The organism is Citrobacter sp. CK185 (assembly GCF_030333565.1).
In the GTDB taxonomy this organism is placed as follows: domain Bacteria; phylum Pseudomonadota; class Gammaproteobacteria; order Enterobacterales; family Enterobacteriaceae; genus Citrobacter_B; species Citrobacter_B koseri.
In genome coordinates, this window is record NZ_JAOWFR010000010.1 from 114,697 (window position 1) to 172,367 (window position 57,671).

Annotated in this window: 54 protein-coding genes and 1 other annotated feature (2 of these 55 only partly in view); of the genes, 17 read left to right on the forward strand and 37 right to left on the reverse strand. The window is 53.3% G+C overall.

Annotated elements, in window-relative coordinates:
- The 13 genes from OGV79_RS01770 to dagR all read right to left on the reverse strand — a co-directional run.
- A protein-coding gene (locus tag OGV79_RS01770) for a fimbrial biogenesis chaperone (RefSeq protein WP_199977393.1) crosses the window boundary here: on the reverse strand, positions 1–57 show its 5' end (the start). Its footprint begins 675 nt before the window's first position; only the first 57 of its 732 coding nucleotides appear in the window; it begins with the start codon at positions 55–57; its stop codon lies off the left edge, out of view.
- 10 nt (positions 58–67) lie between these two features.
- A complete protein-coding gene (locus OGV79_RS01775) occupies positions 68–1,153 on the reverse strand; it encodes a fimbrial protein (protein ID WP_115614297.1) in 1,086 nt (361 codons plus the stop codon).
- Between the two features lie 14 nt (positions 1,154–1,167).
- Positions 1,168–3,588: a fimbria/pilus outer membrane usher protein gene (locus tag OGV79_RS01780; RefSeq protein ID WP_223849112.1), complete on the reverse strand. Its 2,421-nt coding sequence runs from the start codon at positions 3,586–3,588 to the stop codon at positions 1,168–1,170.
- 94 nt (positions 3,589–3,682) lie between these two features.
- Positions 3,683–4,429, reverse strand: coding sequence for a fimbria/pilus periplasmic chaperone (locus tag OGV79_RS01785; protein ID WP_012135800.1), 747 nt, complete (start codon positions 4,427–4,429; stop codon positions 3,683–3,685).
- A gap of 52 nt (positions 4,430–4,481) precedes the next feature.
- Positions 4,482–5,039, reverse strand: coding sequence for a fimbrial protein (locus OGV79_RS01790; RefSeq protein WP_114848127.1), 558 nt, complete (start codon positions 5,037–5,039; stop codon positions 4,482–4,484).
- Positions 5,040–5,940: 901 nt separating this feature from the next.
- Positions 5,941–6,759, reverse strand: a complete 819-nt coding sequence (nlpA, locus tag OGV79_RS01795; protein ID WP_104867991.1) for a lipoprotein NlpA — start codon at positions 6,757–6,759, stop codon at positions 5,941–5,943.
- 160 nt (positions 6,760–6,919) lie between these two features.
- A complete protein-coding gene (gene dagF, locus OGV79_RS01800) occupies positions 6,920–7,663 on the reverse strand; it encodes a 2-dehydro-3-deoxy-phosphogluconate aldolase (protein ID WP_115180951.1) in 744 nt (247 codons plus the stop codon).
- Complete coding sequence (dgaE, locus tag OGV79_RS01805) at positions 7,650–8,759, reverse strand: D-glucosaminate-6-phosphate ammonia lyase (protein ID WP_115180950.1); 1,110 nt, start codon at positions 8,757–8,759, stop codon at positions 7,650–7,652. The genes dagF and dgaE overlap by 14 nt, the downstream gene beginning before the upstream one ends.
- Positions 8,760–8,762: 3 nt before the next feature.
- Positions 8,763–9,623, reverse strand: coding sequence for a PTS system mannose/fructose/sorbose family transporter subunit IID (locus OGV79_RS01810; protein ID WP_012135806.1), 861 nt, complete (start codon positions 9,621–9,623; stop codon positions 8,763–8,765).
- The gene (locus OGV79_RS01815) at positions 9,620–10,369 is read right to left on the reverse strand and encodes a PTS mannose/fructose/sorbose/N-acetylgalactosamine transporter subunit IIC (protein ID WP_012135807.1); all 750 of its coding nucleotides are present in this window, start codon (positions 10,367–10,369) and stop codon (positions 9,620–9,622) included. The genes OGV79_RS01810 and OGV79_RS01815 overlap by 4 nt, the downstream gene beginning before the upstream one ends.
- A 23-nt stretch (positions 10,370–10,392) precedes the next feature.
- Complete coding sequence (locus OGV79_RS01820; RefSeq protein WP_042323421.1) at positions 10,393–10,878, reverse strand: PTS sugar transporter subunit IIB; 486 nt, start codon at positions 10,876–10,878, stop codon at positions 10,393–10,395.
- An 11-nt stretch (positions 10,879–10,889) separates the two neighbouring features.
- Positions 10,890–11,315, reverse strand: a complete 426-nt coding sequence (locus OGV79_RS01825; protein WP_024131069.1) for a PTS sugar transporter subunit IIA — start codon at positions 11,313–11,315, stop codon at positions 10,890–10,892.
- Positions 11,316–11,574: 259 nt separating this feature from the next.
- Positions 11,575–14,373 carry a transcriptional regulator DagR gene (gene dagR / locus OGV79_RS01830; RefSeq protein WP_286466875.1) on the reverse strand — a complete coding sequence of 933 codons (2,799 nt, stop codon included), beginning with the start codon at positions 14,371–14,373 and terminating at the stop codon, positions 11,575–11,577.
- Positions 14,374–14,561: 188 nt separating this feature from the next.
- On the opposite strand from dagR, the gene OGV79_RS01835 reads away from it, so the two are divergent.
- Complete coding sequence (locus OGV79_RS01835; protein ID WP_275147255.1) at positions 14,562–14,855, forward strand: YicS family protein; 294 nt, start codon at positions 14,562–14,564, stop codon at positions 14,853–14,855.
- A 39-nt stretch (positions 14,856–14,894) separates the two neighbouring features.
- Here the strand turns inward: OGV79_RS01835 and nepI are convergent, their stop codons facing one another.
- The 3 genes from nepI to OGV79_RS01850 form a co-directional block, all read right to left on the reverse strand.
- Positions 14,895–16,088 (reverse strand): purine ribonucleoside efflux pump NepI, encoded by a 1,194-nt coding sequence (nepI, locus tag OGV79_RS01840; protein ID WP_024131071.1) that lies wholly within the window; start codon positions 16,086–16,088, stop codon positions 14,895–14,897.
- 152 nt (positions 16,089–16,240) lie between these two features.
- Complete coding sequence (locus OGV79_RS01845) at positions 16,241–16,693, reverse strand: DUF1198 domain-containing protein (protein WP_012135814.1); 453 nt, start codon at positions 16,691–16,693, stop codon at positions 16,241–16,243.
- Positions 16,694–16,704: 11 nt separating this feature from the next.
- Positions 16,705–17,460 (reverse strand): IclR family transcriptional regulator, encoded by a 756-nt coding sequence (locus OGV79_RS01850; protein WP_012135815.1) that lies wholly within the window; start codon positions 17,458–17,460, stop codon positions 16,705–16,707.
- A 243-nt stretch (positions 17,461–17,703) separates the two neighbouring features.
- On the opposite strand from OGV79_RS01850, the gene OGV79_RS01855 reads away from it, so the two are divergent.
- The 5 genes from OGV79_RS01855 to OGV79_RS01875 all read left to right on the forward strand — a co-directional run bounded on the left by OGV79_RS01855 (position 17,704) and on the right by OGV79_RS01875 (position 23,074).
- Positions 17,704–18,603: a dihydrodipicolinate synthase family protein gene (locus tag OGV79_RS01855; RefSeq protein ID WP_024131072.1), complete on the forward strand. Its 900-nt coding sequence runs from the start codon at positions 17,704–17,706 to the stop codon at positions 18,601–18,603.
- Positions 18,604–18,624: 21 nt separating this feature from the next.
- On the forward strand, positions 18,625–20,142 hold the full coding sequence (locus tag OGV79_RS01860; RefSeq protein WP_024130069.1) for a UxaA family hydrolase: 1,518 nt from the start codon (positions 18,625–18,627) through the stop codon (positions 20,140–20,142).
- Positions 20,143–20,205: 63 nt separating this feature from the next.
- Positions 20,206–21,516, forward strand: coding sequence for an MFS transporter (locus OGV79_RS01865; RefSeq protein WP_012000761.1), 1,311 nt, complete (start codon positions 20,206–20,208; stop codon positions 21,514–21,516).
- 54 nt (positions 21,517–21,570) lie between these two features.
- On the forward strand, positions 21,571–22,473 hold the full coding sequence (locus OGV79_RS01870; protein ID WP_049008034.1) for a 2-dehydro-3-deoxygalactonokinase: 903 nt from the start codon (positions 21,571–21,573) through the stop codon (positions 22,471–22,473).
- The gene (locus OGV79_RS01875) at positions 22,460–23,074 is read left to right on the forward strand and encodes a 2-dehydro-3-deoxy-6-phosphogalactonate aldolase (RefSeq protein ID WP_012000764.1); all 615 of its coding nucleotides are present in this window, start codon (positions 22,460–22,462) and stop codon (positions 23,072–23,074) included. The genes OGV79_RS01870 and OGV79_RS01875 overlap by 14 nt, the downstream gene beginning before the upstream one ends.
- 43 nt (positions 23,075–23,117) lie before the next feature.
- Here OGV79_RS01875 and uhpT read toward each other — a convergent pair whose 3' ends face one another.
- The 8 genes from uhpT to ivbL all read right to left on the reverse strand — a co-directional run bounded on the left by uhpT (position 23,118) and on the right by ivbL (position 31,699).
- Positions 23,118–24,509 carry a hexose-6-phosphate:phosphate antiporter UhpT gene (uhpT, locus tag OGV79_RS01880; RefSeq protein WP_012000765.1) on the reverse strand — a complete coding sequence of 464 codons (1,392 nt, stop codon included), beginning with the start codon at positions 24,507–24,509 and terminating at the stop codon, positions 23,118–23,120.
- A gap of 144 nt (positions 24,510–24,653) precedes the next feature.
- A complete protein-coding gene (locus OGV79_RS01885; RefSeq protein ID WP_012000766.1) occupies positions 24,654–25,982 on the reverse strand; it encodes an MFS transporter in 1,329 nt (442 codons plus the stop codon).
- 9 nt (positions 25,983–25,991) lie between these two features.
- Complete coding sequence (uhpB, locus tag OGV79_RS01890; protein ID WP_214319254.1) at positions 25,992–27,494, reverse strand: signal transduction histidine-protein kinase/phosphatase UhpB; 1,503 nt, start codon at positions 27,492–27,494, stop codon at positions 25,992–25,994.
- Positions 27,494–28,084 (reverse strand): response regulator transcription factor UhpA, encoded by a 591-nt coding sequence (gene uhpA / locus OGV79_RS01895; protein WP_286466888.1) that lies wholly within the window; start codon positions 28,082–28,084, stop codon positions 27,494–27,496. Before uhpA ends, uhpB begins: the two co-directional genes overlap by 1 nt.
- 167 nt (positions 28,085–28,251) lie before the next feature.
- A complete protein-coding gene (locus tag OGV79_RS01900) occupies positions 28,252–29,253 on the reverse strand; it encodes a glycosyltransferase family 52 protein (protein ID WP_012000769.1) in 1,002 nt (333 codons plus the stop codon).
- A 251-nt stretch (positions 29,254–29,504) separates the two neighbouring features.
- The gene (gene ilvN, locus OGV79_RS01905) at positions 29,505–29,795 is read right to left on the reverse strand and encodes an acetolactate synthase small subunit (protein WP_012000771.1); all 291 of its coding nucleotides are present in this window, start codon (positions 29,793–29,795) and stop codon (positions 29,505–29,507) included.
- A 3-nt stretch (positions 29,796–29,798) separates the two neighbouring features.
- Positions 29,799–31,493 carry an acetolactate synthase large subunit gene (gene ilvB / locus OGV79_RS01910; protein WP_104867988.1) on the reverse strand — a complete coding sequence of 565 codons (1,695 nt, stop codon included), beginning with the start codon at positions 31,491–31,493 and terminating at the stop codon, positions 29,799–29,801.
- 107 nt (positions 31,494–31,600) lie between these two features.
- Entirely contained in the window at positions 31,601–31,699 is a 99-nt protein-coding gene (gene ivbL, locus OGV79_RS01915) for an ilvB operon leader peptide IvbL (protein WP_047460165.1), read from the reverse strand.
- Positions 31,700–32,229: 530 nt separating this feature from the next.
- Here ivbL and tisB point away from each other — a divergent pair.
- From tisB to emrD, 3 genes are all read left to right on the forward strand, one after another.
- On the forward strand, positions 32,230–32,319 hold the full coding sequence (tisB, locus tag OGV79_RS01920) for a type I toxin-antitoxin system toxin TisB (protein ID WP_047460159.1): 90 nt from the start codon (positions 32,230–32,232) through the stop codon (positions 32,317–32,319).
- A 119-nt stretch (positions 32,320–32,438) separates the two neighbouring features.
- Complete coding sequence (locus OGV79_RS01925; RefSeq protein ID WP_012000775.1) at positions 32,439–33,272, forward strand: EamA family transporter; 834 nt, start codon at positions 32,439–32,441, stop codon at positions 33,270–33,272.
- 247 nt (positions 33,273–33,519) lie between these two features.
- The gene (gene emrD, locus OGV79_RS01930; protein WP_058668305.1) at positions 33,520–34,704 is read left to right on the forward strand and encodes a multidrug efflux MFS transporter EmrD; all 1,185 of its coding nucleotides are present in this window, start codon (positions 33,520–33,522) and stop codon (positions 34,702–34,704) included.
- Here emrD and OGV79_RS01935 read toward each other — a convergent pair.
- Complete coding sequence (locus OGV79_RS01935; RefSeq protein WP_286466895.1) at positions 34,631–35,713, reverse strand: cellulase family glycosylhydrolase; 1,083 nt, start codon at positions 35,711–35,713, stop codon at positions 34,631–34,633. The genes emrD and OGV79_RS01935 overlap by 74 nt on opposite strands.
- Before the next feature lie 68 nt (positions 35,714–35,781).
- Complete coding sequence (gene dsdC, locus OGV79_RS01940; protein ID WP_024130072.1) at positions 35,782–36,708, reverse strand: DNA-binding transcriptional regulator DsdC; 927 nt, start codon at positions 36,706–36,708, stop codon at positions 35,782–35,784.
- A 227-nt stretch (positions 36,709–36,935) separates the two neighbouring features.
- On the opposite strand from dsdC, the gene dsdX reads away from it, so the two are divergent.
- Positions 36,936–38,273, forward strand: coding sequence for a D-serine transporter DsdX (dsdX, locus tag OGV79_RS01945; RefSeq protein ID WP_047460149.1), 1,338 nt, complete (start codon positions 36,936–36,938; stop codon positions 38,271–38,273).
- A 17-nt stretch (positions 38,274–38,290) separates the two neighbouring features.
- Complete coding sequence (gene dsdA / locus OGV79_RS01950; RefSeq protein ID WP_012000781.1) at positions 38,291–39,619, forward strand: D-serine ammonia-lyase; 1,329 nt, start codon at positions 38,291–38,293, stop codon at positions 39,617–39,619.
- Positions 39,620–39,631: 12 nt separating this feature from the next.
- Here dsdA and OGV79_RS01955 read toward each other — a convergent pair whose 3' ends face one another.
- The 5 genes from OGV79_RS01955 to OGV79_RS01975 form a co-directional block, all read right to left on the reverse strand.
- Positions 39,632–40,744 carry an anaerobic sulfatase maturase gene (locus OGV79_RS01955; protein WP_286466898.1) on the reverse strand — a complete coding sequence of 371 codons (1,113 nt, stop codon included), beginning with the start codon at positions 40,742–40,744 and terminating at the stop codon, positions 39,632–39,634.
- The gene (locus OGV79_RS01960; protein ID WP_012000783.1) at positions 40,741–41,103 is read right to left on the reverse strand and encodes a DUF202 domain-containing protein; all 363 of its coding nucleotides are present in this window, start codon (positions 41,101–41,103) and stop codon (positions 40,741–40,743) included. Before OGV79_RS01960 ends, OGV79_RS01955 begins: the two co-directional genes overlap by 4 nt.
- A complete protein-coding gene (locus OGV79_RS01965) occupies positions 41,093–41,440 on the reverse strand; it encodes a YidH family protein (protein ID WP_012000784.1) in 348 nt (115 codons plus the stop codon). Before OGV79_RS01965 ends, OGV79_RS01960 begins: the two co-directional genes overlap by 11 nt.
- 356 nt (positions 41,441–41,796) lie before the next feature.
- On the reverse strand, positions 41,797–43,290 hold the full coding sequence (locus OGV79_RS01970; RefSeq protein WP_286466903.1) for a sulfatase-like hydrolase/transferase: 1,494 nt from the start codon (positions 43,288–43,290) through the stop codon (positions 41,797–41,799).
- Entirely contained in the window at positions 43,287–45,002 is a 1,716-nt protein-coding gene (locus OGV79_RS01975; protein ID WP_024130074.1) for a solute:sodium symporter family transporter, read from the reverse strand. Before OGV79_RS01975 ends, OGV79_RS01970 begins: the two co-directional genes overlap by 4 nt.
- Before the next feature lie 167 nt (positions 45,003–45,169).
- On the opposite strand from OGV79_RS01975, the gene OGV79_RS01980 reads away from it, so the two are divergent.
- Positions 45,170–46,063, forward strand: a complete 894-nt coding sequence (locus OGV79_RS01980) for a helix-turn-helix transcriptional regulator (protein WP_049008749.1) — start codon at positions 45,170–45,172, stop codon at positions 46,061–46,063.
- Here OGV79_RS01980 and OGV79_RS01985 read toward each other — a convergent pair.
- Both OGV79_RS01985 and OGV79_RS01990 read right to left on the reverse strand, forming a co-directional pair.
- Positions 46,060–47,382, reverse strand: a complete 1,323-nt coding sequence (locus tag OGV79_RS01985; protein WP_047460135.1) for a 6-phospho-alpha-glucosidase — start codon at positions 47,380–47,382, stop codon at positions 46,060–46,062. The two genes, OGV79_RS01980 and OGV79_RS01985, sit on opposite strands and share 4 nt — an antisense overlap.
- Positions 47,379–48,998, reverse strand: coding sequence for an alpha-glucoside-specific PTS transporter subunit IIBC (locus OGV79_RS01990; protein ID WP_286466910.1), 1,620 nt, complete (start codon positions 48,996–48,998; stop codon positions 47,379–47,381). Before OGV79_RS01990 ends, OGV79_RS01985 begins: the two co-directional genes overlap by 4 nt.
- 222 nt (positions 48,999–49,220) lie before the next feature.
- Between OGV79_RS01990 and OGV79_RS01995 the strand changes: the two genes are divergently transcribed.
- Complete coding sequence (locus tag OGV79_RS01995) at positions 49,221–49,943, forward strand: GntR family transcriptional regulator (RefSeq protein ID WP_012000790.1); 723 nt, start codon at positions 49,221–49,223, stop codon at positions 49,941–49,943.
- On the opposite strand, the gene OGV79_RS02000 is transcribed toward OGV79_RS01995, so the two are convergent.
- The 3 genes from OGV79_RS02000 to ibpA form a co-directional block, all read right to left on the reverse strand.
- On the reverse strand, positions 49,940–51,601 hold the full coding sequence (locus OGV79_RS02000; protein WP_012000791.1) for a putative transporter: 1,662 nt from the start codon (positions 51,599–51,601) through the stop codon (positions 49,940–49,942). The genes OGV79_RS01995 and OGV79_RS02000 overlap by 4 nt on opposite strands.
- Before the next feature lie 234 nt (positions 51,602–51,835).
- On the reverse strand, positions 51,836–52,264 hold the full coding sequence (ibpB, locus tag OGV79_RS02005) for a small heat shock chaperone IbpB (protein ID WP_047460126.1): 429 nt from the start codon (positions 52,262–52,264) through the stop codon (positions 51,836–51,838).
- Positions 52,265–52,377: 113 nt separating this feature from the next.
- Positions 52,378–52,791 (reverse strand): small heat shock chaperone IbpA, encoded by a 414-nt coding sequence (gene ibpA / locus OGV79_RS02010; protein ID WP_006687722.1) that lies wholly within the window; start codon positions 52,789–52,791, stop codon positions 52,378–52,380.
- Positions 52,785–52,857 (reverse strand) — a sequence feature (ROSE (Repression Of Heat Shock gene Expression) occurs in the 5'-region of heat shock genes and acts as an RNA thermometer to modulate expression.). Its footprint overlaps the gene before it by 7 nt.
- 240 nt (positions 52,858–53,097) lie before the next feature.
- Here ibpA and OGV79_RS02015 point away from each other — a divergent pair.
- On the forward strand, positions 53,098–53,430 hold the full coding sequence (locus tag OGV79_RS02015) for a YceK/YidQ family lipoprotein (protein ID WP_012000796.1): 333 nt from the start codon (positions 53,098–53,100) through the stop codon (positions 53,428–53,430).
- A 1-nt stretch (position 53,431) separates the two neighbouring features.
- Here OGV79_RS02015 and OGV79_RS02020 read toward each other — a convergent pair whose 3' ends face one another.
- Positions 53,432–54,658 carry a YidR family protein gene (locus OGV79_RS02020; protein ID WP_286466926.1) on the reverse strand — a complete coding sequence of 409 codons (1,227 nt, stop codon included), beginning with the start codon at positions 54,656–54,658 and terminating at the stop codon, positions 53,432–53,434.
- A gap of 335 nt (positions 54,659–54,993) precedes the next feature.
- On the opposite strand from OGV79_RS02020, the gene OGV79_RS02025 reads away from it, so the two are divergent.
- The 3 genes from OGV79_RS02025 to OGV79_RS02035 all read left to right on the forward strand — a co-directional run.
- A complete protein-coding gene (locus OGV79_RS02025; RefSeq protein WP_286466931.1) occupies positions 54,994–55,872 on the forward strand; it encodes a ChaN family lipoprotein in 879 nt (292 codons plus the stop codon).
- 7 nt (positions 55,873–55,879) lie between these two features.
- Entirely contained in the window at positions 55,880–56,668 is a 789-nt protein-coding gene (locus OGV79_RS02030) for an energy transducer TonB family protein (protein WP_286466939.1), read from the forward strand.
- A 164-nt stretch (positions 56,669–56,832) separates the two neighbouring features.
- On the forward strand, positions 56,833–57,671 hold the start of the coding sequence (locus tag OGV79_RS02035) for a TonB-dependent receptor domain-containing protein (RefSeq protein WP_286466951.1). The gene runs 1,423 nt beyond the window's last position; only the first 839 of its 2,262 coding nucleotides appear in the window; its start codon is at positions 56,833–56,835; its stop codon lies off the right edge, out of view.

The following is a 57,671-nucleotide window of genomic DNA, read 5'->3' on the forward strand; positions in this document are numbered from 1 at the left end:
CGGCAATAAAAGTAAAATCAGGAAGTGGTTCAGAACATATTTTAGCCGTTTCGCCATGCCCCCTCCTCTATTTATAGACAAGGGTGAATGTCACTGCACCTCTGACATCGCCAGAAGAGACATTTGCCGCAGTCTGATATAAACCGGCACGCAGTGGCACGGTATAATTCGCATTGTCCTGAGCCGGATCATAATCCGTCAGGAGATATGCCGTATTAAACGACAGAGGGATATTCTGATCGTCCAACAACTGGATACCCACGCCACTCGCCGTTGAGGTGCTCGCCAGCGCAAAAACACCGTTGGCGTTATCAATAATGGCCGTGGTCGGCGTAAACAAATAGCTGATGCTCGATAACCCTGCCGGGCATTTTGTAAAGTTCAGATTAAAATCAGTACGCGCAGCGGTATAACCTATGCCACTAAAATCAGTTCGGCTAACAGCCGGTAAATTAACCGTGACATCCGACGTCGTACAGGTTCCCCCGGTGGTGGATATGATCAGCCCTCCCGCCAGAAAATCAGCGATCATATAGGTGCCGCTGCCAACAGACGTACTGCCCCCGTATGTCTGGTAGTGTCGCATATACATCGGGTCAAAGACGGAAGTGCTGCCTGCGGTTAACGATGTCGAGGTTTTTACAAAACGGATTTGGACATCCACGCCGAGATTCCATGAACTTCCATCGCCTGTCACCGTAAATAACTGCGAAGGCGTCTGCTGCCCTCCGGTCGCAATAGTAAGAGGATACCAGTCGCTGGTTTGCCCTTTTACCGTATAGCGCCAGCGAGCGATATACCCCAACCCGGTTTTTACCGTCGTGTTATAGACAGTATACGTTTGCCCATCGACCTGGGTAGTTCCCCAAACGGTGTAGGGGGGATACCCCTGTACCGCCATCGGGATGGCGTAGCTTTGATAATTGGTACGATGAGAGCAGGTCCATGCCGTCGGGTTGTAAGAGGTCGCCCATGTACCTAATAAATCGCCTACGGCAGCATCTTTACCCACCTGTACGGTCGTAGAGTCAAAGTACTGGTAGTAGCCATTGGTACGCTCACAGTTCACCCACGTCCCGTCCGCTCGCGCCACGCCGCACATCGCCGCCAGTGCCAGAAAAGAGAGGGCAACGCCCGTTACGATAGTTTTCATCTTTCACTCCTTAATTACTGGCATACCGCATCAGCCCGACGTAAGTCAGCAACATCTGCGCTTTTCTGCTCTGATAAGCGGTAACTGAACTGGCACTCCTGACCCGATCCACTTCCCCATTTCACGCGCAATTTGCCCGCCAGATTCTTAACGCGCGCAAAACTTTGCCCACCCTGGGCGATGTAACCGACAGTATTGCCGCTCTCATCGACCACATCGGCGCCAAAAGGCAGCACATCACCGGCATGGCGGAGAGTGAAAAGCACGGAATACCCTGTATCCGTGGCGTATTTCATCAACACCACGGCACCTGCGGTAGGGACGCTGTTCTGGCTGGTGACGTCCAGGGAGATGTCATTCGATAGCCCCCGAGGGTCGAGCTCAATCGTGTTCTGGCGATAGGGTGAGAGGTAAGGCACTGCGGCATTGCCATTGCGGTTAAGGCTAAGGCTGCTGTTGTTTGCCACCTTTGCGCCTCCCGCATGTTCCGCTTCAATGACCGCCATGGTGTCCCCCATGATCGGCGTCAGCACAACGCCATTTTGCCAGGCGACAACACCGCCAGAGAGGTTCATGCCGTATTGCTGGTAGCCCTGGCCTGCTGAGAAACTGCCGCCCATGCTGGTCCACGGCGAAGTCCAGTTACCACTGACGCCGCCCGTGGTTTTATTGCTGCTATGGTCGTAGTCATCCTGATTGACGAACGCGCCCCAGTTATACTGACGGTTCTCCCCGGAGGTGCCGGCGATTGAGTTTTGCAGCCCCCGATGCCCGCTTTCCTGAACATAGGTGGTACTGAGATAAGCCGAGCGCGCGCTGTTCCCTAACGGCAGGGAAATCCCTATCGCGATTTTGTTATCCCATTTGTCTTTCACTAAATCGCGGGTACGGCTGGCGTTGAGGTTAAAATTGAACCACTTGAACGCATTGGTGTAACCCAACTGATACTCGGTATCACGCCCGCTTTTGTTCCAGTAATCCTGAGTGCTGGCACTGAGATTAATGCTCCCAAGCGTCTCGGAAATAGTTTGCGTTGCGCTGAGTTGCAGACGATTCTTGCGGTTAATGCTGCTGGAATAAGCCCCTTTATTTGTCCGCTCTAAATCACGCATCAACATCGCATCGTCAATATCGTAATAACCGGAGCTGGAATAGCGATAGCTCGCCAGAGTGATATTGGTATCAACGACGGGCAGAATCCTGGCAAATGAAAAACGGATGCTCTGGCCTTCACGTTTACTGTTATCCGCAAGCGTCGTTCGCGCATGCGTTATGTCAGCAGAAAGCGCGCCAATGAGCGTATTGAGCGCGACGCCACCTGCGACCGATTGATAATCCTCCCCGCCCATCGCACCGGTGTAAGTGGTCAGTAAGTTAGTAAAACCATGACGGAATGTCCCCATCGCAATCTGTGGTTTCTCATTCACGGAGGTATTCCGATAGCGCCCCGCCATCAGCGAATAGCGACTGGTTCCCGGGCGGAGCAGTTCAGCGATGGAAGCATAGGTCACGGTAAAACTGTGCTCACTCCCATCTGCCTCTTTAATCGTTACCAGCAGATCGCCGCCGGTGCCATTGGGATACAGGTCATCAATACGGAACGCGCCAGGCGGAACCGTCGTTTGATAGATACGCGCGCCGCGCTGACTCACGCTGACGAGTGCGTTGGTGTTTGCAACACCAGTAATGACTGGCGCATAGCCTCGCTGGGAATCCTCATACATACGATCGTCAGAAGTCAGCATTACGCCCCGAAAACCAACGCTGTCGAAGACCTGGCCATCCGTGGTGGAATCACCCATCACCAGTTTGCTGCGCAGCGGAATAATGCCGCGCTCAAGATAAGTGCTGGTTGAGTCATAATGCCAACCCTGATCGTTGTTCCAGTTGAAAACACCGCGATAGCGTAAGCGCCAAGCATCCCAATTGAGCCCTCCCATCAGGCTCAGATACTGAGATGACATAGAGTCCGTTCCAGACATCTCTGCATGCCATGCGTTGTAATCATATTGCAACGTCGCAGCAGGAATACCGTTATCCCATAATTCAGGATTAACATAGCCGCGAACCTGGCGAAGCAGCCATATCTGAGGCGCCTGCACATTGATGCGCTGTGTCGTCACATCGTAATAAGCTGTTAAATCAGAAGATATATCACCAATACGCACACAACTTTCATTATTCTTTAACGACTGGCGCAGCATTGGATCAATTTTATCAATATCGATTCCCAGCGTTGATATCAGCTTCAGCGTAAAACACGGTTTGGCTACCACGGCATTGCTTTTATCATTTTCGAACTTAACTTCACCACGCCCTCGCCATTTGTCGTTCACATACAGATCGACATTATATTGTCCCTGCGGAACCGGGTTTCCCTGAGAATAGTTGCTAACATCAATCGCTGAGCGTAAAAAATCACTATTAAATTGCACTTCATCATTTTCAGCGAAGGCAACCTGAACAGAAATAAAAGATAAAACAACGAATTGAGCAATGCGGGTTAATCTCAGAGGACAAGAAATAACGTTATGGGCTACTTTGTAATTTTTGCTCATTTGTTGTTTCTCCACCATAATCATTTATTACACTGTAAAAAACTGAAGCACCGCTCAATTGCGTCGATTTTTTATTAGCGAGCGGAAATACTATTTCGCTTTTTGGCTTCACCATACGCTGGGGGAAGTTTTCTACAGCAGCTAATACAGCTGACCCTGTTGTTCGACGAATCTCAACCTTGCTGAAAGTGATGTAATAGGGAGAGTCGTTTACTACTTTTATGTTGTTCCCTTGTTGGAATATTTTTAATTCTTTATAAGACTGTAATGGTGTTGGTTGCAGATTATCCGGGCGGTAGAATAATTTTATTCGGGTACGAAATGCCAACTGCATATGTGTTTTGCCCGACGTTGAATCCTGTGCTTTTGGCGGAATTTCCAGCATGTTGAACCAAAACAAGGACTCCCTGTCCTGCGGCAATGACGGGTTCGTCGCCATGATTCGCACAGCTTGCCCCTTCGCCGGATCAATACGAACAACGGGAGGAGCAATGAGGAACGGAACCGTGATCTCCCCAGGCTTTGCATTTGGGTTACCATCATCCATCCATATTTGTAAAAGATAAGGATTATTCCCCCGGTTTTTTAACTGTACCGTTGATTCCTTGTCTTTTGCATTAAATACAATGCGTGTTCCGTTAATCACAACGTCAGCCATAGCGTTCAGTGAGAACGCCGAAAATAACAATACCAGCCCGGAAGATAATATCTTTAACATCTCATCACCTCATAATCAGGAGTAAAGGACGCCGCCTTTACTCCTGTCTTTATTACTCGTAAACCATGGTGTAATCGACCTGAGTCGTTACAGAACCCGCAGTAGATGCGCCAGTAGCATAATATTGCGCAAAGTAATTCAGCGTACCGTTTCCAGAAGAGATATCGACAGGGATATCATTCTGGCCATTCGCTACTGAAGCCCCTGCAACAATGGCGTCACGATCGGCGTTTAATAATTGAACCTGCACGTTAGTCGCTGCATCTGCCGCTGCTGAATCAATGTTCAGACGACCGGTTGTGCTATCAACATAAGCGCCAGGTTCGAAGTAGGTGCTGGCGGTATTTAAAGATGTTCCTGAGCAGTTACTCAGCGAGATAGTGAACGGCGTAGCACCTGCCGTTGCGCCTGCTGCGCCGAGCGTAGTAGCCGAAACGGTCGGCAGCGTTACCGTTGCATCATTACTGCCACCGTCGACAGAAATAGTACAAGTTGTATCAGTAATTTGTCCGTTAATTGTAATAGTTCCATCCACCGCAAATGCTGAAGCAGTAAATGCGGAAGTGATAACCATTGCTAACGCGGATAACGCATAATTATATTTACGCATAATAAATTCCCCTGGTGTTGTTGATATAAATGAACGACGTATTGAATGTGTTATTAAGGCAAAACAAACCTCACCCCATTATCAAAAATGAGTACTGAATAACACCTTCCGGTTCCATTGACATAATATACGCAAAACTTTCATCCGCAATATTAGGATTTTTCAACCAAAAGAAATCAAATCCAAATGCTTACAGGAAAATAAAGTACCGCATAATATCTGCGCTATTCACCATGCAAAATATATCGATAACCAGGTTTTTATAAGACAGTATCAGTTAAAAAAAGATAAAATTTTATAAATCAAATAAATTGATCCAGATCACTGCACGACCCAAAATAGTCGAAATTTAAACATATAAAAAACACAATAAAAACCAAATATCAAACAAACAGGAACAAAACGATCACATTTATTGCTGCATTATTAGCCAGAAAACACCACTTTTAGAATTACGAGAATAATCCTGACAATACGACTAAAGTATTTTATATAATTTATTAATAATTAATGGATTATTACAAACAAATCATTTTTTTAATTTTTTGCAAGAATAATCCTATTTAGATTCTAAACGTAACTATTGTTAAGCCAAGGTTACAATACATACCATTTCCAGGAATTTTACCGGAACGATCTTTTCTTTTAATCACCTACTATTTCTCAGTATAAAAATCTAAAGATTGCTTACCACAACCTTACAAAAAAGGACAATCCACTATTAGAATCGGCTTTTTTGAGCACAAAAAAGAATGGAAGGGGAAAGTTTGTTGAAAACTCCGAACGGGGAAAAAAGAAGAGAAATTTCGCTATTGTCGTTAAGCGGGAAATACCATGCTGCATGGTATCGCCAGAAAAGAGTCTCTGGCGATAAAGTTCATTTAACTTAAAGCGTTACCGATCACCACCCCGGCACCGCGCCACCGTTAAAGATAGTCTCTGCGGCTTTCGCAACTTCCGACGATTGATAAGACTGCAAAAACGCTTTCACATTTTCAGCATCTTTGTTGTCTTCCCGCGCCACCAGTATGTTCACATACGGCGAGTTTTTATCTTCGATAAAGACGCTGTCATGTACCGGCGAAAGTCCGGTTTGCTGGATGTAGGTGGTGCTAATGATCGCCACATCCACTTTCGCATCGTCCAGTACGCGCGGCAGCTGCGCGCCTTCCAGTTCCATAATATTCAGATGACGTGGGTTGTCGGTGATATCCAGCGCCGTTGGTAACAGACCTTTCCCCTCTTTCAGGGTAATCAACTTCTCTTTTTGCAGCAGCAGGAGCGCACGCCCGAGGTTGGTCGGATCGTTAGGAATGGCGATCGTCGCCCCGTCTTTCAGTTGATCAACCGTTTTAATTTTTTTCGAGTAGCCCGCCATCGGGAAAACAAAGGTGTTGCCTACCGCTACCAGCGTGTAGTTATGGGCTTTGTTATCTTGTTCGAGGAACGGTCGATGCTGGAACACGTTGGCGTCCAGTTCGCCGTGATTGGTCGCATCGTTAGGCAGCAATGAACCGCTGAATCCTACCAGTTCCACATCAAGACCGTACTTCTCTTTGGCAACTTTCTTCGCGACTTCCGCCACATCCTGCTCGGCGCCGTTAATCACGCCGACTTTGATATGTTTCGCGTCGCTGCTTTGCTGATCGCACCCCGCCAGCAATATGCCCGCCAACAGTACCGCCGCCCCTGCCCGTAAATGAGGTATCGTCAATTTCACGTTTTTATCCTTATTAAATAACCATCTGATGGGTAATGAAATGACTATAGCGGGAAGGCCGCTGCGGTTTAAAAAACGAAAAGGCATCAGCAAGAAGAAAAAGGCATATACAAAAAGCCCGGTGGCGCGAACGCTTGCCGGGCCTACGTAAACTACGCCATCAAACCAGCGCTTTCACGATCTCTATTAACCTGACGATATCTTCAGGCCGGGTGTTTCCGGTTTGCGGATCGATAATCGAGCTGTAAACATGCGGCATCACGCGCGGCACGCCCGCCTCCAGACAGGTTTGCAAAATAACGCCGAAATTTTCCAGGGAAATGCCGCCGGTCGGTTCGATCAGCGTCATCCCGTTGCGGGCTGCGCTGGTTGCCAGCACATACAGCTCCGGTAACGACGTCTCGCCGCCCATCGGGAAAAACTTCGCCGCGTGCGCCCCCATATCCTGCATCATGCGTACCGCTGCATCGCAGGAAACGCGGGCCGGCGTCCCCTGGCTGCTGCAAACGCCAGTGGAGATAAGCACCTCGCCCGGCGTGCCTGTCGGGCTGACCAGCGCGTTGATATGCGTTTTTTCGCCGCCCGTTGCCGCCAGCGCGCCAGCGGCAAAACCACATCCGGTAAAGGTCTGGTTGACGTGCGCCGGGTGTACCTTTGCAGCAATCATCGCCGCCTTATAGTATTGCGCCGGATCGCCCGCTCCCAGCCCCACGGAGATGCACGGCACCTCCGCCATCCAGCGTTTTACCTCCTGAACACCGTCCTCCACTGAGGCAAACTGTGCGGAGAGGACGCCGATCGCCGCATGGCCTTCGGCAGCATCATAGATTTCCCTGGCATTGGCGATATCTTTCGCCAGTACGTTAATCGCCACACGATTACGATAAAAATTAATCTGCTGCATGGTCGGCAATCTCCTTCAGTCGCGCCACGATTAACGCCATTTCCCCTTCTGCGACCGTTCGCGGGTCGAGGCTGAAAACGCCCTGGTGGAGGTTATAGCGACGGGCATAAATGGCGATATCGCCGCCGCGCAGCTGAGCTTCGACTTCGCGGGCATCCAGCCCCAGTTCACGGGCATTCACCCGAATACGAATACGCCAGATCGCGCGCCCGGCCTCATCCTGCTCGATATCCGCACTCAACCCACGAATCGCTGAAATGGCGTCGGCTACCGGCTGAAGCTGTTCGGCGGTGACTACCGTCTGCCCCTGGTGATAATTCTCCAGCGCATATACCAGCCCAACCATATTCTCCTTACCGATCTTCATCGCTCTGGCGATGCCGTGATGCTGCGCTTTGCAGGCGGCGATCCACGTTCTCTTGCCGGTGATAAATCCAGAGGTTGGCGCATTGAAGGCTTTCGCGCCGCTGTAGACAACCATATCCGCGCCGCTCGCCACCCAGACGTGCAAATCCTCCTCGGCAGCAGCATCAACAATTAACGGCAGGTTGTGAATCTGCGCCACCTGGACGAAGTCTTCAATGCCCAACATCCCCTTCTGCACGCAGTGATGTGATTTCACATACAGCAGGGCGGCGGTGTCATCGGTAATCGCACTCTCCAGTTGCCAGCGCGCGGCCAGGTTGCTCGACCCCACTTCCACTACGCGCCCGCCTCCCAGACGGATCGCGCTGGTGATCGGCGCGCCGTAATCTACATTATGCCCACGCAGCATCACCACTTCATTGGCCATACCGGTACTGTCCGGCATCTGCGTGACCCGGGCCCGATCGCCACGGGTAATGGCGGCGGCAACGGCAATCGCAATTCCCGCCGAGGCGCATGAGGTAACATAACTGTCTTCAGCGCCGGTATAGCGGGAGACCCGCTCACCGGTTTTTTCCACCAGCTTGTCGATCTCGACAAAAGCGGAGGCCGCACGCGCCGTGGCGTGCATCACCTCCGGCGTGACGCTGGAGACGCCAAGAATCGTCATCTTGCCGCAGGCGTTAATCACCTGCTTCAGCCCCAGCTGTTGATAGATATTCTGTGTCATGGCTTACAACACTCCCAGCAGCGAGCAGACCACGCTAAGCGCCACAATCGACAGCAGAATGGTGGTATAACGCGGCCCTTTCTTCACCAGAAAGATGTAGATGGCAAATACTGCCGCCAGCGGCAGCAGGCCAGGCGCAATCGAATCGAGGATCTGCTGAACCACCACTTCAGAACCTTTCAGGGCGCTGATTTTCAGCGGGGTAGTGATCTTGACGTAGCTCGCCGACAGCGCCCCCATCATGATCAGCCCCAGCACGTTAGCGCCGTAGATCAGTTCCTTGATTCGCCCCCCTTGCAACAGCCCGACGATGGAATCACGCCCCAGCGTATAGCCTTTGTGAATCAGGCCGTAGCTGATCGCCAGCGTAATGGCCGGATAGAGAATCAGCGGCGCAATACCCCCGAATGCGCTGCCATTGGCGGCGAACGGAATAAAAATCGCAATCAACAGCGGCATCACCGCCGCCCAGACGATGGAATCACCCATCCCGGCCAGCGGCCCCATCAGGCCGGTTTTAATCCCGGTGATGGAGGCGTCGCTGATCGGTTCGCCACGCGTTTTCTGCTCTTCCATAGCGATGGAGATGCCCTGGATCACCGCGCCAAAGGTCTGTTCTGAGTTAAAGAAGTTCAGATGGCGCTTCAGCGCTTCCACCTGTTCCTCTTTTTGCGGGTAGAGTTTTTTGATGATCGGCGTCATCGAGGCGCAGAAAATCAGGCTCTGTAAACGTTCATAGGAGTTAGAAACCTCCGCGCCCAGCCAGTAGATAAACCACGCCCTGGTGATGTCCGCTTTGGTCAGCGCTCCGGTTTCCCGCGCACGCTCAACCAGTTCATGTTGCATTACGTCGCTGCTCATCATGCTGCTCCTTCATTTTTCGCCAGGCCTTTAATCAGGAAGGCCACACAGGTGCCGAAGATTGCCATCGCCATGATGTCAACCTTGAGGTACAGCACCGCGAAGAATCCACCGATAAACCACGGCAGCAGACTCTTTTTGCCGATCACCATAATGGTGATGGCGAAGCCCAGCGCCGGGAGGATCCCGCCCATGATTTCAAAGGAGTGGGTCAGCCAGTGCGGCATCAGCTTGAGGAAGCTTTCCACTACGTTCTGGCCGAAATAGTTGGCGGCGAACACCACCGGGAAACGCAGCGCCAGACCGAGTAACGCCGGGTAAAGGAAAGCGCAGCGCATAATGCCTGCCATGTTTGCCGTTTCCGCGTGTTTGTCGGCCATATGTACCCAGGCGGCGTTCAGCGTACGGCGTAGCTGGTCGAGGAATACGCCGATCACGCCAAACGGAATCGCCAGCGCAATCGCCAGGTTGGGGTCCATTCCGGCTTTAACCGCAATGGGGATCGAGATACAGGCCGCCAGCGCCGGATCTGACGGCACGTTGCCGCCCGGCGTCGAGGTCACGCCCAGATAGACGAGCTGCATACCCGCCCCGATGATCATCGCCGTCTGCATATTCCCGAGCAGCAGCCCCACAAAGACCGCGACAACCACCGGCTGAAGCAGCATGGCGGAGAAGGTGTAGCCAAGGCGTAATCGGGCAAACCAGTAATACAACCCCATCAGGCTTGCAAAGACTAAAGTATCCATAGTGTTATCCCATTATCAGAGGGTTAGAATTTTTTCAGGATATCGTCCAGCGACTGTGGTTTATCTTCCGGGATAGTCTGGAAGAACACCTGAATCCCACGACTTTTCAGGTCGTTAAGAATGCCAACGTCTTTTTCATCGAGCGTAATGTTCTGGAAAACCGCTTTGCGGTTTGGCCCACCGCCTAAGCCCCCAACCTGAATGGTGGTGACATCAAATCCCTGCTGCACGGCCTGTTGAATAGCCGCCAGAGACGGGAACAACACCAGCACATTGCCGTCGCCGAGTTGGTTTTCTTTCCACGATGCCGCAAAGCTCTGGTTGCTGTAGCAATCCACTTTGATGTTTGGCGGCGCGGCCATCAGGTAGATATTTTTCATAAACGGATCGGCGTCCAGTTCGTCACTGACCACGGCAATCCGGTTTGCCTGGGATTGTCCGACCCACTTCGTCACGACCTGCCCATGAATCAGACGGCTGTCGATGCGACATAACACGATGTTTGCCATAATGATTTTCCTTATTGTGATTGTTGTAATTGACGAACATGGGCGACGACATCCAGACAACTGCTGCGCCCGGCTTCCACCAGACCGCTCACGCAGGCGGTAAGCGGGCCGTGTTCGCGCCGATCCAGCGCCTCCAGCAGCAGCGAGGCGTTCAGCCCGGAAACCACCGCCACCGGATAATCCGCACTCAGTCGTGCCGCCACGTTGGAGGTCGTGCCGCCAACAAAATCGGTCAGAATAAGTGAGCCTTCCGGCATGGTTTTCACCACGGCTTCGACACGTTGATAAAACTCGCCCAGCGTATCCACGGGCATGAGCGCAATTTCTGTTACGCCTTTAATTTCCCCCATCACCATGCGAAGGCTGTTGCAGAGCTGTTGTCCCCAGCCGCCATGCGTCAGCAGCAGGATCTGGGGCAAGGATTCAGTGGTAGTCAAAATGGCCTCCTGGCTCGATTACATGAGACTGGCAATGCCCGATAGCGTCACCGCCGTAGGCCGGATAAGGCGTTTACGCCGCCATCCGGCACACATTGCCCGGTGGCGCTACGCTTACCGGGCCTACGAACCGGGCCTACGAATAGCAAACGCCATCCGGCAAAACTCATCAGAGTAAGAGCAAAGGCTGTGCCAGGATTTGTGTCACACGGGGGAGAAGAGAGGTCTGGCGAGGCGCAGCGCCACGCCAGATAAGGGATCAGCTATAGAGTAATTCGTAGATATAAAAATATTCCGCGTCCGATAAACGGATGGCATAAGCCTCTTCAATCGGCAGGAAAGCCGATTTGATGACACTAAACGCGCGGGCATCCAGATCCGGTTTGTTTTCCAGCGCCATCTGTAACGGTTTTCGGTTAATCACGATACGCTCGACCATGCAGCAGCAGTGGATCAGGAAGCGCAGTGTCACCTGGCGGCTTGGTTTCAGCGAAAGCGTGGTGGTCAGATGGTTAAGCACCCCTTCCATTTCTTTCAGAATGCGCTGCGGGTTAAGCACTGAAATATGGTTGATGATGCTCTCCATCGTCAGCGCGCTGATAAAGCGCATTGCGCTGCGTTCCATTTCCAGGCGGCGTTCAGCGCTGGTGAGGTCCGGCGTTAACAGGCTCAACACCAGTTCCGGCCCCTGCTCAGAGAACAATTCCTCCAGCGAAATGAATGGAATATCCGGCAGCCCCGGCTGGAAGGTGCCAACAATACCCGCCAGTCGTTCACTGGCATGCAGCGACTGCTGGACGCGCTCCAGGCTGCGAACATCGTTGTAATCGAGGATCACCATCCGCGTGTCCTGCGACATCAGCTCGCCAAAACTCTCCTCCAGCACCTTTTTGATTTTTTCCGCCGTGCCCATGCCGGTAATACAGGAGATAACCAGCACTTTGCCGCCGTTTTCCTGCTGTGGCGTACAAAGCTGACAGGGGATGTTTTTACCCTGCATTAACGCCGCCAGTTGCGGCAGGTCGCTGGTTTCATAGCTTAAATCCAGCCCCACCTCCAGCAGGCTGGTCAGGGTTATATTTGGCATCAGCAGAACGTCAATCTGGAATAATTTGCTGATCGTACTGCCAAAATGTACCAGCGAGCCGATGTCCACCATCAGGATCAGCCGCTGATAACGTCGGGTCTGAATCATCTGGGTCAGGGTTTCCAGCGTGTCATGCACCGACTGCTCAAACGGCATATCGATAGCACTGAACAACTCGCGCTCCAGCACCCGATTCACATACTGCGCCATGCTTGTGGCCGTTGTTGCGCCGTGAGCAATCAGGATCACCCCGCAGTCCGGGCTGGCGTCGATACGCTGACGATAATGACGACACTCTTTGAGGAACAGACACAGCCAGACCACTTCCGTCGCCGGACACTGAATATGCAGCAATTCATTGATTTTTCGGCACAACAATGTGGCGTTGTCGTACTCATCTTTGCAACGATCGAGGATCAGGCTGGAAGAATAAAGCTGCGGGATCAGGCCGCGCTGAACGTAGCCAATCAGCGCCAGAAAATGTTTACGCAGCGGATTTACCAGGTTCTCCGGCAGCGTAAACGTAAGCACCTGCTCCACGCAGCCAATAAGCAGCGTCACGCGTTCCTCAATCTGGTCGCCATAACGCGGCGGATGCGCAATATTGTCGCGACTGTAGAGGCCATATTCAAAAATCGAGCTGAGCTTATTTTTCAGGATCGCCAGCGTTTCCGCCGGAGGCACGTTACTGTTGCGCAGATTGACGTATTCGCGGGTCAGGAAGCTGTAAAAGAGATCGCTCTCTTCAATCTCGGCACCCGTCGCCAGCGACGTTTTCAAGGCGGGCAACGTGCGCGCGTCAACGTTCAAGCGCTCTTTGCCATCAAACAGCGTGTCCACCAGCAGACGTTGCTCCGGCGTGGCGTTAAACGGCATTTCCGCCAGCCGTTTATCCAGTTGCAGCGTATCGTTATGCTCCGTCATCCCCGACGCCCACGCCTGAGCGCAGAGGAACTGGATATCACTCTTGAGCTGGCCGATGTTGCCTTCCAGCGGCTTATTCAGCAGCCAGAGCAACAGCGTCTTGTCGATACTCACCGTGCGCTCAATTTTGCGACTTTCACGTTGCAGAAAGCCGACAATCAGCTCCACCTGTTCTTCGATTGAACGCTGGCGAATGCCCGGCAGATCGATACAGACCTGAATACGCCGCTGAAAAGTACGCAACAACGCCGAACTTACCGGTTCTGTCGTCGCGCAAATCAGGCGTACCGATATCGAACGCGCCTTGCTGCTTGCCCCCAGCGGACGGTATTCACCTTTATCGAGAATGGAGAACAGCTTTTCCTGCCCTTCATACGGCAGACGGTGTACCTCATCCAGCAGCAGATAGCCGCCGTCCGCCTGCTCCACCAGGCCGGGTTTATTCTCGCTCGCTCCGGTAAACGCCCCCTGTCGATGACCAAACAGGTGCGAAGAGAGCAGTTCCGGGTTATGGGCATATTCCGCACAGTTAAAATAGACCAGCGGCGGCAGGGAGCCTGCGGCGTGCTCGCAGGCAAAGCGGTGCATCAGTTCAGCAAAGAAGGTTTTGCCAACGCCGGAAGGTCCGGTCAGCAACACATGCAGCCCGTGGGGGTAAAGCACTGCGGCGCGGCCTTTTTCTACTGCATCGCGCAGGCTGCGATCGTAGCCAATCAGACCGGTAAAGGGATCGTCGATTGTGTGCCCTTCCTGACGCGGCAACAGATCGGCAATCGTACGTACTTCACGTTCGGCGTCATCCAGCTTACGCCCCAGCAGCGTTTCCAGCGCCTGACGGTGCAGGAAAAACACCGGGCGGCCCTGGCTTTTGATCGCCAGACCATCATTGCAGAGTTGATTGAGATCTTTACTGACCGAGTTACGCGCCAGCCCGAGGTTAAAGCCAATGGCTTCCGCCGTAAATGCCGTCTCCTGCGCCAGATCGGCAAGATTCAGCCCGCGCGTCAGCCGTTCGAGTTCCCCCAGTATTACCTCAATCCGTCTCATCTCTTTACCGCTTAAGAAATAAATGATTGTTCAGAACATACACTATTCTGCTACGCAAGAAAGTGAGAGAGCGGGGAGAATCCGCCTACAACTTACAGACGAGACGGTTTTGCGAAGTAATGCGGGCCGCTGAGAGAGTCGTGTTCTGTCTATACTTATGCTTAAACTTTGAATACTGGATGATGACGATGAAACAAACCGCTCTGCTGCTCTTTACCGCCCTTCTCGCGCTGCCAGGCATTGCGTTGGCTAACTCGCCTTATAGCTCGCTTCAGACCGCTAACGAAAAAAGCACCGTCCTGAAAGAGCTACGCAAAATGTGTACACCGCAGGCATCGCTGTCGGATGAGGCATGGGAGAAAATGATCATGTCGAATGAGAATAATCAACAGCACATCCGCGAAGCCATCGTGGCGATAGAACGGAACAACCAGAATAACTACTGGGAAGCGCTCGGCAAAGTCGAATGCCCGGATATGTAAAACGTCATGGGTGACCGAATCGTCACCCCTTTTGACGTATTATCGCGTCGTTTGTATGCGAACTTTTACCGTCACCAGCAGCGCCGTCAGCAACATCAGGCTGCCGGAGAGCGCCAGCGGCGACAGCAGACCAAGGTTATCAAGCGCATAGCCGCCAACAGCCGCACCGCAGGTATTGGCAAGCTGGATCACCGCAACCTGAACGGACCCGGCTTTTTCCGCCTGATCGGCAAGCGTACGGGTGATCCACGTTGACCACCCTACCGGCACCAGCGCAAACGACAGCCCCCAGACAATCGCGATCCCTGCCGCCACCACTTTTTCGCTTCCCCACAACGTCAGCACCAGCGCGCTGACGGCCAGAACCAACGGCGCGCCTGCCAGCGCCAGTTTGACCGAGCGTTTAAGAATAAAAGAGGAGAGCGACGTTCCCACAAAACTGGCGATGCCAAAGCTCAGCAGCACCAGCGTCAGGCCATCGACATCAAAGCCCGCCAGATTCATATACACCGGGCGGATGTAGGTAAAGAACGCGAACTGTCCGGCAAAGGACATAAAGATGGCGATCATCCCCGCCATTACGCCGGGACGTTGCAACAGACTGAAGATATTTTGCTTTTGGTGAGACGGTTCGCCAGGCAGCGAAGGTAACGATTTCACTACCCAAATAACACACAGTACGCCCATCACCGCCGCCGCGTTAAAAACATGACGCCAGCCAATAATCCCACCTAAAAAACTGCCCAGCGGCGCGGCGATCACCAGCGCGATGGAGACCGCGCCAAAAATAACCGACAACGCTTTAGGCACGGTACGCGGCGGTACCAGACGCATCGTCAACGAAGCCGACATCGCCCAGAATCCCCCCAACGCCAGCCCCAGGCAGGCACGCCCGGCCAACAGCAGCGTGAAGGAAGTTGCAAACGATACCAGCAGACAGGAAAGCGTTAATAAAACGGCAAACAGGATCACCACATAGCGACGATCGGTCGCCTGAATAATTTGGGTGATAAACAGGCTGGCAAACATGGCGACAAACGCCGTTACCGTTACCGACTGCCCGGCGACGCCTTCAGAGATTCCGAGGTCCTGCGCCATCGGCGTCAGCAGGCTGACGGGCAAAAACTCAACGGTGATCAGGCAGGCAACACAGAACGCCACAGCGAAAACAGCCGACCAGTTTGGCCGGATAATCGTCTCAGCATGGGATTGTTCTTCGATTCTTGCACTCATTTCGTTACCTGCGTCTTTCTCTGCCAGAAAAGCCGTGCAGTGTAACATCTAAAGTGTGACGTATTTAACGTTTTAGCAACTATATTAATAGCCGGATGGCGCTGACGCTTATCCGGCCTACAGATTCATCGTGCCTGCGGGAATGGACGACCTCAATGCAACCAGTGCACGCCATCTTCAGGTTGAAAAAGGGCGTTGTAGCGTATCTGGAAGGCGTTAATCTCTTGCATATCCGGTTCTATTTCGCGCAGAAATCCCAGCGCCAGGCGTACCTGCGCGTCAGTAATTGGCGCGGCCAGACGCGTTTTTTGCAGCTGACGATACCACTGTTGCAGGTTCTGATCGCTGCCATCCACAATCACGATCTGCCAGATTAGCAATATCTGGGCGGCATTTTGCAGATGTGATTCATCAGGACGATGCAGGTACTGTAAAAACGCCTCTCCAGGCGCTTTACCCATCTGGTCGATCATTGACTCCACCGGCACCACGCTGATGCCCAGACGCTCGCTTAACCGACGAATCGCACGCCGGGCCCCCGAGGTGAGCACCCTGAAGCCAACAATAAACACCACGACCAGCGTGGCCAGCATGATCCAAATCATAACCTGCCCTGTTAAACCAACTTTGCAGAAAGCGCCTGACAGGCTTCACGAACCCACTGCGAATATTGTGGAATGCACTCTTTTGGCATTTGCAATTCAACACCGCTGATACTGATCGCAGCAATCACCTCATGATTACGATTAAACACCGGCGCAGCGATACAATAAATACCTGGGGAATCTTCCGCGTTATCAAAAACCCATCCTTGCTCACGGATTCTGGCAAACTCCTTTAGCAAGGCTTTCTTACTGGTGATGGTGGTCTCAGTGTATTGCGGTAACTGCTCATCCGGCAAAAGTTCGTCCATTTTGTCCTGCGGTAACCAGGCACAAAGCGCTTTCCCCACGCCGGAACTGTGCATCGGCAGCTTTTTACCGACCCAGGTACGAATACCGATTGGCTGAGTGTTCTCAAGCTTCATCAGGTAAATGGGCGCGACTTCATCCAGGATACCCAGATGGCAGGTCAGATCGGTTTGCTCACGCAATTTCTCCAGAACAGGCAGAGCAACGTTGCGGATATCAAATTGCTCCAGCGAACGATTACCCCATTCGTACAATTTCAGGCCCAGGAAAAAGCGCCCCTTTTCCAGACGCAAAAGGTGATGTTCGACCAATGCGTTTAACAATGATGACGTGCTGCTTTTAGGTAATGCTAAATCTTGTTGGATCTGGCTGAACGTCGCCCCTGGTGTATTGAAGAGGTAATTACAGATTTTTACCGTCTTATCCAGTGCGGGAACAGAGGTCGTAATATCCTGGCTCATACGAAATTAATCTTTTCTATTCATAGACTCCTCTCAGTATACCGCAATCACTTTCCTCAGGAATGCGGCTTTTTTGCGCATAGAGGAAGCACAGGCAATTCCTGAAATGTTAACCACCTAAATCAGATCGCTATCACAATTGTTCATTTGTTCTGCAAAAATCATTGACGAATGATTTGGATATTTGCTGTACTAATTTCAATATACAGAACATTAGTTCCATATACTGAACAAGAGGTAGCAATGTCGAACGTATTTAAAGGTATCTTTCCGCCAGTCCCAACCATTGTTGACAATCATGGCGAATTAGATCGCGCCGGAATGGCCACCATGATTGACCATGTCATTAACAACAGGGCTGACGGAATGCTGATTCTGGGCAGCGGCGGCGAGTTTTCACATTTTTCCACTGAGCAGAGAAAACAGATCGCCGAATTCAGTCTGCAATATGTTGCAGGAAGAGTACCGGTGTTAATTGGTATTGCCTGCGCCAGCACCGCAGAAACCATCCAGTTAGGTGAACACGCACAAAACGCAGGCGCTACGGGCGTACTGGTGGTGAATCCTTACTATGCGAAACTCAGTGATGACGCGCGTTTTACGCATTACAAACGCATTGCCGAAGCACTCAGTATACCTGTCTTTTTGTATAACTTCCCTGAGTTAACTGGCCAGGATATCGGTCTGGACGTGATCACCCGACTCGCCCGTGAAGTGCCTAATATTGTAGGAATTAAAGACACCATTGATAACATCAGCCACACCCGGGAAATTATTAATCGCGTCCACCCATTCCGCCCGGAGTTTATTGTCTTTAGCGGTTATGACGAATATTTGCTTGATACGCTATTGTTGGGCGGTCACGGTGGAATCCCTGCAACATTTAACTTTGCCCCACACATTACCAGAGGCATATATCAGGCATTTATTCGTGAAGACCTCACTACGGCTAAAGCACTACAGCAGCAACTGGCAACGCTTTCTCCTCTGTATGCATTAGAACAGCCTTTTTTTGGCGTCATCAAGACAGCTATCAAATTAACTGGAGTGGATATTTCAACTGCCGTAGTTCCACCAGCCTTACCACTCAATGAGGAAAAAACAGCCCTTGTTCGAAATATTCTGGCCCGTATTACTCTGTAAATCAGCATGAGAGCAATGATAATGAACATCAACCCTGTACTAAAACTCAATCCAAAAGATGATGTGGTTATCGCAAGACAGTGTGTTCCCGCTGGCACCTGGCTTGAAGAAGAACAAATTACAGTTATCAGCGACATTCCCGCAGGACATAAAATTGCCCTACGCTCACTAAACATCGGGGAGGCAGTGAAACGGTATGGGCAGATTATCGGTTTCGCTACCCAACCTATTCAAGCCGGCGAGCATATACATATGCACAACCTGGGCATGGGCGATTTTGAGCGTGATTACGCCTGGGGCGTGGATCGGCATTCCCCCACACCCGCCGAACATCAGGATATATTTCAGGGAATTCGTCGCGCTGACGGGCGTGCCGCCACGCGTAACTATATTGGCATTTTAAGTTCGGTTAACTGTAGCGCGACGGTCGTCAGAGCGATTGAGGATCATTTTCGTCTACACGGTCTGGCCGATTACCCAAATGTCGATGGCGTGGTGTCGCTTCCACAAAGTTTTGGTTGCGCGATTGGCTCTAAAAGTGAGTCCATGGCGGTCATGCGGCGCACGATGGCAGGTTACGCCACACACGCCAACTTTGCTGGCGTCATTATTATTGGGCTGGGTTGTGAGTCCAGCCAAATCAAAGACATGATGAATGCCCATGGGTTGGAAGATGGTCCAATGATGCACAGCTATACTATCCAGGACGTTGGCGGAACACGGCATGCCATTCAGAAAGGGATTGATCTGGTAAATCAAATGCTTCCCCTCGCGAACCGGGTCATCCGCGAACCCATTCCCGCCTCGGAAATTATTCTGGCGCTGGAATGCGGTGGCTCTGACAGCTATTCCGGTATTTCCGCCAATCCAGCGCTCGGCTATGCGGTGGATAAGCTGGTACAGCAGGGTGGCACGGCCATTCTGTCTGAAACATCAGAAATTTATGGCGCAGAACATTTATTGACCCGCCGCGCTGTCTCGCGCGAGGTTGGCGAAAAACTGATTGCGCGGATTCACTGGTGGGAAGACTACTGTCGTCGCAGCGGAAGCGAAATGAATAACAACCCTTCAGCAGGTAATAAGGTTGGCGGACTTACCACGATTCTGGAGAAATCCCTCGGCGGTATTGCCAAAGCCGGAACCACTAATCTGACAGAGGTTTATGAATACGCAGAACCAGTTACAGCAAAAGGGTTCGTCTTTATGGATACCCCCGGCTATGACCCTATTGCCGTTACCGGGCAAATCGCAGGCGGCGCGAATCTGCTTTGCTTCACCACTGGCCGGGGTTCGGCATTTGGATCCAAACCAACGCCCAGCCTGAAACTGGCTACCAACAACGCGCTCTGGCTGCGCCAACAGGAAGATATGGACATTAACTGCGGCACCATTGTCGAAGGTGAAGAGACGATCGCAGAAGTCGGTGAACGTATTTATCAAATGATCCTTGATATGGCATCCGGCAAAAAAACAAAAAGTGAAGAATTTGGCTATGGTAGTCAGGAATTTGTCCCCTGGACAATTGGCTCCATAATGTAACGCTCCACAATATAACAATACCTCGTACCGCCATGCTCACTATGAGCATGGCAAGGAGTTCCTATGTCTATTGTTAACGTAAATACTGAAGAAGAAAAATTAAAGGCTACAACAGTAAGATGGCGAATATTTATTATTATGCTTTTGTTGGGTGCGATTAATTATATTGATCGCACATCGCTTTCTATTGCCATGCCCTATATTACCGATGAATTTGGCATTACTGATACCCGGGTTGTCGGTGTTATCCATAGCGCTTTCTTCTGGGCTTATGCACTGATGCAAATTCCCAGCGGCGTGATTGCAGATAAGTTCAAAGCCAGAAATATTATCGCACTGGCTACCATCTTATGGGGAGCATTCCAGGCCGTTGCCGCCTTATGTCACTCCATTTTCACGCTTTCACTTTCCCGTCTTGGTCTGGGCGTCACAGAATCCCCTATCATGCCCGCAGGCGCAAAATTAATGGGGACATGGTTAACGCCAACTGAGCGTGGGCGCGGCTCAATGTTGCTCGATGGCGGCGCGCCATTAGGAACCGCGCTGGGTGCGGTCATCATCGCCGGGTTGATTGCCTTTTTCGACTCGTGGCGTATGGCGTTTGTTGTCGCGGGGGTTGGCACGATGCTCGTCGGTTTACTGGCATGGTGGTATATCCGTACTTATCCGTCAGAACACCCACGTATTAACCAGGCGGAACTGGACCATATCACCGCGGCAAACGGCCCAGCCACCAACAGTAAAAAATACCGTCTCGCTGATATCAAACCTTACCTCAAGCAGCGCAATGTGCTTGCGTTGATCGGCGGATGGGTATGCTACAGCTTTGTGTTCTATGGCCTGATGACCTGGCTGCCGCTCTATTTCCAGGCCACTTATGGCTTTGATATTAAGTCGATGGGTGGCGCGATGGCGCTGATCTTCCTGCTGTGCTTTATTGGTCAGCTCACAGGCGGTTACATCATGGATAAATGGCGCAGTAAAGGCGCAAAAACCAGCCGCGTTATGCATACCATGTTGGCAATTTCCGCCACTACCGCAGGGGTAGGGATTTTTCTGTGCGCCCAAAGTTCAACACCAGCCATTGCGATTACATTGCTGACAATCGCGCTCTTCCCGTTACGTTGGGCCAGTGTCTACTGGTCAATACCGGGTCTGCTGGGAGCACAATCGGTAGCAGGGACTATCTGTGGCACCATGAACTTTACCAGTAACCTGTTCGCTGCCATTTTGCCTATTTTTATCGGCTTCCTGGTGCAATCTACCGGTAATTACTATGCCGCGATGATGTTCTTTGCGCTGGCCGCAGTGGGTTACCTCATCTGCTCGCTGCTCATTAACTTCGATAAAAAAATGGATATTGCTGAAAAGTAATTACCCGTCTCCGGCCCGCTCGCGGGCCATTTTTTATGGCATCAGGAACGAAGTATGTTCAATTCAGAGAACTTTATTGCCGTCGACTGGGGCTCCAGCAACCTACGCCTGTGGGTTTACCAGAAGGGGAGCTGTGTCTGGCGTCACGCCAGTCATGATGGGGTGATCAATCACCATGCAGGGCAGTTCAAAGATATTTGGCTGACATTGCTCGAACAGTGCCCACACACTCTGGCAGATAATACGACGGTTATCATGAGCGGCATGATTGGCAGCAATATTGGCTGGGTAGACAGTCACTATTTACTCTGTCCGGTTTCCCTGCAAACCCTGTCGCAGCATCTCACTCAAGTTCATGACGCGGGCCATCTCCCTGTATTCATCATTCCTGGTTTGCAGTTAGCGGGATCTGAAACCTGTAACGTGATGCGCGGTGAAGAAACACAGCTTCTTGGCGCGTTATCAGAAAATAGCTGGTATGCCTTCCCTGGCACCCACAGTAAATGGGTACGCATGGAGAACGATACGGTCCGTGATTTTCAAACCATCATGACCGGCGAATTTTTCCACCTGCTGACCCGACACTCCATCGTGGGAAAACACGCAACGGTACAACAGCACAATGTCGATGCTTTTTTAGCGGGCGCAAAACGTGGTCAACATGAAAACTGCCTTTCTCGCGGCGTCTTTGATCTCAGAGCACGAACACTAAGTCATATCCTTCCTCAGGACGCGCTTTTTGATGCCTTATCCGGTCTGCTGATCGGCCATGAAATCGCACAAATGCTGCAACATTACGCAATCCCTGCACACGAAGAAATTGTACTGGTAGGCAGCGACGAGCTGCTCGTCCGCTACCAGACCGTATTCCAGCTTTTTGGCCAGCGCTGTCGCCTCCTCAACGGTGAAACAGCATTCATTAACGGCATCAGGAGTGTTTTACATGAACATCCGTAATCCTTTGGTCGCAATACTACGAGGTATAACGCCCGATGAAGTTCTGGCGCATATTGATGTACTCGCAACAGCAGGTTTTACCACCGTAGAAATTCCGCTGAATTCCCCCGACTGGCAAACCAGTATCGCCATAGCCGTTGCACACTATGGTCAGACGATACATATCGGCGCAGGAACCGTGACCGCCGTTAGCGAAGTTAACCTGTTATCCGCATTCAAGTGCTCGTTTATTTTGACGCCGAATACCGACCCGTCAGTTATTGACGCGGCACGAGATGCCGGAATGACGACCTGTATCGGCTGTCATACCGCCAGCGAAGCGTTTGTCGCGATCCATCACGGCGCCAGCGCATTAAAAATTTTCCCGGCAGGCGAACTGGGGCCAGGATACATCCGCGCATTAAAAGCCGTTCTACCGACGCATATTCCACTCTATGCCGTCGGTGGCATCCGTCCCGACAATCTGGCTGACTATCTGAATGCAGGATGCATTGGCGCAGGATTAGGCAGCGATCTGTACCGCGCCGGACAAACCGTAAACCAGACGGCAAAAAATGCCCAAGCCTTTATCGAGGCGTGGAACGCCTGTAAGCAGCAATAAAAAAGCCCGGCGCCAGGCCGGGCAAAACGTTACCAATACACACTTAAGCGACTTTCAGTTGCTGTATTTTTTTCTCGCGGCGAATTTTACGTTCTTCCAGCACCGCGACCATCGCCATCAGGCAGATGCAGCTAATGGCAGCGGCATCCAGCGCGGCGAAGGTGCCCGCCCAGCCGGTCAGACCAAAGACTGGCGTACCGTCGGCAATCATCCCCAGCCCCAGCTTGGCGAAGCTGTCGCCGATCAGGTAAGCGAAGGTGCCTTTAATGCCGTCCGCCGCGCCGATCGCTTTTTTCGGAACGAAGCCGACTGCCGCCACGCCGATCAGCAACTGCGGGCCAAACACCAGGAAACCGAGCGCGAACAGGGACGCCAGGTAGACGTACTGGTTGCTGGCATGCTGGTAAACGCCGAGGGTGGCGATAATCAGCGCCAGCGCAACGCAGGCCACCAGCGCGCGACGACCGTTCGCCAGATCCGACAGCCAGCCCCACAGCAGCGTGCCGACCAGCGCGCCCACTTCAAACAGGGTAAAGCCCTGAATCGCCACTTCTTTTGAGAGTTTCAGTTCCTGGAATGCGTAAACGGTAGACCACTGGTCGATACCAATACGCACCACGTACAGGAAGATGTTGGAGAAGCACAGCAGCCAGATCACTTTGTTTTTCAGGACGTATTCCACAAAGATCTGCCACTTGGTCATCTCATTTTCTTCGGTCTCTTTGTCCTCTTCGCTGATCTCTTCGCCGAACAACTCTTCCGCCTTACCAAGACCATAAGATTCCGGGGAGTCGCTGCCAAAGCGCAGACCGATAAAGCCCACAATCAGCGCGATGATCGACGGGAAGATAAACATGCCGATCACATGGCCGTCGAACAGGTAGTTCGCGCCGAACAGCGCCACGCCTGCCGCGCCAGCGCCGCCGAGGTTGTGGGAGATATTCCAGAAGCCGAGGAAGGTGCCGCGCTTACGACGGGGCGTCCATTTGGTGATGGTGGAGTAACTGCACGACCCGCCGGTACTCTGGAAGAAACCGCTCAGCGCGTAGAAGGCGATCATCAGGAACAAGCTAACGGAACCACTCCCCATGCTGGCGCTGAAGCCCAGCATACAGATAGCGGAAAGAATCAGCATAAACGGCAGGAACTGCTTGGTGTTTTTGCCGTCGGCATAGTAGGAAACCAGCGTTTTGCCTACGCCATAGGTGATCGAGAAGCCCAGACCAATCATCCCCAGTTGCGTCATGCTCAGCCCGTAGGTGGAGATCATGTCGTTCTGGGCGATGTTGAAGTTTTTGCGGATCAGGTACATGGTCAGGTAGCCGATAAAGACCACCAGATAGGACTGCATGAACGGTTTGAACCACATTTTGCGCCGTACATCGAGCGGCAGATCCAGGGTCGGCTTACGCACCTGGTTTAAGAAGTTCAGCATGGGACGGGTATCTCCTGATTTTTTAAGCCTGCTTTATTGCAGGCATTGTAAAAATCAGCCGCCCAACCAGCCTGAGACAGCGTCCAGGCGAAACCGGGAAAATTTCTTAGTTTTGCCCCACTCGGGGTAAAAAGGTGAAGTCCGTCACGTAATGCTGGCCTCGCGCGGCGCCTGCGCATTCAAAAACGGCAGCAGCAGCAGGGCGGAAATGCCCGCTGCAATGGCAATCACCACAAAGAACCCAGTCCAGTGCCAGGTTTCCATCACCTGTGCCAGCGGCCAGCCGGAGAGCGATGCGCCAAGATAGGCAAACAGACCGACAAAACCGGTTGCCGCCCCCGCCGCCTCTTTGTGCGAACATTCCGCAGCCGCCATGCCGATCAGCATCTGTGGGCCAAAGACAAAAAAGCCGGTGGTGAAGAAGCACGCCGCCTGCATCACGTAACTGGCGAACGGCATCAGCCATAACGAACCGACAGAGAGCAGTATTCCGGCAGCGAAAATCAGGTTCATTGGCCCACGGTTGCCGTTGAACAGTTTATCTGAGCCCCAGCCCGCCACCAGCGCGCCGATAAACCCGCCCAGCTCGAACATCGTGACCGCCGTGTTGGCGGTGACCAGATCGACACCCAGCGTCTCCGACATATACAGGTTGCCCCAGTCGTTGATCGCCGCGCGTACCACGTACACCAACACATAGCACAGCGAGAGCAGCCAGATATAGGGATTCAACAGCACGTATTTGGTCAGGATCTCTTTGCGGGTCAGCCCAGCACCCTCCTGCTGCTGAGCGATTTCCAGCTCATCATGCCGCCAGTCCCCGACCGCTGGCAAACCGATAGCCTGTGGCCTGTCGCGCAGCCGCCAGCAGAGAAAAATGCCGACGATAATCGCCAGCGTTCCGGCAATCATCATCCCGGCGCGCCAGCCGTAATGCAGAGCGGCAGCAGCCATGACGATCGGAATCAGCGCCCCACCGACGTTATGCGCGGTATTCCAGATGGCCCACCACCCGCCACGCTCATTACGCGAGTACCAAGACGTCAGCAGACGGGCGCACACCGGCGCTCCCCAGCCCTGGAAGAAGGCATTCAACGCCCACAGTAATGCAAAGGCCCACAGCGACGTGGAGAAACCGAACAGGATATTCACCACGCCGGTGGCGATCAGCCCAATGCCCATAAAATAACGGGCGTTGGAACGGTCGCTGACGATGCCGGAGACAAACTTCGACAGGCCATAGGTGATGTAAAACAGCGTCGCCAGCAGGCCGATATCACTGCGGGTCAGTACGCCGCTGACGAGGATCTCCGGCACGGCGGCATTAAAACTTTTACGGGTGAAATAGAACAGCGCGTAGCCAAGCCAGATGGTAAGTAAGATCTGTCGCCGCCAGTAGCGGTAACGCGCATCAACTTCGTGTTTATCGGTTATCAACGGCGCATTTGCCGGAGCTTTCAGAAACGTCAGCATCGCCGCTCCTTAAACGTAACGCAGAGGCAACGACACGCTAACGCGCGTGCCGTGCGTACAGGAGATGGCCAGCACGCCGCCAAGCGCCGTCACGCGCTCGCGCATCCCGGTCAGACCAAAGCCTTGCTGGCCGGAATCCGGCGGCAGGCCGCTGCCATCGTCTTCAATCACCAGCATCAGCCGCTCATCCTGCTGCCAGCCCTGTAGCGTAACCGCGCTGGCATTAGCGTGTTTCACAATGTTGTTCAGCCCTTCCTGACAAACGCGAAACAGCGTTACCCGCTGGCTTTCGCTGAGCGCAGACTCGTCTATTCGCCAGTCGATATGGCTGATGATGCCGCGACTTTCCAGCTCCATTTCCCGCATCAGCGAACGGATAGCCTGTTCCAGCGTCAGATCATCCAACTGGCGTGGACGCAAGCGCCCCAGCAGGCGACGCACCGCGTCATACACGCCCAGCGACAGTTGCTCAATGTGCGCCCCGCTCTGTTTTACGCCGCCATTATCCGCCGCCAGCCGCTGTACAATTCCCGCCTGAGTGCGAATGGCGGTGATGGTCTGACCGATGTCGTCGTGCAGTTCCCGCGCTACGTCGCGCCGCACGCTCTCTTCCGTTTCCAGCAGGCGTTCCGCCAGACGATGGTTACGCGCCAGCTCATTTTGCAGCGACTGGTTGAGTTCGCGCAGGCGCTGAATCCCCGCGCCAAGCAGCAGCCCGGTCAGGCTTTGCGCCAACAGAGAAAGCAGTAAATCAACGGGATGATCGTGCCAGGTCTGGCTGGCAATCAGCGCGATGGCATTCATCAACGTCGCGATCAGCGCCCCTTGCCAGCCGTAATGCCAGGCGAGCGCAATAATCGGCAGCGCAAGGCAGAACGGCGTAAAGCGTGACAGCTCAGCCGGTAGACCCAGTTGTAGCCACAGGCTGACAGTGAACAGCAGCAGATACCAGACCAGATGCCGCCCGCGCCAGTTCACCGGCTGCGAGACCAGCGCCGGGCCGAGCGGTAACCAGGTGGTGCTGGTCAGGTAATGCCAGAACACCAGACAGATGGGCGCCAGCGTCAACCCGCCGGTAAGCGTCAGCAGCAGCGCGTTTAACGTTTCTTCCCCCTGGCCTAACCAGGGCAGAGACTGTAACAATGCCGCCGCCGTCAAGGCCGCGCCCTGTAACAGCAGGGTGCGCCAGTCGCGCTGATGGCGATAGCGGGAGATTAATGCCACAGGCAGCAGCGTCAACAGGCTTCCGATCATCAAAAGCGGTAGATGCGCCAGCGCCACTTCCTGCGCCAGCCACCAGACCAGCAGCCATTCCGCGCCCAGCAATACCGGCCAGTAGCTGCGCGGACACTGCAACATCAGCCCCAGGCGTAAACCGAACGGGAACAGCAGTACCGCCAGCTCCGGGCGCTCAACCAGGTGCAGGCTGATGCTCCACAGGCAAAACCACGCGGCGGAGAAGATAAAAAAGCAGGCGATAACGGTAATTAACCGGGAAAGGATGGTTTTCATCACCAGCCATCAAACATGCGGCGCGCCAGTTCAACGTCGTTGCTGACGCCCAGTTTTTCCAGAAGATTGGCGCGATGTACGTGTACCGTTTTTGGCGACAGCCCCAGCTCGGCGGCGATCTCTTTTACCGCCATTCCCTGCGCCAGCTTTTCCGCCACCTGGCGTTCACGTCTGGTCAGCGGGTCCTGCCGTCCGGCCGCCAGTTTAACGGCGATATCCGGCGTCAGGTAACAGCCGCCCGTCACCACCGTGTGTACCGCGGCAATCAGCTCGTCAGGGCTACAGCGCTTGGAAAGGAAGCCGCGCGCACCGGCGTTCAGCGCCTGTTCCACCAGCGCCGGACTGTCATGTACCGACAGCATTATCGTCGCCATCCCTTTAGGAAGCTGACTTAATAACTCCAGCCCGGAGATATCCGGCATGGAGATATCGCAGATGCAGACCTGCACGCCGCGCCCCGGTAATCCCGCCAGCGCCTCCTGCCCCGAGCCAAACTCGGCCACAACCTGTAAATCAGGTTCCAGCCCCAGCAGCTGCGCAAAGCCGGAGCGGACGATAAGGTGATCGTCAATAAGGGCGATGGTGATCATGGTTCTGTCCTGGTACTTGAAAGTGCCTGATGGCGCTGCGCTTATCAGGCCTACGGGCGGGAGCCGTTGTAGGCCGGCCATCCAACAAAGCGCTTACCTTAACGATAAGCGCATGGCTGTTCAAGCCGTGAGCAGCATTCAATGCGTCTGGCGGGCGTACGACTCCGTTACGGTTCCATACTGTCCAGGTCGCAGATACGCACTTTGTCGCTATCAGAAAAAAGCGCAAAGGAATCCCGAATATCGGGCCGGATCAGGGTGGTTTTTAGCAGTGTGATGTAGACATTCTCTAATTTCATCACATTAAGCTGGCAAGTGCTTGCAAAACCAAAGACATTCACTCGCTGGTAAGCCGAGGATAACTGGCAAATATAATCTTCAGAAATGGCGTTCAGCGTAATTTCCGTCATGCCAAACACCTGCTGGCTGTACTCTCTTGGGTGCCTGAGGTACTGGAGTGAAGGATAGTGCGCTGCGAGCGTCTCTATCTTATGAATCAACGCAATAAGGTTGGAATCATTTTTCACATCAAGGATATCTTTAAATTTCGAGCCCACAAAAACATTGATCTCCCCGGCATAGACAGGCGCACTGCGCTCAGTATGCAAGCGCTGTTTCTCCTCTGAGAGAACATCAATATAAACAATATCGCAGTCTACATTTCTACTTTTGCTTTTATGCTTTACGATAGAGAAATGCAGTTCACTTCTTTTCGCGATATCCCTGATATTATAATGCTGACCAAGCCACATCCGCGTCAACTTACGACCGGGGCCTTTTCGTAGTTTTATTTGTTTATCAAGATAGCCTGCGGAGTTGATACTCAGAATGCCATCATCAAACGTTCTAATCTTAACGTCATCAGACAACATTTTTAGAATGTATTGCACTGAAAGATGGCTGATATTCGCCATATAGACATAATGGATTGTTTTATGAGAAAGAAAGCGATTGATTTTCAGCATGTTAATAAAGCCATAATCCATACTGGCGACTAAGCCAGAAGAGAATTCATTATTAACCGTTTCATATATATAGGACTTTAACTCTACCTTTGTTTTAAGGTAGATGATATGAAAACGTGCGTGTTTATACCTCGCTTTAATCTTAGAAACAATTCTGAGCTGAAGCGGGGAGCAAACAATAAAAAGATGCTCAACGATTTCCATTAGTTATTCGCTCTGAATCACAGCAACCCGGCGCATAATATCATTGCAATATGACATCGTAAAGAAGCGCCCCAGACGCTCAGGCGAGTATTGGTCACTTTGTCCGAAAAGATACTTTCTATACTGCAAATAAGACAGTTCATAAACCGGATAATAAAGACACGTCACGTCCGAAAATATTACTTATAGTTATATAACACTCTCGAATAATTAACCTGAACAAGGGTTTCCCCTTGTTCAGATAGCCATTATTACTCAAAGAAAACCGAGATTTTATTAAACATTGACGGATCGGACTGATTGCGCGCCACTTTCACCACATCTTCCAGTTTATCGATCTGACTAATCATCTGCTCCAGACGCTGATCGTCGTTGACCAGTAGCCAGATGCGGCTCTGGTCGCTGCTCTGGATGGGTAGACACAGAATCCCTTCCACGTTGAAAGCGCGACGGGCGAACAGCCCGCAAACGTGCGTCATGACGCCGGGGTGGTTACGGACGGTGAGTTCCAGGATAACGTTCTCATGTGATTGTTTCTGCATGGTTTATTCCCCCACCATCTCAGTATTGGCCGCACCCGGCGGCACCATCGGATAAACTTTTTCGTCTGCATCAATACGTACATGGATCAGCGCCGGTCCTGGGCGGCTGATGATTTCCCGCAGCGCCGCTTGCGGATCGGCTTCATTATTTAAATCACAGGTTTCCAGACCAAAACCTGCGGCAATCTGCATAAAGTTGATCATCCCCGGATAGGTAGCAGCAAACACGCCCTGCTTGTAGAACAGGCTTTGTTGCTGATGCACCAGCCCCAACGCTTCGTTATTCATCAGGATAATTTTTACATCCAGTTGGTTTTCGCTGGCGGTCGCCATCTCCTGAATATTCATCATCAGGCTGCCGTCGCCGGAGAAGCACAACACTTTCTTGTCCGGGTTCGCCAGCGCCGCGCCAATCGCCGCAGGCAAGCCAAAACCCATCGTCCCCAGCCCGCCGGAAGTCAGCCACTGACGTGGACGGTTGAGCGGATAAGCCTGTGCGGCCCACATCTGGTGCTGGCCTACGTCGGTCGTGATAATCGCGCTGTCATCCACGCAGGCGGCAACGGCATTAATCAGCCCGTAATGGCTGAGCGGATCGCTGGCTTCAGGGATCGCGCACGGGAACTCGCGCTGCAAATCCGCCACCAGTTGATGCCACTCTTCGCGTGGCTGAGCCTCAATGTGCGGAATCAACTGCGCCAGAACGTCATCAACATCAGCCTGAATGGCAACGTGCGGTTGTTTAATTTTACCCAGCTCCGCGCGATCGATATCCACATGGATGATTTTGGCATTCGGGCAGAACTGCTCGGTTTTGCCAATCGCCCGGTCATCAAAACGAGCCCCCAGAACCACCAGCAGATCCGCCTCTTGCAGAATATAGTTTGTGCTGCGCGCGCCATGCATGCCCAGCATTCCCAGAGAAAGCGGATGCGCCTTCGGCAGTATGCCCAGCGCCATCAGAGTCATAGTGGTGGGCAGTCTGGCTTTTTCCGCCAGTTCACGCACACGCGCAGGCGCGTTAATCACGCCGCCGCCAAGATACAGCACCGGGCGCTTCGCGGCGTTGATCATCGCCGCCGCATCACGAATGCTCTCAGCGCTGAATTCCGGCGCCGCCATTTTTTCAGCCGGAGCAGGCAACGCTTCAATGTCAAACACCGCCGTCTGTATATCCTTAGGAATGTCTATCCACACCGGCCCAGGGCGCCCGGACTGGGCAAGACGAAACGCATCGCACATTACCTGTGGCAACTCATTGATATCTCTGACCAGATAGTTATGTTTTGTGATGGGGATAGAGATGCCGTAGGTGTCAACTTCCTGAAACGCATCAGTGCCGATCATCGAGGCCGGAACCTGACCGGTGATGCATACCAACGGAATGGAGTCGAGACGCGCGTCGGCAATGGCGGTGACCAGGTTAGTCGCGCCCGGCCCGCTACAGGCCATACATACCGCGGGTTTACCGTCGGTTCGCGCCATCCCCTGAGCGATAAACCCCGCCCCCTGTTCATGGCGCGCCAGGATGTGGCGAATTTGCGTACTTTGGCTTAAGGCGTCGTAAACGGGGAGAATCGAACCGCCCGGAATGCCAGTGACGATGTTAATGCCCTGACGTTCCAGAAAATGAACGATAAACTCTGCGCCCGTAAAGCGCGTACGCGGGGATGTTGATGTTGTGCCCGAACTTGCCATGCTCCAGTCCTTTTATTCTGGGCCGACTTGCCGGGAAGGTGTCTTAAACGAAAAACCCCGCCCGGTTTGCGCCGGCGGGGTTTTGGAATCGTGTGTTGTTCCAGTCCCTACGGCGCATTGCCGACGACCACCACCACACGCACGACGACCACTGCGGCAGGTTGCGCAGTTTTTAGTAGGGTCGCAGTCAGCATGGAAGGGTTCATTAGGGACCTTGTCTGTTTATGGATTAACAGGTTTTATACAAGCACAGCTTTTCAGGCATGACAACGGAAAATTTTTCATCTGCACAAAAATGCGTCGACGATCACGCTTTGCCAGATGCCGACGCAGGCCTGCAAAACAAAAAACCCCGCCGGAGCGAGGTTTTTATCAGCGTTATGCGGTTGGTTGCCGCAAAGCACACTGTGTTATATCAACATCAGAAGTATACGCGTTCCGCGAAGAACACGCAATTTCGGCACGAATTTTGACGCATTTGAGTATGGATCAGAAGTCGCGATCCGTCCACAAAATACTGTTCATTCATACAGTATTTATCTATAATATCACTGTACGCAATGTGTTATAGGGGGCCGCATCGTAACCGGCGCAACAAAGTCCTGGCTGAAACGGGTGGTGCCGTCAGCGCCTTAACCCCCGTGTGAGCACACTGTGTTATGTCAACAAAAGGTGCTGACAACAGGCGGCGGAGAGGTACGTCAGCACCGTGCTCCTTTTACCAGAAGGAGAGCGTATGAGCCTCGTGGATATCGCTATTCTTATCCTGAAACTCATTGTTGCTGCACTGCAACTGCTTGATGCCGTTCTGAAATACCTCCGGTAATTCAGATTCAAGCCGCACCGAAGGGGAGCGGGCAACCGCTCCCCTTTCATCATCTGCCTGGTGCTTGTCCATCGTCGATATGTTACGTTTTTATGACAACCACTGACGATACCCAAACCATGACCCTTTCCATTTTCTGCATTTTGCTGTTCGCCGCGCTGCTGCATGCCAGCTGGAACGCCATCGTGAAGGCGGGAAATGACAAACTTTACTCCGCAATCAGCGTCAGTGGTTCCGCAGCGTTGATGGCGCTGGCGTGTCTGCCCTTCGCCCCGCCCCTTCCCGCCGCCAGCATCCCTTTTTTAGCCGCCTCCACCGCCTTACAGGTGGTTTATACCGTGCTGGTCGCCAAAACCTATCAGGTTTCGGATATGAGCCAGACTTACCCCCTGATGCGCGGCACCGCACCGCTGCTGGTGGCGATAATTAGCGTCCTGTTTCTTGGCGATAGCCTTTCCACAATGGCCTGGCTCGGTATCGCGGTAATTTGCCTGGCGATTCTCGGCATGGCCTGTAACGGTCGTGCCCGCTCCCGGCGGGGTATCACGCTGGCGCTGATCAACGCCTGCTTTATCGCTGGCTATACGCTGGTGGACGGCACGGGCGTGCGGGTGTCGGAAACCGCGCTGGGTTATACGCTGTGGACCTTCTTGTTGAACGGCACCTGTCTGCTTGGCTGGGCGATGATTGCCCGGCGGCGGGAAGCCTCGCGCTATCTGGCGCAGCACTGGAAGAAAGGCATTTTTGGCGGTATCGGCACGATGGGTTCCTATGGGCTGGCGCTGTGGGCGATGACTCAGGCGCCGCTGGCCGTGGTGGCCGCACTGCGTGAAACATCCATTCTGTTCGGCGCGCTAATTGCCTGGCTGCTGCTCAATGAGAAAGTCGCCGGGCTACGGTTGGTCGCGGCTGGCGGGATTGCCGCCGGGGCGATATTACTGCGTTTATCCTGATTGCCGGATGGTGGCTACGCCTTATCCGGCCTACGGGAGCCGCCGGGCGGCCATCAAATTGCGATAAAATAATCTCTCGGCAACAATTGTTGCCGCTTTTTGTTTACATATCCTGCCGTTCGGCCCCCGCGCTATTCCCGCCGTGAATATGGCCTTCTTTTTTTAGTGTGGTAGATTCCACTCGCATTTATGGGAGTGCGCAGCACCTTATTCTTATTTTTTTCTTTTTTTAAAAGTAATCAGCGAAATGAAAAGGCAGAGAAGCGTCAATTTGTTGTTGATGTTGGTATTACTGGTGGCCGTCGGGCAGATGGCGCAAACCATTTATATCCCCGCCATTGCCGATATGGCGCGTGAACTGAACGTTCGTGAAGGGGCAGTACAGAGCGTCATGGCCGCTTACCTGCTCACCTACGGCGTATCACAACTGTTTTACGGCCCGCTTTCCGATCGGGTAGGGCGCCGCCCGGTAATCCTCGTCGGGATGTCCATTTTTATGCTGGCTACGCTGGTCGCGATTACCACCCACAGCCTGACGGTATTGATTGCCGCCAGCGCGTTGCAGGGCATGGGCACCGGCGTCGGCGGCGTGATGGCGCGTACGCTGCCGCGCGATCTGTATGAAGGTACGCAGTTACGCCACGCTAACAGCCTGCTGAATATGGGGATTCTGGTGAGTCCGTTGCTGGCGCCGCTGATTGGCGGACTGCTGGATACCGTCTGGAACTGGCGCGCCTGTTACGTTTTCCTGCTGGTTCTCTGCGCAGGCGTCACCTTCAGTATGGCACGCTGGATGCCGGAGACGCGCCCCACAGGCGCACCACGTACCCGCCTGATCGCCAGCTATAAAACATTATTCGGCAACGGCGCATTTACCTGTTATCTGCTGATGCTGATTGGCGGACTGGCGGGAATCGCCGTCTTTGAAGCCTGCTCCGGCGTGCTGATGGGAGCGGTGCTGGGTCTGAGCAGCATGGTGGTGAGCATCCTGTTTATTTTGCCAATTCCGGCGGCGTTTTTCGGCGCGTGGTTTGCGGGTCGCCCGAATAAGCGCTTCGCAACGCTGATGTGGCAGTCGGTATTCAGTTGCCTGTTGGCGGGCGTCATGATGTGGGTCCCAGGTCTGTTTGGCGTGATGAACGTCTGGACACTGCTGATCCCCGCCGCGCTGTTCTTCTTCGGCGCCGGAATGCTGTTCCCACTGGCGACCAGCGGCGCGATGGAACCTTTCCCGTTCCTCGCCGGAACGGCTGGCGCGCTGGTGGGCGGCCTGCAAAACATCGGCTCCGGCGTGCTGGCGTGGCTCTCCGCAATGCTGCCGCAAACCGGGCAGGGTAGCCTCGGTTTTTTGATGACGCTTATGGGGCTGCTGATTTTACTGTGCTGGCTGCCGCTGGCGTCGCGTGTGCCGCATCAGGGGCAGACGATTTAATCGAATGATGGCCCGGTTTCCCGCCGGGCTTTCTACATACCGGCGAGATCATCGTGGTCAGGAGCGGCTCCAGCGCCGGACGCCACGCCCCTTCTTCTCCGTCATAAAACTGCGTATCCGCGTTAATCGCATACGGAATATTCACCCTTTGCAACTCGCACGCCATAAACCGGGCAAACGCGAGCTGCGAAGCGGAAGGGCTATTTTTGATTGATTCGCCCGGCGCCCAGCCGCCAACCCAACTGACATGGCCGGTTTTTTGCTGCCAGCGCGCGGCGGCGTTAATTCGCGCGCGAATCGCCGCTTTCTCCGCCGCCGTGCCCGACGTCCACGGGTATTTACCGTTATTTTTCAACGGCCCCCACGGAAAGATATGCCACTCCGCCAGCACGTAATTCTGGCTTTGCGGGGGCAGTTTTAGGGCCGACAACGCTTCCGGCGCGGCGCGCAAACGAGGCGCGACAAAAATCATGCGTTGGGGGTCAATCGCGTGAAGGGTGCGGATGGTTTTGTCATATACCCGGTTCAGGGAAGCCTGGCTGTGGTTGAGTTTCTCCGCCGGTTCATAAATCAGGTCAAACCCCAACAGCGGCGAACGTTGCGCAAAATAGCGCGCGACGGCCACCCACCAGTTGATCACCTCTTGTTCATTGCCGGGGCTGGGGTCGTTTTTATACTCATCGGCCTGATAAGCAATGATCGGAATCACGCCATACTGCTCACACGCCTCCACCAGTTTTCGCAGGTGGATGAGTCGCGCTTCCGTCGGCTCTCCCGCGACGCGTATGCGCACATGCTTAAATCCCTTCGCCTGAAAATCACGCACCACCAGAGGATCAAACTCCCGGATACCCCGTTCGGTGCGCGCCCAGTCAACGTCCATCCCCACACCAAGCTGCTGCGCATAGCGCGAAGCGGTCAACGGCGGCTGAGCCGCGCACACCGTGGCGCTGACGAGCAGGAAGAGAGAAGCAAGCGGCTTTAACACGATTGTCCTTAAGCAAATCATCAGGAGTCATATCACGTATTTAGCACGCTTTCTGGCTTTACATGCAATAAATCTTCGCGTGGCAAACGCTACGTCGCCTGCTCCTGCAACCAGCCGATAAACGCCTCGATTTTCGGCCACTGTCTGCCAGGCAGCGTGGTTACATAATAGTGCTGGTGGCATTTCAGCGTCATCTCGCCGAAAGGCGCAATCAGTTCGCCGCTATCAAGACGCTTTTGCACCAGCCGTTTACGCCCCATCGCCACGCCGATATGGTTCATTGCCGCAATAACGGCTAAATCGGAACGATCGAAGCCAATACCCGACGATGTCGGCAGATTCACGCCAAAATGCTGCGCCCAACTGTGCCATTCATCGGTGCCGGAGTCGTTGCTCCATGCCTGTCGGTCATGCAGGAGCGTACAGTGGCGCAGGTTAACCCGCGCATTCGTTAAGTCATGATGACGGGCATATTCGGGGCTGCACACCGGCAGAATGGCCTCATCCATCAGGAAGTGATGCGTCAGCTGCGCCGAGGGCGCATCATCAAAATAGATCGCTAAATCAATCCCTGCCCGCTGGAGATTCACGTTGTCATTACCGGTCAACATGGTCAGCGAGATGGACGGATAGCGGCGAGTAAAGTCTCCCAGCGCAGGCACCAGCCAGCACTGAGCAATCGAAGGCCGCGAATAGACGGTCAGCGTCCCTGACAACTCCTGATTTTTAATATCGAGGATTTCCTGATTCAGCGTATCCAGCGACGATTTCAACGCCCAGAATACCCGCTTGCCCTCATGGGTGAGTTCCACTTTGCGGTGCGAACGGACAAAGAGCTGAATCCCCAGCTCCTCTTCCAGTTGATTGATTCGATGGCTGACCGCGCTGGGACTTAGCGACAGCTCATCCGCCGCCAGCGCAAAAGACTGATGCCTGGCCGCCACTTCAAAGGTATACAGCTTTGATAATTGCCAGCCGTTGAGTAAACGGTTTCTGCCGTCGCGTAAGGGTTCCATCGCCACCTCTGTGACCTCTTTTTGGCTTTGCAGTGTAAAAAAATGCGCCTGGAAAATCAGCGTAAAGATGAATCAAAGTGAACCATATCGCATAAACAGACCATTATTGGATGCAAATCACCCTTTTGATTCAATTTGGTTCATGCGAAGGGTAATTTATATCGTTTGTCAGCAAGTGCCGTTTTTTCGTCCAATACGCCTATGTTAATCACAGGGTAAGGTGAGATATGCACTCTCAAATTTGGGTTGTGAGCACGCTGCTGGTAAGCATCGTGCTAATCGTGCTGACCATCGTGAAATTCAGATTCCACCCGTTTCTGGCACTGCTGCTGGCCAGTTTCTTTGTGGGCGCGATGATGGGCATGGGGCCGCTGGAGATGGTCAATGCGATTGAAAGCGGTATTGGCGGCACGTTAGGCTTCCTCGCCGCCGTCATCGGTCTCGGAACCATTCTCGGCAAAATGATGGAAGTGTCCGGCGCGGCAGAACGGATCGGCCTGACGCTCCAGCGTTGCCGCTGGCTTTCCGCTGACGTGATCATGGTGCTGGTGGGGCTGATTTGCGGCATCACGCTGTTTGTGGAAGTGGGTGTGGTGCTGCTCATCCCACTGGCATTTTCGATAGCGAAGAAAACCAACACGTCGCTGCTGAAGCTGGCTATTCCGCTGTGTACCGCGCTAATGGCGGTGCATTGCGTGGTGCCGCCGCATCCGGCTGCGCTGTTTGTGGCGAATAAGCTGGGCGCGGATATCGGTTCCGTTATCGTCTACGGTTTGCTGGTTGGGCTGGTGGCGTCGCTGGTCGGCGGGCCGCTATTCCTGAAGTTCCTCGGCAACCGCCTGCCGTTTAAGCCGGTGCCGACGGAGTTTGCGGATCTCGAAGTGCGCGATGAAAATACGCTGCCTTCTTTACGCGCGACGCTGTTTACCGTCCTGCTGCCGATTGGCCTGATGCTGGTAAAAACCGTTGCCGAACTGAATATGACGCAGGGCGGCACGCTGTATACGCTGCTGGAGTTTATCGGCAACCCGATCACCGCAATGTTTATCGCCGTTTTCGTGGCCTATTACATTCTCGGCCTGCGTCAGCATATCGGTATGGGTACGTTGCTGACCCATACCGAAAACGGCTTTGGCTCGATTGCTAACATCCTGCTGATTATCGGTGCAGGCGGCGCGTTCAACGCTATCCTCAAAAGCAGCGGTCTGGCGGATACGCTGGCGGTGATCCTCTCCAATATGCACATGCACCCGATTCTGCTGGCCTGGCTGGTGGCGCTGATTCTGCACGCCGCAGTGGGTTCCGCAACGGTCGCGATGATGGGTGCGACGGCGATTGTCGCGCCGATGCTGCCGCTCTACCCCAACGTCAGCCCGGAGATCATCGCCATTGCCATCGGTTCCGGCGCGATTGGCTGCACGATCGTGACCGATTCCCTCTTCTGGCTGGTGAAGCAATACTGCGGCGCCACCCTGAATGAAACATTTAAGTACTATACAACCGCGACATTTATCGCGTCGGTTGTTGCTCTGGCGGGCACATTCCTGCTTTCCTTTATCATCTAAGCGCAAAGAGACGTATTATGGAAAACGCTAAAATGACTTCACTCATCGCTCAGTATCCTCTGGTAGAGGATCTGATCGCCCTCAAAGAAACGACCTGGTTTAACCCAGGCACCACCTCTCTTGCGGAAGGTTTACCCTATGTTGGTCTGACAGCGCAGGATGTACAGGATGCGCATGCCCGCCTGGCCCGTTTCGCGCCGTATCTGGCAAAAGCCTTCCCGGAAACCGCCGCAACCGGCGGGATTATTGAGTCTGAACTGGCGATCATCCCCGCAATGCAGCAGCGGCTGGAAAAAGAGTACGGACAGAAAATCAGCGGCGAACTTCTGCTGAAAAAAGACAGTCACTTACCGATTTCCGGTTCGATAAAAGCCCGTGGCGGGATTTATGAAGTGCTGGCCCACGCGGAAAAACTGGCGCTGGAGGCGGGTCTGCTGACGACCGAAGATGACTACAGCGTAATGCTTTCACCGGAGTTCAGGCAGTTCTTCAGCCAGTACAGCATTGCCGTGGGTTCAACCGGTAATCTGGGGCTGTCGATTGGCATTATGAGCGCCTGTATCGGCTTTAAGGTGACGGTGCATATGTCCGCCGACGCCCGCGCCTGGAAGAAAGCCAAACTGCGCAGCCACGGCGTAACGGTAGTGGAATACGAAGAGGATTACGGCGTAGCGGTTGAGCAAGGACGCAAAGCGGCACAGTCCGATCCAAACTGTTTCTTCATTGACGATGAAAACTCCCGCACGCTGTTTTTGGGCTATGCGGTGGCCGGGCAACGCCTGAAGGCTCAGTTTGCGCAGCAGGGGCGCGTGGTGGATGCCGACCATCCGCTGTTTGTCTACCTGCCGTGCGGCGTTGGCGGCGGTCCTGGCGGCGTGGCTTTTGGTCTGAAACTGGCATTTGGCGACAACGTCCACTGCTTCTTCGCCGAACCAACCCACTCTCCGTGCATGTTACTGGGCGTATATACCGGTCTGCATGATGCCATTTCCGTCCAGGAGATTGGCGTCGATAACCTGACGGCGGCAGACGGTCTGGCGGTGGGGCGCGCATCCGGGTTTGTAGGGCGGGCAATGGAACGTCTGCTGGACGGGCTGTACACCCTCGACGATCGGACGATGTACGACATGCTGGGTTGGCTGGCGCAGGAAGAAGGTATTCGCCTGGAGCCGTCCGCACTGGCGGGAATGGCCGGGCCGCAGCGTGTTTGCCGTTCGACGGATTACCAGCAGATGCACGCCTTCAGCGCTGAGCAGCTTAATCACGCCACGCATCTGGTGTGGGCGACCGGCGGCGGTATGGTGCCGGAAGAAGAGATGGCGCAGTACCTGGCGAAAGGGCGCTAAACGTCACTGACCTTAACGCAGCATCGCCATCAGCTCCATCGGTGAGCGATGCTGTTTAATCAGATCCCGCATGACGCGCATATGCGGCGACGTGTGGTTAATAAACGCTTTATACCCGCCGCACAGCACGCTTTTCCCGCTTAAATTCCGATGCTTTGGACAATCACCGTTGCAGAATCGCAATAAGGCGCAGTCCAGGCAATCCGCCCCCAGCGTTAATTTTTTCTGCTGTCCAAATTCACTCGCCTGCGGGCTGGCATTCAGCATATGTAGTGGCGTTTGATGGATATTACCCAGCCGGAACGCCGGGTAGACATAGTGATCGCACTGATAGAGATCGCCGTTTGCTTCCAGGGCGAACGCGTGACCGCAGGTTTCGCTAAGCGCGCACATTTGTGCCGGATGCCCACTCCACACGCCCAGCATCGAATCAAACAGTTGTACAAAAACGCGCCCAATATCTTCCCGAATCCAGAGATCAAACACATCATTGAGAAAATGCCCCCAGTCTTCCGACGTCACGGAATCAGCGGTCAGTTTGCCGCTATCGTCACGTTCAACCAACGGAATGAACTGAAGAAAAGGCGTGCCAAGCTGGCGAAGATAGCGATACATACGCGCAGGCTGCTGGCTGTTCAGCCGATTCACCACCACCAGCAGGTTGAAGTCCACGCGATGGGCAACCAGCCTTGCTATCGCTTCCACCACCTTATGATGCGTTGGTTTTCCACTACGGCTAACGCGATAAGCATCATGTAAATCGGCGGGGCCATCCAGTGAGATACCGACCAGCCAGCCGTTATCGCGTAAGAATCGGCACCACTCGTCACTGAGTAAAATGCCGTTGGTCTGGAAGGTATTCTGGATGCGTTTCCCCTCTCCATAGCGTTTTTGCAACGCGACCACGCGGTGAAAAAAATCGAGTCCACACAGCGTCGGCTCTCCGCCCTGCCAGGCAAACAGCACATCATCAACCGGCTGCGCGGCAATATGCTGGCAAATAAAAGCCTCTAAGGTCGCGTTATCCATAACGGGTTGAGAGGGTTTATCGATATAAAAACAGTAATGGCAATCAAGGTTACAACGTGAGCTGGCCGGTTTAGCCATGACCTGACATCCTGTCATGCAACATCCCTAATAAAGACGATAAGTTGACGAATATGCGTTACAGCAAACAGTATTGCGAGGGACAACACCGCGAGAGAGATCAAAAATTTGTCACGCACGGCGCGAGATTCGGAAAAATCACTGTGCGCCACATCCATCAGGTTACGGCTGCGGGTATAGCGCCAGAGGATGAGCGCGACAATCGCCAGCACGCCAATAGAAACCCAGAACAGAAACCCCGCCTGATGCCAGTTATGTTTCAGCGCCAGCGCCATCAATGCGCCATAGCCTAACAGGGTACGAAACCAGGCCAGCGACGTGCGCTCCGGCTGTAGACCGGGATCAACCTGACGGCGGGCTTTGCGGCTATCCGGCATACAACACCAGCGCCATGACAATCACCGCAACAATCATCAGCATCAGGCTGATTATCATCAGGCTATGGGTGTACGGCAGGTCTTCTTTCAGACGCATCGCTTTTTCGTTGCGTAGCCAGCGCAGATAGCCATAAATCGCCAGGCCGCCCGCAAAGAGACACAGCAGCAGCGCCAGCAGTTCGCGAATCACCGGCGTGGCGAAGTCCGGCGCGAGTTGGTCAAGCCCGACGCCCGCCGCCAGAAACCCCAGCGCGGTGCGAATCCACGCCAGAAAGGTACGCTCATTTGCCAGCGAGAAGCGGTAATCCGGCGCTTCTCCGAGGCGGGAAATCTTCATGACGGCTCCTTTAAATTATTGCCGGATGGCGGCGTAAACGCCTTATCCGGCCTACGGTGTTGCGCTTTTGTAGACCCGGTAAGCGCAGCGCCACCGGGCATTATTATTGCCGGATGGCGGCGTAAGCGCCTTATCCGGCCTACGGTGTTGCGCTTTTGTAGGCCCGGTAAGCGCAGCGCCACCGGGCATCATTATTGCCGGATGGCGGAGTAAGCGCCTTATCCGGCCTACGGTATTGCGCTTTTGTAGGCCCGGTAAGCGCAGCGCCACCGGGCATTATTATTGCCGGATGGCGGCGTAAGCGCCTTATCCGGCCTACGGTATTGCACTTTTGTAGCGCCACCGGGCATAACGCATCAAAACTTCTGCTTTTTCTCTTCTACTTTCACGCCTTGCGTGGGCAAACCGGTATCGTAATCACGTACCACCGGAGAATAACCGTCTTGCGGGCGTGGGCGGAATGCCCCCATCCAGCGCGGCCGGGCATCTTTACGCCACGGACGCAGGCTCCACTGGTACGTGCGGAACGGGTCGCGGATTTTATCCATGTAATCCAGCAGCGCGTCGTGCATCTGACTGCGAACACCGGCAAATTCCGGCGCAGCAATCAGATTATGCAGTTCATCCGGGTCATTACGCCTGTCGTACAGCTCATCGCTGGTAAACAGGTTCAGCACCAGCTTCCAGTTATCCGTCACCCAGCAGCGCACCGGAATAAAGCCGCCAAAGCTGTCATGCTCGATCTCATAGCGGTTGAACTCCACCATCACCCCGCGCGGCGCTTCAACGGCCAGGATGTTTTCACCCGTAAGAATATCGGGCTTATCAATCCCCGCCAGCGCCATCATCGTAGGCAGCAGGTCAATATGGCTGACCGGCGTATCGATCTGCTGCGGCGCTCCCTGCGGCGGGCGCATAATCAGCGGGATGCGGGTAATGTCATCATACATTGCCGCCCCTTTGCTGATGAGTTTGTGCGCCCCCATCATTTCACCGTGATCGGAGGTATAAATCACCCAGGTATTCTCACGTTGTTCCGGGGTTAACGCATTGATCACCCGCCCAATCTGATCGTCAACAAAGTCATTGCAAGCAAAGTAGAGCGGATGATGATAACAGCCATCATCGCCCACCGGAGACGGCATCGCCTGCGCCCATAGCCGATGGTGCTCAGGTTTATTGCTCAGCGAATCCTGCGCCTTCGCGCCCAGGTCATAATAAAAATCCTGATACTTCTCCAGATACTCAACCGGACAGGTAAACGGATGATGCGGCTCATCATAAGAGACCACCATCAGGAACGGTTCGTCATCTCTCGCTGGCTGATGGAGAAAATCAACCGCCCGGTTGCTGATGCGATACGCCCAGGTAAAGGTCTCATCAATATTATTGGTCTGCAAATCCTCAATACTGTTCAGTCCGTTACGCCACAGGCTGATTTCATTCTCCGTCAGTTCAGAAAGGTAGTTCGCGCCGTCATACCAGTAGTCGGCATCCCACTCAGGCGGGCACTCGCCGGTGCCAAAGTAATCGTGCCCGTCGAGGTGCCATTTGCCGATATAACAGGTGTGATAGCCTGCATCCTTAAAATAACGCCCCATCGTGGAGATGTTCTTCCCCGGCGCGACGTTGTTCGTCCACGGGCCGGACTGATTGGCATAAATACCGGTAAAAAGCCCCGCGCGGGCTGGCGTACACACCGGCGAGCAGGTATACGCGGAGTTAAAGCGAATCCCTTCCGCGGCCAGGCTGTCAATATGCTGCGTGTTCAGCGGCTTACCGCTATAGCAGCCCACCATATTGGTCGCCTGTGTATCGGTCATAATGAACAGAAAATTCGGACGGGTCATGCTTTATCCTTAGCGTCAGAAACATAAACCACAGGCGCGGAATGGCGCGTCTGCCATGAGCTGTAAATCAGGTAAACAACCACCGCAGCGGTGATGGCGTAGCTGAGAATGGTCAGCCACCGGGTCTGATAGCCACCGAACTGCGCCAGACCAGAATAGACGCCAATCATCGCGAACAGGACGCCAACAGCGGCGATCTTCACGTTTTTCCACGGTTTCATGTCAACCGCAAACGCATCATGAAATTTAAACGGCGTTGCACGCGGCTTAATCACGCCAATGAGCAGCATCACCACGACGTTGATACAGAAGGTGCAGGCCAGCACATAGAGGAAATGAAAATCAAATTTCACCAGGTAGTTGATGGTGATGTAACTGACAATACCGAGTCCCATTGCGACCTTCGCGGCCAGCGCCGGAATACGTGGGAAGAAGAAGCCCATAATAACAATGGTCACCAACGGCACGTTATAAATCCCGTTGAGCTGTTTCATCCAACTGTAGAGCCCTTGCGGCGCATAGGCGATCCACGGCGCCACCAGCACGGAGATCACGGCCACAATAAAGCCAAAGCGACGACCAACAGTGACCAGTTTATCGGGGCTGGCCTGTTCATTAATCAGTCGGCGATAGATACCGAGGCTAAACAGGGTCGAAGCACTGTTCAAAAAACCGCAGAATGCGCTGATAATCGCGCCAAACAGTACCGCGCTAAAAAAGCCAATCAGCGGCAGCGGCATCACTTTGTTCACCAGCGCCGGGTAGGCCATGTCTGCTTTCGGTAGATCCTGAAAGAGATGAAAAGCGATAACGCCCGGCAGCACCAGAATCAGCGGGTCCAGCATCTTCAACACCGCCGTAAGCAGCGCCCCTTTTTGCCCTTCCGATAAACTTTTTGATGCCAGCGTACGCTGAACGATCCCCTGGTTGGTGCACCAGTAGAACGTATTGACCAGGATAAGCCCGGTCAACGCCGCGCCAATCGGCACCGGGTCGTTGCTGCCGCCAATCGAGTTCAGCATCTGGCTGTGATCCTGGGTTAAGCGCGTAATACCTTCGCTCAGACTGCCTTTCCCCATCGCCATCAGACCAAACAGCGGCACCATCAGGCCGCCAATCACCAGACCGATACCGTTAATCACATCGGCAATAGCAATCGCCCGCATCCCGCCGACGACAGCATACAGGATGCCGCTAATCCCCAGCACGACAGCCATCAGCCAGATCGCCGTATGTTGTGAAATACCAAAGGTTTCAGTGACATGAAACATGCTGTTAAAGGCAAGCGCGCCGGAATACAGAATGATGGGTAAAAAACAGATTCCCGTCGCAATCAAAAAACAGCAATCAATAATGATGCGGGTGGTTTTGTCATAGCGCTCTTCAATAAAATCCGGGATCGTTGCAATGCCGCGTTGCAGATAGCGTGGCAGAAAGATCAGCGCCAGAAAAATAAGCGGAATTGCGGAGATGACTTCCCATGCCATTACCGACATACCGCTGCGATAAGCCTGGCCGGTTAATCCCACCAGTTGTTCCGTTGAGAGGTTAGTTAACATCAGCGAGGCGGCAATAACCGGCGCTTTTAACGAACGTCCCGCCAGAAAATATCCCTGCTGCGAACCGGTATCCGCTTTTCGTAACTTCCACCAGGTGATAACCGCCACCAGTAGCGTAAAACCAACAAAGCTCAAAATTTGTAGCGTATTCATCTCATAGCCCTTGTTTTTCATTATGTCCCGGCAGCGGTAGGGTCAACACGAGGTAAAGCGTGCCGGGTCAGGCAGTCAGATTTCTTAATTACAAACATCGCCTCCCTGAAGCATTCACTTTCTGTTATGTTCAGGTTGTGGGCATCATTCTCCGGCGAGAAAATAAAATGAATGGAAACTTGCTAAGTTCGCATGTAAAAAACGAAACTACGTACAATATTCCCCTGCTGATTAATGAAAATGTGATCTCCAGCGGAATTTCATTGATCTCGCTGTGGCATACCTACGCTGACGAAAATTACCGTGTTATATGGCCGCGAGATAAGAAAAAACCGCTAATCGCCAATTCATGGGTCGCGGTCTATACCGTACAGGGGTGCGGGAAAATCCTGCTGAAAGACGGTGAGCAAATTACATTAAACGGCAACTGCATTATCTTTTTAAAACCCACTGATATACAGTCTTACCATTGCGAAGGTTTATTGTGGGAGCAATACTGGATGGAGTTTACCCCAACCAGTATTATGGATATTCCTATCCGACAACAAAGCGTTATTTATAACGGTGACGTTTATAATCAGGAACTGGCCGAAGTTTCACAATTAATTACCCGCCCGGAACCGATTAAAAATAATCTCGCCGTCGCGTTTCTCACGAAAATTATTTATCAGTGGATTTGTCTTATTGACTCAAACGGGAAAAAAGACCCACAACGCATACAGGTTGAAAAGTTAATTGCAGCGTTACATGCCAGCCTGCAACGCCGCTGGAGCGTAGCGGATATGGCAGCCACGATCCCCTGTAGCGAAGCCTGGCTGCGTCGTCTGTTTTTACGCTATACCGGGAAAACACCGAAAGAATATTATCTGGACGCCCGGCTGGAACTGGCATTATCGCTGTTAAAACAGGAAGGGAATTCGGTGGGTCAGGTAGCGGATATGCTCAACTTCTTTGACTCATTTCATTTCAGCAAAGCATTTAAGCATAAATTTGGCTACGCGCCGTCGGCGGTGTTGAAACATCCTGACCGGCACCCGCTGGATGCCGGTCAACAAGATTAGTGCAGTTCAGGCCAGTATTCTTTGTTGGCTTCAATCAGATCATCAAGAATCGCTTTGGCGACAGACGCGCTCGGCACGGTTTTGGAGAGCGTAATCGCCTGCCACAGACGCTGATAGGAGCGATGCTCCCAGGCATCGACCACCAGTTTCTCGACGGCCACCTGCTGGCTCATCAGCCCTTTCTGGAACTGCGGAATATCGCCAACCGTCAGAGGTTCCGGCCCGTTATGCCCCACCAGGCAAGGGATCTCCACCATCGCTTCATCATCAAAGTTATGAATCGCCCCGTTGTTTGGCACAATCAGCAGCATCCGTTCCTGCGTATTAAAGGCGATTGCCGTTGCCAGATCGACGATATAAGACGCGTGTTCATCAATTTCCAGCTCGCCAGCGGAGGAGTGGCCCGCTTCAATAATGGCGCGGCAGGAGCCAAATACCTGTTTTTCACGGTGATCCATCACCTCATTAGCACGCGTGCGCGCCGGGTTCGAGTGCTGCACCACATAGTCCGGGAACAGATAGTATTTCAGATAGGTATTCGGCATGGTGTCCGGGTCCAGCGCCTGCACATCCTTCGCTTTGGCGAACGTATCATTCCAGCTCGCTTCAGTATGCGGATCGTTAGATGGCGGAACATAACCGTGTTTCGCGACGTATTCCCGCAGTTTCGGCATCAGGTCGTTACCCTGCAAGTCCTCAATCGACGTCCACCAGCCAAAGTGGTTCAGCCCGTAATAACGCACGCGCATTTGCTTACGATCTTGCAGGCCGACAATCTGCGCCATCCGCCCTTCAATGCCGATCGGCATATCACAGATATTGAGGATTTTAGCGTTCGGGCGCAGACGGCGCGTCGCCTCGGCCACTATCGCCGCCGGGTTGGAGTAGTTCAGCATCCACGCGTTCGGGGAGTATTTCTCCATGTAATCCACCAGCTCCAGCACGCCGCCAATAGAACGCATCCCATACGCAATCCCGCCCGGGCCACAGGTTTCCTGGCCTAACACGCCGTGGCGCAGCGGGATTTTTTCGTCTTTTTCCCGCATCGGGTATTTGCCCACGCGGATATGCGCCATCACGAAATCAACATCGGTAAACGCTGCTTCGGGATCGGTGGTGTAACTAAACTCAATCTCCGGCGCCTGCTCTTTAAGGATGATTTTGCACGCTTCGGCAATCACTTCCTGGCGAGCGCCGTCGTTGTCATAGAATTTCAGCGCGCGAAGCGGAAAACGGTCCTGGTTTGCCAGCAACATCAATACGATGCCCGGCGTAAATGTGCTGCCGCCGCCTGCGATAACCACTGAGAATTTTTTCATGATACTGCCTCCGTCATGGGGATTTGTTCGGTCGATAAGGGGGATTTCATTAGCGTTTCAAGCTGGTCACGCACCTGGGGCACATGCAGGCCGACAATCACCTGGATGCCATTGCCACGGCGAACCACGCCGTGCGCGCCCAATGCTTTAAAGACGTCATCACTCTGGGTCTGCGCCATATCGTGGAGCGCGATACGTAAGCGCGTGGCGCAGTTATTAATGCTTTCGATATTGCCCGCGCCGCCCAGCGCCTGGAGGAACCCGGCTGCCTGCCCAAGTTTTGCGTCCGGCGCGGGCGCCGTTGTCTGTCCACGCGCGACCTTGTAATCCGCTTTGCTGTAGAGTCTGATTTCACTCTCTTCACGACCCGGCGTTTTCAGGTTGAAGCGCAGGATCAGGGTGCGGAAAACCACAAAATAGAGGGCGGTGAATGCCAGCCCGATGCCTATCTGGGTAAACATCATTCCGGCATGGTTGTGGAACATCGGGATCCAGTTTTGCGGTAAGAACTGATCCAGCAGTCCGCCGCCCATATTTCCTACCACGCCGCAGATATACATCACCGTCGCCATTGAGGCCGCCAGCACCGCGTGTACGGCAAACAGCAGTGGAGAAATAAACAGGAAAGTGAATTCCAGCGGTTCCGTAATGCCCACCAGTACAGCGGTTAACGTGGCGGGGATCAGCAAACCGGCGACCTTCACCCGGTTTTCTGGCGATGCGGTGTAATAGAGCGCCAGCGCAATCCCGACGGAGCCAAAGATTTTTGAGTTACCGTGTAGGGCAAAACCGCCTTCCGGGAATAACGTCTTCAGCGATTCCGTGCTCTGGCTGAACGCCTGCATATGTTGCGCCCAGTAAACCTGAATGCCACCTTCTACCGCCGCCGGGCCAAAAATGAAGGGGCCATAGACGAAGTGGTGCAGCCCTGTCGGGATCAGAATACGTTCGAGGAAGGTGTAGACCCACACGCCCAGCGCGCCCGCTGAACGCAGGAAAGCCTGTAGGGATTCAATGCCCATCTGCACTTTTGGCCAGCCGAGCAGCGTCAGCCAGGCGCAGGGAATCATCACCAGGAACGCGATAATCACCACAAACGACGTGCCCTGAAAAATACCGAGGAACACGGGCAACGGCTTATCGAAATAGCGGTTGTGCAGCGCGGTGACGATGCCCGAAATCATAATGGCGCCGATAATGCTGGTATCGAGCGTTTTTATTCCAGCCATCATCGTCAGACCGCTGCCTGCCGTCGGATCTACGCTGAAGTCCACGCCGAAAAAATGACCCCAGGTCATGCCCATGGCATTAATGAAATAGTTCCATGCCAGGAAGCTGACCAGCACCGCCAGACAAGCTCGGCCTTGCGCCTGTTTAGCCAGGCCAATCGGCAAGCCGACGGCGAAAATCAGCGGCATATTACGGAAAACCGTCCAGCCGCCCTCTTCAATAATATGAACGATTTGCGCGAATAAACTGTTGGGATCGGTCAGCGCTTCGCCAACAAAAAGCGGGTTGCGCAGCATGATGGCGATACCCACGACGATACCGGCGAACGGGAACAGCAGTACCGGGGTAAACATAGCGCCGCCAAAGCGTTGTATTTGACTGAGCATTTTTACATCCTCATATAACAACCAGTAGGGAGAGGCCTTTTTTGTAGTGATTGCTGGCCTGATACGAGAATAGGTAGTTGCGATTCTGAGAACATGACGCGCCGCTTCGATTCGTGATCGCATTCATGGTTTTAATTCAGTCAATGATGTCTACTTTTTACATAAAAGTTAGACATCAAAAGGTTCGTAGCGCGGAAATTAAAGGGAAAAAGAGGTCTGGTAGTGATCTACAAATCGATAGCGGAACGACTAAGAATCCGGCTCAACTCATCTGATTACAACATCGGTAGCCCGTTGCCTGGTGAAAAAAAGCTGGCGGAAGAGTTTGCTGTGTCACGAATGACCATCCGCAAAGCCGTCGATATGCTGGTGGGATGGGGACTGGTGGTGCGGCGGCACGGGAGCGGCACATACGTGGCGCGTAAAGACGTTCATCATGAAACCACCAACCTGACCGGACTGGCGGAAGTGCTGCGGCGTCAGGGAAAAGAGGTCACCAGCCAGGTGCTGGTATTTGAAGTGATGCCTGCGCCCCCCGCCATTGCCAGCCAGTTGCGGATTCAGATCAACGAACGTATCTACTTTTCCCGCCGCGTGCGCTATGTGGATGGCAAACCGCTGATGCTGGAGGACAGCTATATGCCCGTCAGGCTGTTCCGTAACCTCTCGCTGATCCACCTGGAAGGGTCGAAATTTGATTATATTGAGAAAGAGTGCGGCATCACCATCAGTGGCAACTATGAAAGCCTGACGCCTGTACTGGCCGATAAACAGCTCTCCGCGCAAATGAACGTCCCCGAGCAAACGCCGCTACTGCGAATCACATCGCTTTCTTACAGCGACAGCGGGGAATTTTTGAATTATTCGGTCATGTTCAGAAATGCCAGCGAATACCAGGTGGACTACCATTTACGGCGCGTCCACCCGGATGCAAACCTGACCTAGCCTAACCCCCAGAAAAGCACCGCCAGCAGTTGCGGGGTGATAATCCGCAGGAACATTACCAGTGGATAAACGGTGGCGTAGGAGAGCGCCGCCGCACCGCTGGTGGCATGCAGGTTGTTAGCAAACGCCAGTGCAGGCGGATCGGTCATTGACCCCGCCAGCATCCCGCATAGCGTCAGGTAGTTCATTTTGGCAAAGATACGCGCCAGAAGACCGACGGTAATCAGCGGAATGGCAGTAATAAAGATGCCGTAACCAATCCAGCTCAGACCATCACCCTGAGTCAACGTATCAATAAAGTCACCGCCAGATTTCAGCCCGACCACCGCGAGAAACAGCACGATCCCCAGCTCACGCAGCGCCAGGTTGGCGCTTGGCGGCATAAACCAGTACAGCTTGCCGATGCTGCCGATACGTCCCAGAATCAGCGCCATGATCAGCGGCCCGCCCGCCAGTCCCAGCTTTAACGCTACCGGGAATCCAGGGACAAACAACGGAATCGACCCCAACAGCACGCCCAGACCAATACCGATAAACACCGGTAACATCTGCACCTGTTGCAGTTTTTGCTGGGCGTTACCCACAACATTGGCCACCGCATCAATTGAAGAGGGACGGCCAACCAGATTGAGGATGTCACCGAATTGCAGGCTGGCGTCGCTACTGGCCACCAGCTCTACGCCCGCACGGTTCAGACGGGAGATCACCACGTCATAGCGCTCTTTAAAATGGAGGTCGCGAATGCGTTTTCCGAGCACCTTTTCGTTAGTGACCACGACGCGTTCAACGCGCAAATCCGTCCCTCGCGTTGAGAGCGAAGTGTCCACCTCCTGACCAATGACCAGCTGCGCGTTATGCAGATCGACGGGCTGTCCCACCAGATGCAGCAGGTCGCCCGACTGGATGATCGTTCCCGGTGAAGGCACCATCAGCGTCTCGTCGCGTTTCAGACGCGAACAGATGATTTTATCGCTGTTCAGGATAGGCACATCCTGGATCGCCATATTGTTGAGATTCGGGTTCTCAACACGGATATTCATGGTCTGAATTAACGAGTGTCCATTGCTAAGCGTGTCTTCATGCTGCTTCGCTTCCGCCTCCACGTTGACGCGAAAAATCATCCGCATCAGCCACATGGTGAGCAAAATACCGCAAATCCCGAAAGGATAGGCCATCGCATAGCTCATCCCCATCTGATCTACCGCTTCCATTGGCGTTCCCAGATCGCGCAGAATTTGCTGCCCTGCCCCCAGCGCTGGCGTATTGGTGACCGCGCCGGAGAAAATCCCCAGCACCACCGGTAGCGGGATAGCGAAGATTTTATGCAGAATAGCGGTAACCAGCCCACCGATAATGACAATCAGGATGGCAAAGAGATTAAGGCGCAACCCTGAGACGCGCAGAGAGGCAAAGAACCCCGGCCCCACCTGGATACCAATGGTGTAAACGAAGAGTATCAGGCCGAATTCCTGGATAAAGTGCAGCATGTCACTGCTCAGCGTCATCCCGGCCTGATCGACAAAGTGGCCGACGATAATCCCGCCGAACAGTACGCCGCCAATGCCAAAACCGACACCCCGCACCTTGATATTGCCGATCCACAACCCGACAACCGCCACCAACGCCAGAACGCTGACCGTCAATGCTATATCACTCATCTTCTTTTCCCTGTGAATAACATTATTAATTAAATGGATTCTCGCAGAGTACAAGCGGTATGTATGGGTGGTAAAGCACAAAAATGCCCCGTCATTGCTGGCGGGGCGGTTTGTTGAAAAGCATGATGCCGGACCTATAGGTTCTGCGTCGCTTTGTAGGCCCGGTAAGCATAGCGCACCGGGCGATTTGCCGGATGGCGGCTACGCCTTATCCGGCCTACAGGTAGTCCTGGACTAGCTATTTAACGCGGGACGTTCGCTAATAGCGATACGCTGCGGAGCGATGGTTTCCGGCTCGTTGCGGGTTAAATCAATGTGCAATAACCCATTGGTGAAGGTCGCGCCGCTGACCTCCATATTTTCTGCCAGAGTAAAACTCAGACTGAATGGCTGTGTCACCAGCCCCTGATGCAACCATTTGGTTTCTTTTTCCGGCTGCGCTGGCGTGCCTTTTACGGTCAGGCGCGTGCCTTCCAGCTGAATATCCAGATCTTCCTGACGGAAACCGGCTAACGCGAGGGTAATGCGGTAGTGGTTGTCATCGCTTTTTTCAATGTTATAGGGCGGGAAGCTCTGGCTTTCGCCGGTGTTTTGCAGGGCGTTGGCCAGTTTGTCAAAACCGATCCATTGACGCAGCAGTGGGGATAAATCGTAATTACGCATAATAATAATCTCCTTCTAAGAAGCGAGTAAATACCCAGCGAATCCTCAGATTCGCATATGCTCCCTGACGGCGAGCATGGGGATAACAGGCCGCCAACGGCGACCTGACTGAATCAGTTAATTTCGATACGGCGCGGTTTGTTCGCTTCTGGAATCACGCGCTCCAGGTCGATATACAGCAGACCGTTCACCAGGTTAGCGCCGCGAACATGAATGTTCTCTGCTAACTGGAATTTGCGTTCAAAGTTACGCTCTGCGATGCCCTGGTAGAGATAGGTACGTTCTTTTTGCTCATCCGCATGAGCGCCTTTTACCACCAGCAGATTATCCTGAGCAGTAATTTCCAGTTCGCTTTCCGCAAAGCCTGCAACGGCAATCGCAATGCGGTAATGGTTTTCATCAACCAGTTCGACGTTATACGGAGGATAACCGCCATTACTCTGGCTCTGGTTGTTTTCTAAGAGGTTAAACAGACGATCAAAACCAATGGCAGAACGGTACAGCGGGGATAAGTCAAAGTTACGCATAATGAATAGCTCCTGAAATCAGCGAGAATAGTTGACCTTCCATCATGGACAGGTCAGGTAGCCAGAACACCCATCAGGCGTGCTCTTTATTTGCCTACACCCTAAAAATGGGTCTGGAAATGAACTTTTCAAGCGCTTGCAGGGGACTTTTTTTGCAGTTTGTTGTCTATCGCATAGACTGGGTGAACAGCACACATTGTTAAAGTGCGATAAGCGCCACAGTGCGACGTGATGGTGATGTTATTTTTCGCGACGGATCGCTATAACTCATCATGCAAACATCGATAATCAACAGATGAATAAATCATGATAAAAAATGTGTTGTTAACGCTGATGATGTGCAGTGGATTGGTTTTACTGGGTGGCTGCTCCAGCGTAATGTCACATACCGGCGGCAAAGAGGGGACCTACCCCGGCACACGCGCCAGCGCCGAAATGATCGGCAGCAGTGATACAAACTGGGGCACCAAATCGCTGGCAATCCTGGATATGCCCTTTACCGCCGTCATGGATACGATACTCTTGCCGTGGGACTTCTTCCGCACAGACAGCTCAGTGAAGTCGCGAGTGGAAAAGAGCGAGGAGAAAACAAAGATGACCAACGCCGTTATCCCCCCGGCAAGAATGCCCGCTCACTGATTTATCGTTCGGTTTCCGTCACCCAAAGCTGGCGGAAACCGTCAACCTCTTCCATCCACGCGATTAACGCCCCATCCGGCGAAAAAACAACGGCGTCCGCGGAAGGCGGGCTGTCATGACTCTCCGTTAAAAAGGCGATTGCCCCGCTCTGCGCGTCGCAGCAGGCAATGCGATTTTCCAGCACAAACCCCAACCACTGGCCTGACGGGTGCCAGTTGAACGCTGACTGAATATCGGTCGCGTTATGCGTAAGCTGGCGCGGCTCTCCCCCCTGCGCCGGGATCAGCCAGAGCTGGACAATACCGCGATCATCGCGCATCAAAAACGCAATGTCCGTGGCTTGCGGGTTACTCCGCACCCAATGGCGCGGAACGTTTACCAGCCCAGGGAAAGCGCGATCGTGCGTAAAGGTCAGACGGCGCTGAACAACGCCCGCAGGCGGCGCAGGCAGCGTTGATTCTGTTCCGGTCAGCGGCATATCGCCTGCCTGTTTCCAGCCTTTTTCATCCTGCGGCAACGCCACCAGAAACAGCTCCGGCACTTTTTCACCCTTCGCCGACAAGGTATCGCCAATAAACGCCAGCGCATAATCGCCCACCCAACCCTCTTCGTAGGCGCGGTTAATGTCATCGCTGCCCGGCCGTGGCGCCGGCGTGGTCTGGCTCACTAACACGCACCAGTGGCTGCCGCTGTACTCCCGAGGATGCTGAACCGCCACCGTAACCGGGCCATACGGCACCGCAACGCCGACGTTACGCAAGTCCAGCGCCGGATCGCGCTCACGCAGTACATGGTCGTTATAGGTGAAGCTGACACGCTCGCCGTTCGGACTGAACACATGCACATGGCTGCCGCCGCGCAGCGCGCCGGGCGTATACGGCACGGTGATGTCCATTGCATCCAGATTCGTCACGCGGTTTTGCGCCGCTATCACGCCGCGACGATGGTGGAAATCATAACGCCACGTCTCGTCCGGGTTCTCCGGGCCATGAATGAACACATAGCGATCGTCTTGTGGATGAACGGTCACCACGCCAACGTGCGCGCCCTGCGTAGCGCGATAAATGACCTCAACCTCGCCAGTCCGTACGTTGACGCGCTCAATCGTCTCACCGGTAAACGAGGCGCCTGACGGACGCACATCAAAAACCAGCCACTGGCTGTCCGCCGTCCAGGTGTTGGTATTCGTAAGCTGATGATGACGCGAAGCGAAAGTGATTTGTTTCATGGAGATACCCTGATGCGCGGTTTTCGCATCAGGGTATAGCATTGGAAGAAATTAGCCTACCCGTTTAACGTCGCCGACCAGCAGGATATAAGAGAGCTCCATTTGGGGAGGGTAGCTACCGCTTTTAAAAACTCAGAATATTAACTTACTAACAGTCATGTTATTGCGATATTTAACTAAAATGTTGGCAACAAAAAGTGAATTCAGGATGCTGCTAATGATAATGTAGGTGATAATGAGTTTCATTCGCGATTATGGTTTGTTAACATACCTGCCTGTTATAAACCAGTCTGCATCAATAAAATGGCCAGTGAAGGCCTCTTCCAGGCAGAAATATGCGAAAAAAAATAATCCTGACTTCTTTGATAGCGTTAGCCAGTCTGAGCCTGAGCTCCTGTAGCCAGCCTGCATCAATAAACCAGAATAAACCATTACAAACAGCCTGTGTTTCTGACGGGCAAATAGTTGATTTAAAAAGCAATAAAACCATTACCAAACAAGAGCTTTTGGCTGAGCTTGCCGTTGCCCGGCAGCTTATTATTGGCGAAAAACACGATAATGCCGGACATCATCAGATTGAGCTCTGGCTTATTCAAAACCTGCCCACCCGGCGACCACAGGGGAGTGTGCTGCTTGAGATGCTGACGGCAGACCAGCAGCCCCGCGTTAACCAGGTTAAACGCTGGCTGAAAGATGATCCCGTGGTCCGGGATGGCCGTATTCAGGAACTGCTTAACTGGCAAAAAGGGTGGCCCTGGGAGATGTATGGCGACATAGTCATGCAGGCATTACGTGCGCCTTACCCTCTGCTCAATGCCAACATTGACCGGGATCGGGTAATGGCGCTGTACAAAAAAAACGAATTTCCTGAAGGGAAAAAATCTACAGCTCCTGCGGTACAAGAAGCTCTGCGCGAAACCATCATAGCCATGCATGAAGGCAGCATTGAAGGCCAGCAACTGGCGTCAATGCTCTCTGTTCAGCAACAGCGGGATCGCTACATGGCCCGCCAGCTTCTGGATGCCCCGGCTCCGTCGTTGTTGATTGCAGGAGGTTATCACGCGTCAAAAAGTATCGGCGTACCGTTACACATAGAAGATCTCGCCCCCGGCACCCAGCCTGTGGTGCTGATGCTCGCAGAAAAAGGGATGAACATCACCATAGATCATGCTGACTACGTGTGGTTCGTGACGCCAGACACTGCAAAACGGTAAACCATGGATGATGAATATTCTCTACCTTCCACGACCGGCAAAATGGAGCGGCTGGTTTATCTGTTCACTGCTGCTTCATGGACTGCTTTTCCTTGCGTTTGTCTGGCGGTTTTCCGACGTACAGCCCGCCACGCCTCCTGCCCCGGCGATAATGCTGCAATGGGCCGATAATATCGAGGCTCCTTCTTCTCCTCTTCCGCTTCCGGTGGGAATCGCTCAGCAGGAATCCGCAGCGGCAGAAGAAAAGCAGCAGGCTGAGGACAGGCAGCAGCATCCTGTCACTGAAGACAGGGATGCGACCATTGAAATAACCAGGAAGAAAAAGGCATCCGACGGGGAAAAGAAAAAGCCACGTCCGCCACGTAAGATAAAGGATCAAACCAGCGACAGCAGCCACGCAGCAGTTTCCAGTAATGCCGCGCCTCAGGCCCCGGTCGAATCATCCCGTATTGCTGCGCCTTTCAACAGCGACTCAGCGAAGCGAGACAATTCCGGTACATCCTGGGAAAGCAGAGTGAAAGGCCACCTTAACCGTTATAAACGTTACCCAGGCGATGCCAGAAAACGCGCACGAACCGGCACAGCCATAGTGACTTTTACCGTTAACGCACAAGGCACCGTTGTCAGTAATTCTCTGGCAACGTCTTCGGGAACCCTCTCTCTCGATCGCGAAGCTGTTGCCGTTTTAGAACGCGCTCAACCACTTCCCAGACCACCAGCTGAAATATTAGAGGGAGGCTTCTTTAAAGTAAAAATGCCGATTACCTTTGATCTGACGGAGTTAAGGGAAAATTAGCGACTCTGGTTCGTTTAACTGAAATTTGATATTCATTTTTATGCTGAACATTTTATCAGACTTCACTGCTGTCGAAAAAATCAAGAAAACGTCAGAGAAGTTTTATTAAAAAAATAAACAAAGATCTGGATCTTTTATTTATTACGATACTTCTAAGGATATGTATGAACGTTATTAAACTGGCCATCGGCTCAGGCATATTATTGCTCAGCTGCGGTGCTTACGCACAATCCATCAGTGAAAAAACAGGTACCGATAAAAAAGGAGCGGCAGAATTCAGCCCGCTCAACGTTTCTATCGGGAAGACGACCAGTGAGCAGGAGGCTCTTGAGAAAACAGGCGCGACCAGTTCCCGGACAACGGACAAAAACCTGCAATCACTCGACGCAACGCTGCGCAGCATGCCCGGTACTTATACCCAAATCGATCCAGGCCAAGGAGCAGTAAGTGTGAATATTCGCGGCATGAGCGGATTTGGCCGCGTAAACACTATGGTGGACGGTATCACCCAAAGTTTTTACGGCTCCTCAACCTCCGGTACCACTGCACATGGCTCAACCAACAATATGGCTGGCGTACTTATCGACCCTAATTTTCTGGTAGCAGTTGATGTTACGCGCGGCGACAGCAGTGGCCCGGCAGGAGTCAACGCCCTGGCCGGTAGTGCAAACATGCGTACTATTGGCGTTGACGATGTGATATTTAACGGCAATACATATGGCCTTCGTTCACGTTTCTCAGTCGGCAGCAATGGGCTTGGGCGCAGCGGAATGATCGCCGCCGGTGGAAAAACCGACGCTTTTACGGATACTGGCAGCGTTGGCGTTATGGCCGCTGTGAGCGGCAGTTCTGTTTACTCTAATTTCTCAAATGGCTCTGGAATTAACAGCAAAGAGTTTGGTTATGATAAATATATGAAGCAGAACCCCAAATCCCAACTGTATAAAATGGATATCAGACCAGACGAATTTAACAGCTTCGAACTTTCCGCTCGAACCTATGA

What these genes read in the sequence shown, in the direction of transcription:
- OGV79_RS02000 (WP_012000791.1), bottom strand. Translation starts at nt 51,601, where the DNA reads ATGAGTGATATAGCATTGACGGTCAGCGTTCTGGCGTTGGTGGCGGTT.
- ibpA (WP_006687722.1), bottom strand. Translation starts at nt 52,791, where the DNA reads ATGCGTAACTTTGACTTATCCCCGCTGTACCGTTCTGCCATTGGTTTT.
- OGV79_RS01865 (WP_012000761.1), top strand. Translation starts at nt 20,206, where the DNA reads ATGTCTATTGTTAACGTAAATACTGAAGAAGAAAAATTAAAGGCTACA.
- ivbL (WP_047460165.1), bottom strand. Translation starts at nt 31,699, where the DNA reads ATGAACCCTTCCATGCTGACTGCGACCCTACTAAAAACTGCGCAACCT.
- OGV79_RS01955 (WP_286466898.1), bottom strand. Translation starts at nt 40,744, where the DNA reads ATGACAGGATGTCAGGTCATGGCTAAACCGGCCAGCTCACGTTGTAAC.
- OGV79_RS01785 (WP_012135800.1), bottom strand. Translation starts at nt 4,429, where the DNA reads ATGTTAAAGATATTATCTTCCGGGCTGGTATTGTTATTTTCGGCGTTC.
- ilvN (WP_012000771.1), bottom strand. Translation starts at nt 29,795, where the DNA reads ATGCAGAAACAATCACATGAGAACGTTATCCTGGAACTCACCGTCCGT.
- uhpB (WP_214319254.1), bottom strand. Translation starts at nt 27,494, where the DNA reads ATGAAAACCATCCTTTCCCGGTTAATTACCGTTATCGCCTGCTTTTTT.
- OGV79_RS02025 (WP_286466931.1), top strand. Translation starts at nt 54,994, where the DNA reads ATGCGAAAAAAAATAATCCTGACTTCTTTGATAGCGTTAGCCAGTCTG.
- OGV79_RS01935 (WP_286466895.1), bottom strand. Translation starts at nt 35,713, where the DNA reads ATGATTTGCTTAAGGACAATCGTGTTAAAGCCGCTTGCTTCTCTCTTC.
- OGV79_RS01980 (WP_049008749.1), top strand. Translation starts at nt 45,170, where the DNA reads ATGAATGGAAACTTGCTAAGTTCGCATGTAAAAAACGAAACTACGTAC.
- OGV79_RS01820 (WP_042323421.1), bottom strand. Translation starts at nt 10,878, where the DNA reads ATGGCAAACATCGTGTTATGTCGCATCGACAGCCGTCTGATTCATGGG.
- OGV79_RS01965 (WP_012000784.1), bottom strand. Translation starts at nt 41,440, where the DNA reads ATGAAGATTTCCCGCCTCGGAGAAGCGCCGGATTACCGCTTCTCGCTG.
- OGV79_RS01875 (WP_012000764.1), top strand. Translation starts at nt 22,460, where the DNA reads ATGAACATCCGTAATCCTTTGGTCGCAATACTACGAGGTATAACGCCC.
- nepI (WP_024131071.1), bottom strand. Translation starts at nt 16,088, where the DNA reads ATGAGTGCAAGAATCGAAGAACAATCCCATGCTGAGACGATTATCCGG.
- dgaE (WP_115180950.1), bottom strand. Translation starts at nt 8,759, where the DNA reads ATGACACAGAATATCTATCAACAGCTGGGGCTGAAGCAGGTGATTAAC.
- dsdA (WP_012000781.1), top strand. Translation starts at nt 38,291, where the DNA reads ATGGAAAACGCTAAAATGACTTCACTCATCGCTCAGTATCCTCTGGTA.
- OGV79_RS01860 (WP_024130069.1), top strand. Translation starts at nt 18,625, where the DNA reads ATGAACATCAACCCTGTACTAAAACTCAATCCAAAAGATGATGTGGTT.
- emrD (WP_058668305.1), top strand. Translation starts at nt 33,520, where the DNA reads ATGAAAAGGCAGAGAAGCGTCAATTTGTTGTTGATGTTGGTATTACTG.
- dagR (WP_286466875.1), bottom strand. Translation starts at nt 14,373, where the DNA reads ATGAGACGGATTGAGGTAATACTGGGGGAACTCGAACGGCTGACGCGC.
- dsdC (WP_024130072.1), bottom strand. Translation starts at nt 36,708, where the DNA reads ATGGAACCCTTACGCGACGGCAGAAACCGTTTACTCAACGGCTGGCAA.
- OGV79_RS01985 (WP_047460135.1), bottom strand. Translation starts at nt 47,382, where the DNA reads ATGAAAAAATTCTCAGTGGTTATCGCAGGCGGCGGCAGCACATTTACG.
- uhpT (WP_012000765.1), bottom strand. Translation starts at nt 24,509, where the DNA reads ATGCTGAACTTCTTAAACCAGGTGCGTAAGCCGACCCTGGATCTGCCG.
- uhpA (WP_286466888.1), bottom strand. Translation starts at nt 28,084, where the DNA reads ATGATCACCATCGCCCTTATTGACGATCACCTTATCGTCCGCTCCGGC.
- OGV79_RS01970 (WP_286466903.1), bottom strand. Translation starts at nt 43,290, where the DNA reads ATGACCCGTCCGAATTTTCTGTTCATTATGACCGATACACAGGCGACC.
- OGV79_RS02020 (WP_286466926.1), bottom strand. Translation starts at nt 54,658, where the DNA reads ATGAAACAAATCACTTTCGCTTCGCGTCATCATCAGCTTACGAATACC.
- OGV79_RS01845 (WP_012135814.1), bottom strand. Translation starts at nt 16,693, where the DNA reads ATGATTTGGATCATGCTGGCCACGCTGGTCGTGGTGTTTATTGTTGGC.
- OGV79_RS02030 (WP_286466939.1), top strand. Translation starts at nt 55,880, where the DNA reads ATGATGAATATTCTCTACCTTCCACGACCGGCAAAATGGAGCGGCTGG.
- OGV79_RS01975 (WP_024130074.1), bottom strand. Translation starts at nt 45,002, where the DNA reads ATGAATACGCTACAAATTTTGAGCTTTGTTGGTTTTACGCTACTGGTG.
- OGV79_RS01790 (WP_114848127.1), bottom strand. Translation starts at nt 5,039, where the DNA reads ATGCGTAAATATAATTATGCGTTATCCGCGTTAGCAATGGTTATCACT.
- OGV79_RS01885 (WP_012000766.1), bottom strand. Translation starts at nt 25,982, where the DNA reads ATGCTGACGTTTCTGAAAGCTCCGGCAAATGCGCCGTTGATAACCGAT.
- OGV79_RS01810 (WP_012135806.1), bottom strand. Translation starts at nt 9,623, where the DNA reads ATGATGAGCAGCGACGTAATGCAACATGAACTGGTTGAGCGTGCGCGG.
- OGV79_RS01835 (WP_275147255.1), top strand. Translation starts at nt 14,562, where the DNA reads ATGAAACAAACCGCTCTGCTGCTCTTTACCGCCCTTCTCGCGCTGCCA.
- OGV79_RS01870 (WP_049008034.1), top strand. Translation starts at nt 21,571, where the DNA reads ATGTTCAATTCAGAGAACTTTATTGCCGTCGACTGGGGCTCCAGCAAC.
- OGV79_RS01775 (WP_115614297.1), bottom strand. Translation starts at nt 1,153, where the DNA reads ATGAAAACTATCGTAACGGGCGTTGCCCTCTCTTTTCTGGCACTGGCG.
- OGV79_RS01815 (WP_012135807.1), bottom strand. Translation starts at nt 10,369, where the DNA reads ATGGATACTTTAGTCTTTGCAAGCCTGATGGGGTTGTATTACTGGTTT.
- OGV79_RS01960 (WP_012000783.1), bottom strand. Translation starts at nt 41,103, where the DNA reads ATGCCGGATAGCCGCAAAGCCCGCCGTCAGGTTGATCCCGGTCTACAG.
- OGV79_RS01900 (WP_012000769.1), bottom strand. Translation starts at nt 29,253, where the DNA reads ATGGAAATCGTTGAGCATCTTTTTATTGTTTGCTCCCCGCTTCAGCTC.
- tisB (WP_047460159.1), top strand. Translation starts at nt 32,230, where the DNA reads ATGAGCCTCGTGGATATCGCTATTCTTATCCTGAAACTCATTGTTGCT.
- ibpB (WP_047460126.1), bottom strand. Translation starts at nt 52,264, where the DNA reads ATGCGTAATTACGATTTATCCCCACTGCTGCGTCAATGGATCGGTTTT.
- OGV79_RS01855 (WP_024131072.1), top strand. Translation starts at nt 17,704, where the DNA reads ATGTCGAACGTATTTAAAGGTATCTTTCCGCCAGTCCCAACCATTGTT.
- dsdX (WP_047460149.1), top strand. Translation starts at nt 36,936, where the DNA reads ATGCACTCTCAAATTTGGGTTGTGAGCACGCTGCTGGTAAGCATCGTG.
- dagF (WP_115180951.1), bottom strand. Translation starts at nt 7,663, where the DNA reads ATGCAGCAGATTAATTTTTATCGTAATCGTGTGGCGATTAACGTACTG.
- OGV79_RS01850 (WP_012135815.1), bottom strand. Translation starts at nt 17,460, where the DNA reads ATGAGCCAGGATATTACGACCTCTGTTCCCGCACTGGATAAGACGGTA.
- ilvB (WP_104867988.1), bottom strand. Translation starts at nt 31,493, where the DNA reads ATGGCAAGTTCGGGCACAACATCAACATCCCCGCGTACGCGCTTTACG.
- OGV79_RS02015 (WP_012000796.1), top strand. Translation starts at nt 53,098, where the DNA reads ATGATAAAAAATGTGTTGTTAACGCTGATGATGTGCAGTGGATTGGTT.
- OGV79_RS01925 (WP_012000775.1), top strand. Translation starts at nt 32,439, where the DNA reads ATGACCCTTTCCATTTTCTGCATTTTGCTGTTCGCCGCGCTGCTGCAT.
- OGV79_RS01990 (WP_286466910.1), bottom strand. Translation starts at nt 48,998, where the DNA reads ATGCTCAGTCAAATACAACGCTTTGGCGGCGCTATGTTTACCCCGGTA.